General features: G+C 71.0%; 50 protein-coding genes, 1 tRNA gene and 1 pseudogene (1 of these 52 only partly in view). 35 read left to right on the plus strand and 17 right to left on the minus strand.

The features are described from left to right. Positions 1-1295 (minus strand): glycosyltransferase family 2 protein (locus BMG523DRAFT_RS01340; RefSeq protein WP_083494705.1); only part of this gene is annotated, 1295 nt, incomplete at its 3' end. Positions 1296-1746: 451 nt separating this feature from the next. Between BMG523DRAFT_RS01340 and BMG523DRAFT_RS26960 the strand changes: the two genes are divergently transcribed. Together BMG523DRAFT_RS26960 and BMG523DRAFT_RS01350 are read left to right on the plus strand one after the other, a co-directional pair. Further along, positions 1747-2085 carry a DUF5999 family protein gene (locus BMG523DRAFT_RS26960; protein ID WP_255353838.1) on the plus strand — a complete coding sequence of 113 codons (339 nt, stop codon included), beginning with the start codon at positions 1747-1749 and terminating at the stop codon, positions 2083-2085. A gap of 216 nt (positions 2086-2301) precedes the next feature. Then, positions 2302-3813 (plus strand): bifunctional phosphatase PAP2/diacylglycerol kinase family protein, encoded by a 1512-nt coding sequence (locus tag BMG523DRAFT_RS01350; RefSeq protein ID WP_023841278.1) that lies wholly within the window; start codon positions 2302-2304, stop codon positions 3811-3813. A 41-nt stretch (positions 3814-3854) separates the two neighbouring features. Here the strand turns inward: BMG523DRAFT_RS01350 and BMG523DRAFT_RS01355 are convergent, their stop codons facing one another. Further along, positions 3855-4691 carry a hypothetical protein gene (locus tag BMG523DRAFT_RS01355; protein WP_011437443.1) on the minus strand — a complete coding sequence of 279 codons (837 nt, stop codon included), beginning with the start codon at positions 4689-4691 and terminating at the stop codon, positions 3855-3857. 1150 nt (positions 4692-5841) lie between these two features. Then, positions 5842-8679, minus strand: a complete 2838-nt coding sequence (gene aceE / locus BMG523DRAFT_RS01360) for a pyruvate dehydrogenase (acetyl-transferring), homodimeric type (protein ID WP_011437442.1) — start codon at positions 8677-8679, stop codon at positions 5842-5844. A 388-nt stretch (positions 8680-9067) separates the two neighbouring features. Here aceE and BMG523DRAFT_RS01365 point away from each other — a divergent pair, with 388 nt between their 5' ends. Both BMG523DRAFT_RS01365 and BMG523DRAFT_RS01370 read left to right on the plus strand, forming a co-directional pair. Continuing rightward, on the plus strand, positions 9068-9472 hold the full coding sequence (locus BMG523DRAFT_RS01365) for a secondary thiamine-phosphate synthase enzyme YjbQ (protein ID WP_043590207.1): 405 nt from the start codon (positions 9068-9070) through the stop codon (positions 9470-9472). A gap of 219 nt (positions 9473-9691) precedes the next feature. Further along, positions 9692-10129, plus strand: a complete 438-nt coding sequence (locus BMG523DRAFT_RS01370; RefSeq protein WP_011437440.1) for a DUF3052 domain-containing protein — start codon at positions 9692-9694, stop codon at positions 10127-10129. Between the two features lie 240 nt (positions 10130-10369). Here BMG523DRAFT_RS01370 and BMG523DRAFT_RS01375 read toward each other — a convergent pair whose 3' ends face one another. After that, a complete protein-coding gene (locus BMG523DRAFT_RS01375; RefSeq protein WP_232235024.1) occupies positions 10370-10972 on the minus strand; it encodes a DUF4234 domain-containing protein in 603 nt (200 codons plus the stop codon). A gap of 460 nt (positions 10973-11432) precedes the next feature. Between BMG523DRAFT_RS01375 and BMG523DRAFT_RS01380 the strand changes: the two genes are divergently transcribed. The 3 genes from BMG523DRAFT_RS01380 to BMG523DRAFT_RS27145 all read left to right on the plus strand — a co-directional run bounded on the left by BMG523DRAFT_RS01380 (position 11433) and on the right by BMG523DRAFT_RS27145 (position 13136). After that, a complete protein-coding gene (locus tag BMG523DRAFT_RS01380; protein ID WP_011437438.1) occupies positions 11433-11891 on the plus strand; it encodes a peroxiredoxin in 459 nt (152 codons plus the stop codon). A 101-nt stretch (positions 11892-11992) separates the two neighbouring features. After that, a tRNA-Val gene (locus BMG523DRAFT_RS01385) sits at positions 11993-12064 on the plus strand. A 427-nt stretch (positions 12065-12491) separates the two neighbouring features. Beyond that, on the plus strand, positions 12492-13136 hold the full coding sequence (locus tag BMG523DRAFT_RS27145; RefSeq protein WP_368671082.1) for a tyrosine-type recombinase/integrase: 645 nt from the start codon (positions 12492-12494) through the stop codon (positions 13134-13136). Positions 13137-13187: 51 nt separating this feature from the next. Here the strand turns inward: BMG523DRAFT_RS27145 and BMG523DRAFT_RS01395 are convergent, their stop codons facing one another. Together BMG523DRAFT_RS01395 and BMG523DRAFT_RS01400 are read right to left on the minus strand one after the other, a co-directional pair. Further along, on the minus strand, positions 13188-13772 hold the full coding sequence (locus BMG523DRAFT_RS01395) for a GNAT family N-acetyltransferase (RefSeq protein WP_011437436.1): 585 nt from the start codon (positions 13770-13772) through the stop codon (positions 13188-13190). Beyond that, positions 13772-15085, minus strand: a complete 1314-nt coding sequence (locus BMG523DRAFT_RS01400; protein WP_011437435.1) for a hypothetical protein — start codon at positions 15083-15085, stop codon at positions 13772-13774. Before BMG523DRAFT_RS01400 ends, BMG523DRAFT_RS01395 begins: the two co-directional genes overlap by 1 nt. Before the next feature lie 162 nt (positions 15086-15247). On the opposite strand from BMG523DRAFT_RS01400, the gene BMG523DRAFT_RS24070 reads away from it, so the two are divergent. The 5 genes from BMG523DRAFT_RS24070 to BMG523DRAFT_RS01420 all read left to right on the plus strand — a co-directional run bounded on the left by BMG523DRAFT_RS24070 (position 15248) and on the right by BMG523DRAFT_RS01420 (position 17937). Then, a complete protein-coding gene (locus tag BMG523DRAFT_RS24070) occupies positions 15248-15727 on the plus strand; it encodes a hypothetical protein (protein ID WP_023841280.1) in 480 nt (159 codons plus the stop codon). Between the two features lie 195 nt (positions 15728-15922). After that, positions 15923-16135, plus strand: coding sequence for a DUF397 domain-containing protein (locus tag BMG523DRAFT_RS01410; protein ID WP_011437433.1), 213 nt, complete (start codon positions 15923-15925; stop codon positions 16133-16135). Positions 16136-16189: 54 nt separating this feature from the next. After that, positions 16190-16651, plus strand: a complete 462-nt coding sequence (locus BMG523DRAFT_RS01415; protein WP_011437432.1) for a radical SAM protein — start codon at positions 16190-16192, stop codon at positions 16649-16651. 190 nt (positions 16652-16841) lie between these two features. Next, the gene (locus BMG523DRAFT_RS25790; protein ID WP_198030986.1) at positions 16842-17081 is read left to right on the plus strand and encodes a hypothetical protein; all 240 of its coding nucleotides are present in this window, start codon (positions 16842-16844) and stop codon (positions 17079-17081) included. 7 nt (positions 17082-17088) lie between these two features. Beyond that, on the plus strand, positions 17089-17937 hold the full coding sequence (locus BMG523DRAFT_RS01420) for a hypothetical protein (RefSeq protein ID WP_011437430.1): 849 nt from the start codon (positions 17089-17091) through the stop codon (positions 17935-17937). Between the two features lie 265 nt (positions 17938-18202). Here BMG523DRAFT_RS01420 and BMG523DRAFT_RS24075 read toward each other — a convergent pair whose 3' ends face one another. Then, positions 18203-19372, minus strand: coding sequence for a hypothetical protein (locus BMG523DRAFT_RS24075; RefSeq protein WP_043590165.1), 1170 nt, complete (start codon positions 19370-19372; stop codon positions 18203-18205). A gap of 210 nt (positions 19373-19582) precedes the next feature. Between BMG523DRAFT_RS24075 and BMG523DRAFT_RS01430 the strand changes: the two genes are divergently transcribed. Next, positions 19583-21493, plus strand: coding sequence for an acyl-CoA dehydrogenase family protein (locus tag BMG523DRAFT_RS01430; RefSeq protein ID WP_011437427.1), 1911 nt, complete (start codon positions 19583-19585; stop codon positions 21491-21493). 68 nt (positions 21494-21561) lie between these two features. On the opposite strand, the gene BMG523DRAFT_RS01435 is transcribed toward BMG523DRAFT_RS01430, so the two are convergent. Next, positions 21562-21984, minus strand: a complete 423-nt coding sequence (locus BMG523DRAFT_RS01435; RefSeq protein WP_011437426.1) for a MarR family winged helix-turn-helix transcriptional regulator — start codon at positions 21982-21984, stop codon at positions 21562-21564. A gap of 87 nt (positions 21985-22071) precedes the next feature. Here BMG523DRAFT_RS01435 and BMG523DRAFT_RS01440 point away from each other — a divergent pair, with 87 nt between their 5' ends. Then, entirely contained in the window at positions 22072-22878 is an 807-nt protein-coding gene (locus BMG523DRAFT_RS01440; RefSeq protein WP_043590166.1) for an alpha/beta fold hydrolase, read from the plus strand. Between the two features lie 91 nt (positions 22879-22969). On the opposite strand, the gene BMG523DRAFT_RS01445 is transcribed toward BMG523DRAFT_RS01440, so the two are convergent. Continuing rightward, positions 22970-23386 (minus strand): Dabb family protein, encoded by a 417-nt coding sequence (locus BMG523DRAFT_RS01445; RefSeq protein WP_011437424.1) that lies wholly within the window; start codon positions 23384-23386, stop codon positions 22970-22972. Beyond that, positions 23383-23550, minus strand: a complete 168-nt coding sequence (locus tag BMG523DRAFT_RS25580) for a hypothetical protein (protein WP_162238922.1) — start codon at positions 23548-23550, stop codon at positions 23383-23385. The genes BMG523DRAFT_RS01445 and BMG523DRAFT_RS25580 overlap by 4 nt, the downstream gene beginning before the upstream one ends. Between BMG523DRAFT_RS25580 and BMG523DRAFT_RS01450 the strand changes: the two genes are divergently transcribed. The 3 genes from BMG523DRAFT_RS01450 to BMG523DRAFT_RS01460 all read left to right on the plus strand — a co-directional run bounded on the left by BMG523DRAFT_RS01450 (position 23501) and on the right by BMG523DRAFT_RS01460 (position 28787). After that, the gene (locus BMG523DRAFT_RS01450; RefSeq protein ID WP_083494706.1) at positions 23501-26353 is read left to right on the plus strand and encodes a LuxR family transcriptional regulator; all 2853 of its coding nucleotides are present in this window, start codon (positions 23501-23503) and stop codon (positions 26351-26353) included. The two genes, BMG523DRAFT_RS25580 and BMG523DRAFT_RS01450, sit on opposite strands and share 50 nt — an antisense overlap. A gap of 99 nt (positions 26354-26452) precedes the next feature. Beyond that, the gene (locus BMG523DRAFT_RS01455; protein WP_011437422.1) at positions 26453-27754 is read left to right on the plus strand and encodes a YncE family protein; all 1302 of its coding nucleotides are present in this window, start codon (positions 26453-26455) and stop codon (positions 27752-27754) included. Positions 27755-27917: 163 nt separating this feature from the next. Next, positions 27918-28787, plus strand: coding sequence for a MurR/RpiR family transcriptional regulator (locus BMG523DRAFT_RS01460; protein WP_235462801.1), 870 nt, complete (start codon positions 27918-27920; stop codon positions 28785-28787). A 127-nt stretch (positions 28788-28914) separates the two neighbouring features. Here the strand turns inward: BMG523DRAFT_RS01460 and BMG523DRAFT_RS01465 are convergent, their stop codons facing one another. Continuing rightward, positions 28915-29628: a VIT family protein gene (locus BMG523DRAFT_RS01465; protein WP_023840787.1), complete on the minus strand. Its 714-nt coding sequence runs from the start codon at positions 29626-29628 to the stop codon at positions 28915-28917. Between the two features lie 248 nt (positions 29629-29876). On the opposite strand from BMG523DRAFT_RS01465, the gene BMG523DRAFT_RS01470 reads away from it, so the two are divergent. Continuing rightward, on the plus strand, positions 29877-30500 hold the full coding sequence (locus BMG523DRAFT_RS01470) for a hypothetical protein (RefSeq protein WP_235186995.1): 624 nt from the start codon (positions 29877-29879) through the stop codon (positions 30498-30500). A 515-nt stretch (positions 30501-31015) separates the two neighbouring features. After that, positions 31016-31351: a ferredoxin family protein gene (locus tag BMG523DRAFT_RS01475; protein ID WP_011437418.1), complete on the plus strand. Its 336-nt coding sequence runs from the start codon at positions 31016-31018 to the stop codon at positions 31349-31351. Positions 31352-31620: 269 nt separating this feature from the next. Here BMG523DRAFT_RS01475 and BMG523DRAFT_RS01480 read toward each other — a convergent pair whose 3' ends face one another. From BMG523DRAFT_RS01480 to BMG523DRAFT_RS01500, 5 genes are all read right to left on the minus strand, one after another. Beyond that, a complete protein-coding gene (locus tag BMG523DRAFT_RS01480) occupies positions 31621-32052 on the minus strand; it encodes an Rrf2 family transcriptional regulator (RefSeq protein WP_011437417.1) in 432 nt (143 codons plus the stop codon). Between the two features lie 215 nt (positions 32053-32267). Beyond that, a complete protein-coding gene (locus BMG523DRAFT_RS01485) occupies positions 32268-33026 on the minus strand; it encodes an O-methyltransferase (RefSeq protein ID WP_011437416.1) in 759 nt (252 codons plus the stop codon). Between the two features lie 145 nt (positions 33027-33171). After that, positions 33172-34902 (minus strand): HAMP domain-containing sensor histidine kinase, encoded by a 1731-nt coding sequence (locus tag BMG523DRAFT_RS01490; RefSeq protein ID WP_011437415.1) that lies wholly within the window; start codon positions 34900-34902, stop codon positions 33172-33174. Positions 34903-34915: 13 nt separating this feature from the next. Next, positions 34916-35713, minus strand: coding sequence for a response regulator transcription factor (locus BMG523DRAFT_RS01495; RefSeq protein WP_011437414.1), 798 nt, complete (start codon positions 35711-35713; stop codon positions 34916-34918). Between the two features lie 93 nt (positions 35714-35806). Next, on the minus strand, positions 35807-37639 hold the full coding sequence (locus BMG523DRAFT_RS01500; RefSeq protein WP_011437413.1) for a bis-aminopropyl spermidine synthase family protein: 1833 nt from the start codon (positions 37637-37639) through the stop codon (positions 35807-35809). A 70-nt stretch (positions 37640-37709) separates the two neighbouring features. Here BMG523DRAFT_RS01500 and hisD point away from each other — a divergent pair, with 70 nt between their 5' ends. From hisD to BMG523DRAFT_RS01545, 10 genes and pseudogenes are all read left to right on the plus strand, one after another. After that, a complete protein-coding gene (gene hisD, locus BMG523DRAFT_RS01505; RefSeq protein WP_011437412.1) occupies positions 37710-39005 on the plus strand; it encodes a histidinol dehydrogenase in 1296 nt (431 codons plus the stop codon). Then, entirely contained in the window at positions 39002-40195 is a 1194-nt protein-coding gene (locus tag BMG523DRAFT_RS01510; RefSeq protein ID WP_011437411.1) for a histidinol-phosphate transaminase, read from the plus strand. Before hisD ends, BMG523DRAFT_RS01510 begins: the two co-directional genes overlap by 4 nt. 63 nt (positions 40196-40258) lie before the next feature. After that, positions 40259-40846: an imidazoleglycerol-phosphate dehydratase HisB gene (gene hisB, locus BMG523DRAFT_RS01515; protein WP_011437410.1), complete on the plus strand. Its 588-nt coding sequence runs from the start codon at positions 40259-40261 to the stop codon at positions 40844-40846. After that, positions 40843-41475: an imidazole glycerol phosphate synthase subunit HisH gene (gene hisH, locus BMG523DRAFT_RS01520; RefSeq protein ID WP_011437409.1), complete on the plus strand. Its 633-nt coding sequence runs from the start codon at positions 40843-40845 to the stop codon at positions 41473-41475. Before hisB ends, hisH begins: the two co-directional genes overlap by 4 nt. 108 nt (positions 41476-41583) lie before the next feature. Then, positions 41584-42342 (plus strand): bifunctional 1-(5-phosphoribosyl)-5-((5-phosphoribosylamino)methylideneamino)imidazole-4-carboxamide isomerase/phosphoribosylanthranilate isomerase PriA, encoded by a 759-nt coding sequence (gene priA / locus BMG523DRAFT_RS01525; RefSeq protein ID WP_011437408.1) that lies wholly within the window; start codon positions 41584-41586, stop codon positions 42340-42342. Beyond that, on the plus strand, positions 42339-43103 hold the full coding sequence (gene hisF, locus BMG523DRAFT_RS01530) for an imidazole glycerol phosphate synthase subunit HisF (protein ID WP_011437407.1): 765 nt from the start codon (positions 42339-42341) through the stop codon (positions 43101-43103). The genes priA and hisF overlap by 4 nt, the downstream gene beginning before the upstream one ends. A 38-nt stretch (positions 43104-43141) precedes the next feature. Next, positions 43142-43342, plus strand: a pseudogene (locus BMG523DRAFT_RS22465) (hypothetical protein); the annotation flags it as partial. Then, the gene (gene hisI / locus BMG523DRAFT_RS01535) at positions 43339-43836 is read left to right on the plus strand and encodes a phosphoribosyl-AMP cyclohydrolase (RefSeq protein WP_011437406.1); all 498 of its coding nucleotides are present in this window, start codon (positions 43339-43341) and stop codon (positions 43834-43836) included. The pseudogene BMG523DRAFT_RS22465 and the gene hisI, both read left to right, overlap by 4 nt. Further along, the gene (locus BMG523DRAFT_RS01540; protein ID WP_011437405.1) at positions 43833-45410 is read left to right on the plus strand and encodes an anthranilate synthase component I; all 1578 of its coding nucleotides are present in this window, start codon (positions 43833-43835) and stop codon (positions 45408-45410) included. The genes hisI and BMG523DRAFT_RS01540 overlap by 4 nt, the downstream gene beginning before the upstream one ends. Beyond that, positions 45407-46108: a Trp biosynthesis-associated membrane protein gene (locus BMG523DRAFT_RS01545; RefSeq protein WP_082456682.1), complete on the plus strand. Its 702-nt coding sequence runs from the start codon at positions 45407-45409 to the stop codon at positions 46106-46108. The genes BMG523DRAFT_RS01540 and BMG523DRAFT_RS01545 overlap by 4 nt, the downstream gene beginning before the upstream one ends. Here BMG523DRAFT_RS01545 and BMG523DRAFT_RS01550 read toward each other — a convergent pair whose 3' ends face one another. Next, complete coding sequence (locus BMG523DRAFT_RS01550; protein ID WP_011437403.1) at positions 46109-46459, minus strand: hypothetical protein; 351 nt, start codon at positions 46457-46459, stop codon at positions 46109-46111. It abuts the gene before it with no gap. A gap of 562 nt (positions 46460-47021) precedes the next feature. On the opposite strand from BMG523DRAFT_RS01550, the gene trpC reads away from it, so the two are divergent. The 6 genes from trpC to BMG523DRAFT_RS01580 all read left to right on the plus strand — a co-directional run. Further along, a complete protein-coding gene (gene trpC / locus BMG523DRAFT_RS01555; RefSeq protein WP_035732068.1) occupies positions 47022-47825 on the plus strand; it encodes an indole-3-glycerol phosphate synthase TrpC in 804 nt (267 codons plus the stop codon). Positions 47826-47879: 54 nt separating this feature from the next. Beyond that, on the plus strand, positions 47880-49217 hold the full coding sequence (trpB, locus tag BMG523DRAFT_RS01560) for a tryptophan synthase subunit beta (protein WP_011437401.1): 1338 nt from the start codon (positions 47880-47882) through the stop codon (positions 49215-49217). 129 nt (positions 49218-49346) lie between these two features. Next, positions 49347-50168, plus strand: a complete 822-nt coding sequence (gene trpA, locus BMG523DRAFT_RS01565) for a tryptophan synthase subunit alpha (RefSeq protein ID WP_011437400.1) — start codon at positions 49347-49349, stop codon at positions 50166-50168. 187 nt (positions 50169-50355) lie between these two features. Beyond that, positions 50356-51639: a prolipoprotein diacylglyceryl transferase gene (lgt, locus tag BMG523DRAFT_RS01570; RefSeq protein ID WP_043590173.1), complete on the plus strand. Its 1284-nt coding sequence runs from the start codon at positions 50356-50358 to the stop codon at positions 51637-51639. Positions 51640-51920: 281 nt separating this feature from the next. Continuing rightward, entirely contained in the window at positions 51921-56477 is a 4557-nt protein-coding gene (gene gltB, locus BMG523DRAFT_RS01575) for a glutamate synthase large subunit (RefSeq protein ID WP_011437398.1), read from the plus strand. A gap of 59 nt (positions 56478-56536) precedes the next feature. Then, positions 56537-57131, plus strand: the start of a protein-coding gene (locus tag BMG523DRAFT_RS01580; RefSeq protein ID WP_011437397.1) for a glutamate synthase subunit beta. The gene runs 848 nt beyond the window's last position; the window shows 595 of its 1443 coding nt (coding positions 1-595); the start codon lies at positions 56537-56539; its stop codon lies off the right edge, out of view.

A 57131-nucleotide genomic window follows, 5' to 3' on the forward strand; every position in this document is an offset into this window, starting at 1 on the left:
CCCGTGCCGGTACCCGTGCCGGTACCCGTGCCGGCACGGGTACCGCGGGCCGACGCCCGCTGATGCCCCCCGCTGGGTCCGGCGGTCAGCAGCCGCAGGAAGAAGGATCCGAAGGCGGTCTGCGCGCCCAACACCATCAGCGTCATCGCGAGCAGGGCCGGGCGCATCTCGTTGAGCGGTCCGAGATTGTTGACCAGCCAGCGGACGAGGACGACCACGTCCACGACAAATCCGACGATGAACAGGCCCGCGCCGAGCGCAAGCCCGCGTTCGAGGGTGAACAGGCGGTGGATGAGCGGCAGCGGCCAGCGGCGGCGCTCCTGCCAGCCGAGGGCGTGGTTGTGGACGTCGGCGCAGACCCCCAGCAGCACCAGTTGCCAGCCGAGTAGCGCCAGCAGCGCGAACAGGATCGAGAAGTGCAGGTCCAGCCGGTGGAAGCCGAGATTGAGCGAGCCGGGCAGCAGCGCCGCCTGGCCCACGATCCCGAGCGCCAGCAGCACCAGGCCGGGCAGCACGAACAGGTGCCTCGGCGCCAGCAGCAGCATGAACCGCAGGTGCCGCCAACCATCCCGCAGGGAGTGCAGCTTGGAGGCCCCGACCCGCGGATGGTAAGTGATCGGCACCTCCTCGATCCGAAGCTCGGCGCGGCCCGCGGCGATCACCAGTTCGGAGGCGAGCTCCATCCCCTCGCAGCGCAGCTGCATACGCAGGTACGCCTCTCGGCTGAAGGCCCGCATGCCCGAGTGCGCGTCGGAGGAACGGACGTCGAACAGCCGGTTCAGGATGCCGGTGAGCACAGGGTTGCCGACGTAACGGTGCAGCCAGGGCATCGCTCCCGGCAGGATCTCTCCAGCGAAGCGCGACCCGAGCACGTAGTCGGCCCGCCCGGCGCGCAGCGGAGCGAGCAGGACGCCCAGATCCGAGAAGTCGTAGGAGTCGTCGGCGTCGCCCATCACGATCAGCCGGCCTCGGGCGGCGGCGAACCCGGCCAGGTAGGCGTTGCCGTAGCCGCGCCGGGTCTCGCGGACGACCCGGGCACCTGCGGCTGCGGCGACGTCCGCCGACCGGTCCGTGGATCCGTTGTCGACAACGACGACCTCGCCCGCGGCACCCGCGGTGGCCAGTCCCGCAAGGGCCTTGCGCACACAGACGCCGACCGACTCCTGCTCGTTCAGACACGGCATGACGACCGACACCTCGACCGGCTGTCCGCCGGCACGCGGGCCGAAACCCCCGCCGGTGGGGATGCCCCCGAAGGCGTCGGTACCGGTACCGACACCCGTGGCACCGTCCATCGTCCGTACCCCCCCTTGTGGCCGGGCATGTCCGGGTCCGTGGCCGTTCACCGGTGCCTGTCCGTGGCTCTGCCGTGTCGATGCCCGGTCGCCGGGGACAACGGGCGCCGTTCATGCAGGTGGGCGCATCAGCGGAACCGGCCCACGTCATTGTTGCGGTCAGGATGGCGGAACCGCTCGGCCACCGCCCCGTAACCTACCGATCCGATGGTCCGGTCCTGTTACCGGTATCTCGCTGTAGACACCCCGTGGTCCGTCCGGCTGGTTCCCGATGTGCCGCGTTTCGCATCCGCGCTGGTCACGGCCGTTGCCCACGCTGACTTGCGAGTCAAGGGTCGCAGACACGTCGGCCCCTTCACACGCGCCTCGGTGTGACGCTTCTTACGGAGAGGCGTAACGTCTGGTGCTCGTGCAAGCTGTTCGCGTTTCAGACCCGGCATCGGCGTCCCCGGTGCCCACCGACGACCCGGAGCCCTCCTCGCCCGAGCCGTCCTCAGTTCCCCTGCCCGCTGACGCCTCACGCACAGCCGCGCTCCGGCGACGTGGTTGCCCGCACTGTCCGCCCTGCCCCACGGCGGACAGTGCGGATCGCGACGCTGCCCGGGTGGCCAGCCAGCATTGGGACCAGGGCTGGATCCTGCTGTGTAACGGGGTGATTCTGTTCGAGGACACCGGCGAGATCCTGCCGACAGGTCGCACCGTCGAGCCACGACGGGCGCTGCCCCGGCCCGGGGGCGTGGCACGGCCGCCGGCTCCGAGATGGGCGAGCCAGGCCCCGGTCGCGTTCTGACGGTCGCGTTCTGACAGGCGCGGCCTGACAGCGAGCTCCTTCTGCTCGCTCCTTCCGTGGAGTTCGGGAGGATGTGAAGTTCATCCCAGTTGATCTGGGTGTCCCCCTTACGGGTACGGTGCCGGCGTGGCGTCAAGGTCGGTGACGAGGCCGGGAAACGGGACCGCTCCCCGCTGGCCCGCGGAGAACCGGGTCGGTCGGCGCGTCCGGATCCTCATGCGCCGTGACATCGCGCTGGGCCGGACGTTCCTGCACGCCTTCACCAGTGCGGACCGGTCGCTGTTCGCGGCGCTGGCCGGCGGCAGACCGCTGCTCGACCCGGCGCTGCCGCGGCTGTCCCACGCTGCCGATCATGGTCTGCTCTGGTGGGGGGTGGCCGGGGCGCTCGGTGCGACGAAGGGACGCCGTCGCCCGGCGGCCGTCCGTGGCCTGCTCGCCCTGGGAGTCGCGAGCGTTCTCGCCAACGGGCCGATGAAGGTGGTGTTCCGCCGGGACCGCCCACCGACTCACACGATTCCCCCGCTGCGGCGGCTTCGCGAGGATCTCACGACGTTCTCGTTCCCCTCTGGGCACGCGGCGTCGGCAGCCGCCTTCGCCACCGGAGTCGCGTTGGACGCACCCGGCGCGGCGGTGCCGGTGGCTGTGCTCGCCGCCGCGGTGGCGTTCTCCCGGGTGTACGTCGGGGTGCACTATCCCGGGGACGTGGCCGCCGGCGTGCTGCTGGGGATAGGGGCGGGCCTGGCGACGACGAAGGTGATGCCGCGTCGGCCGTGGGCCCCCGCCCGGGCCAGCCCCGCGTCGGCGTGGGCGCCCGCCCTGCCCGACGGCGACGGCCTTACCGTGGTGGTGAACGCCCGTTCCGGTCCGGGTAACCACACGGACCTGCTCGCCGTGCTGCGGGCCGACCTGCCCAGGGCCCGGGTCGTCGAGGTCGACGCGGGCGGCGACGTAAGAACCGTGCTGAGGTCCGCGGCGGCGCGGTCCCGTGTGCTGGGCGTCGCCGGCGGCGACGGCACCATCAACGCGGCCGCCCAGACCGCGCTGGCGCACGGCGTGCCGCTGGCGGTCTTCCCCGCGGGCACGCTCAACCACTTCGCCGCGGACGTCGGACTCGCCGGGGCGGGTGACTCGGTGCAGGCGATACGGGAGGGTTCGGCGGTCGCCGTCGACATCGGCCGGGCCGAGGGCATCGGCGCGACGTTCAGTCGGTTCTCCCGCATCTTCGTGAACACCGCGAGCCTCGGCGGTTACCCGGACATGGTCGCCATCCGTGCGCGGTTCGAGCGCCGCATCGGCAAGTGGCCGGCGATGCTCATCGCGCTGAGCTGGGTGCTGCGCCACGAAACGCCGTTCGAGGTCGAGATCGACTCCGAGTACCGCCGGGTCTGGCTGATCTTCGTCGGCAACGGGATCTACCAGCCCGACGGGTTCGCCCCCACCTACCGCACCCGCCTCGACGAAGGGCTGCTGGACCTGCGGGTGGTCGACGCCGCGGCGTCGCTTGCCCGGCTCCGGCTGGTGGGGGCGGTGCTGACCGGCCGTCTCGGGCGCAGCCGGGTGTACGAACAACACACGGTCGAACGGGTCACGATCTCATCCCGTCAGCCCGGCCCGCTGCCGTTCGCCTGTGACGGCGAGGTCACGGAGGGAGTGGAACGCATCGTCATCACTCCGGGCGGAGCCCGACTGATCGTCTACCGGCCGCGGCGGCCCGGCGCATCCGGCTGAGCCGGGCCGGTGGACCGGCAGCCGGGCGGACCGCGGCGGCGTCAGCGACCGCGGCGGTGCTGCAACGGGATGAGCGTGTGCAGCGGGCTGGTCAGCCGGGTGAACTGGTCGGTATCGAGGAGATCCTCGACGAGCAGCGCGCAGGCCAGGTCGGCGCACAGCTCCATGACCCGCCGGTCCTCGCTCGAATCGGTGCCCCGATGGCCGCGGCAGTACGGGCACAACCGCCAGAAACCCTCGGCGGCGCTGCGCCGGACCAGGGTCCACACCCGGCGACGCCCGGTCACCACGGCGCTCGCGAAGGCGGCGTCCATCGCCATCTGATGCGCGGAGTCGTCGCGGGTGAGTGCGGACACCAGCAGGCCGTCGAAGACCTCGAGGCTGTCCGGATCGTGGCAGCGCCCGGCGAGGACCGGGAGTGCCGCGAGAACCCGCTTCACGTCCGCCGCGGCCGGGCCGAGGTCGGGTTCGTGCGAGCGCGCGCGGGGGTAGACCGTGCGCCACGGACGCATCAGTGCCGCGTACTCCGCGCGGCCGAGGATGGGCCGGGAGTAGGAGGCGGCGACCGCGTCGCGCATCGCGCGCAGAGCCGTGGCGGCGATCGTCGGTTCGACGGTGACGTACTCCGCGCCGGTGAGGTCGTCGGCGTAGATCGCGCTCAACGCGTCGAAGGCGGCCAGCACCTCGACGATCAATGGAGAGTCGGGGGAGAGCGCCTTGTCCCGGGCAGCGGCGAGGTACCCCGAGTTGCGCCAGGCGGCGGCGAGCGAGACGAGCTCCGTGTCGGTGGTGTGGACGAGTTGGGCGAGGATGCCGAGAATGCCGCGGAGGTTGGGATGTTCCTCCAGCCGCTCGATGCGACGGGCCCGCAGGATCATGCCGCCGTCCCGTCCACGCGGCTTGCGACGCCGCACTGGGACCGCCGTGGGCTCACCGCGCTCCCGCCTGTCCGCGGTTCAGGTGATGCCGCCGCGGGTGCGGTGGTCGTCGCCACACCATTCACCTCGTCCTCCTCGACCGTCGCAGCAGACGCCGCGCGGGCCTCGTCACGACCCGCAGCCGCGCGCCGGCCGGTCGGCTGGTTATCGGCTGGCCGGCCGGCTCCTGATTGACCTGACAATTGACCTGACAGCGACCTGACAGATGCCTGACCGTACCGGACCGCGACGTGGCCGTGCGATGATCGGCAGGCGGGTTTTCGTTGCTCTCCGACACCGACGGGGGCCGGGAGTACGTGCCGGAGGGCTTCGCCGCCGGCGGTTTCACAGCTGGTAACGCCGCGTGACCAACCTTTGGACATCACCCTCGAGAGACTAGTGTCCGCGGCGGCGATGCGGAACTCAACGCGTCATCAAGTGGAACATGGGGTACCGCGAAAGACCCGGGGCGTAACCGAATCGGGGACGGCGGTGGACCCCGATGAAGCCGAGCGCGGTGGAGTTCATCACGGACAGTGCCGATGCGCTGGGTAACTCCTCCGGGGGGTCCGGGCCGGGCCCGCCGGAACCGGGCGCGCCTGGATGCAGGGGGGCAACGCGGTGGGCCCGGAGAATGAAACCCGAGGCCGCGGGGCCGAGATCGGACGCCAAGGGGTTCGGTGCGCGGCCCGCTGCCCGGCCGGGGTGGCCCGGAGGTACCGATCCGAATGCGGTGGGCCGGATGGGCCGGATGGGCGGGCCTGGAGGCGATGGCCCGAACGCGGTGGGCCGGATGGGTCGGTCTGGAGGCGGTGATGCGGGCGCGGTGGGGCCGGACGGCCCGGCGGCTCCGGTGCCGTGGGATCCGGTCCGGCGGGTGCGGTGTGGTGGGCTCCATCGCGCGGGCCCCACCTTCCGGGCCCCACCTTCCGGACCCAGCCACCCGGGCTCCGCGCCGGGTGGGCCACGCGGGGGTCCGGTCCGGCACCGTGACCTCGGGCCCCGGCGCCGGGGAGCCCGCAGGTGGCTCCGTCGGCGCCGGGGAGGTCCCGGATGGCCCGAAGGCCTGGGCAATCCGGGACCTGAGTGGTCCGGGGCCTGAGTGGGTCGGTCAGCCCGAGATCGGCCGCTCGTCCTGCTCGGCGCCGGCCACGATCCTGATGCCGGCCACGATCGCCTCGGGCCCGTCCAGGCCGGCCTTGTCGGCACGCAACCCGAATCGCCTGATCGCGTCCCCGACCGTGGTGGCCTTGACCTCACCGGCCCGGACGAGGGCTTCCAGGGTCGCGACGACGATCGACTCGGCGTCGACCTTGAAGTGCCGGCGCAGGGCGGCCCGAGTGTCGGAACGGCCGTACCCGTCGGTGCCCAGCGAGGTGAACGGCTGCGGAACCCACCGGGAGATCTGGTCGGGCACCGCGCGCATCCAGTCGGAGACCGCCACGACCGGGCCGGCGGCCCCTTCGAGGGCACGGGTCACGTACGGCACGGCGTCGTCGGCCTCGGGGTTGAGCAGGTTGGCGCGGTCGCAGTCGAGCGCATCTCGCCGAAGCTCGTTCCACGAGGTCACCGACCACAGGTCGGCGGCGACCCCGAAGTCGGCGGCAAGGATCTCCTGCGCCGCCAGCGCCCAGTGGATGGAAGTCCCGCTGGCCAGCAGTTGCGCCCGCGGCGGGGAGCCCACGCCGGCCCCCGCCGCCGGAAGCCCGCCGGCCAGGTCCTCAGCCGAGCGGAACCGGTACATCCCGGAGATGATCTGCGCCGGGTCGAGACCCGCGGGCTCGGCAGGCTGCGGCACCGGCTCGTTGTAGACAGTGAGGTAGTAGAAGACGTTGTCGTCCCGCTCGCCGTACATTCGGTCGAGCGCGTCCCGGACGATGTGTGTCAGCTCGAAGGCGAAGGCGGGGTCGTAGGCCACGCAGGCCGGGTTAGTCGACGCCAGGAGCAGGGAGTGGCCGTCCTGGTGCTGCAGGCCCTCGCCGTTGAGAGTGGTCCGACCGGCGGTCGCCCCGAGCAGGAACCCGCGGCCGAGCTGGTCGCCGAGCGCCCACATCTGGTCGCCGGTGCGCTGGAAGCCGAACATCGAGTAGAAGACGTAGACCGGGATCATGTGCTGCGCGTGGGTGGCGTACGCCGTGCCAGCGGCGATCACCGAGCCCATCGACCCGGCCTCGCTGATGCCCTCGTGCAGCATCTGACCGGTCTCGGACTCCTGGTAGGACAGCAGCAGTTCGCGGTCGACGGCCTCGTAGCGCTGCCCGTGCGGCGAGTAGATCTTCGCCGTCGGGAACATCGCGTCCATGCCGAAGGTGCGGGCCTCGTCGGGGATGACCGGCACGAAGCGCGCGCCCATCTCCTTGGTCTTCATGAGGTCCTTCAGCAGCCGGACGAAGGCCATCGTCGTGGCGACGGGCTGTTTGCCGGAGCCCTTCCGGAGTTCGTCGAAGATCTTCGCTGGCGGTTGGGGGAGCGGCTTGGCCCGCACGACCCGACGCGGGATCGACCCACCGAGCGCGGCCCGGCGTTCCCGCATGTACGCGATTTCCTCAGAGTCCGGCCCCGGGTGGCAGTAGGGCGGCAGGTCACCCGACAGGGCCGAGTCCGGGATCTCCAGATAGAGCCGGTCGCGGAACTCCTTGAGCTCGCTCTTGGTCAGCTTCTTCATCTGGTGGGTGGCGTTGCGGGCCTCGAAGTCCTTGCCCAGGGTCCAGCCCTTGATGGTGTGCGCGAGGATGACCGTGGGCTGGCCCGCGTGCTCGGTCGCCGCCTTGTAGGCCGCGTAGAGCTTGCGGTAGTCGTGGCCACCGCGGGAGAGCTTGCGCAGATCGTCGTCGGAGAGGTCCGCGACCATCCGGCGCAGCCGGGCGTCCGAGCCGAAGAAGTGCTCCCGGATGTATTCGCCCGACGACGTCGAGTAGGTCTGGAACTGCCCGTCCGGCGTGGTGTTCATGCGGTTTACCAGCACGCCGTCGGTGTCCTTGGCCAGCAGCGGGTCCCAGTCGCGGCCCCAGACCACCTTGATGACGTTCCAGCCGGCGCCCCGGAACAGCGACTCCAGCTCCTGCATGATCTTGCCGTTGCCGCGGACCGGGCCGTCGAGGCGCTGCAGGTTGCAGTTGACCACGAAGATGAGGTTGTCGAGCTCCTCGCGGGCGGCCACGCCCAGCGCGCCGATTGACTCCGGCTCGTCCATCTCGCCGTCGCCGAGGAACGCCCACACCCGGCTGCCCGAGGTGTCCTTGATCTGGCGGTTGAGCAGGTAGCGGTTGAACCGGGCCTGGTAGATGGCGCCGATCGGCCCGAGTCCCATCGAAACCGTGGGGAACTCCCAGAAATCAGGCATGAGCCGAGGGTGAGGGTAGGACGACAGGCCGCCCGACTCGCCCTCGCGCCGGAAGGCGTCGAGCTGCTTCTCCGTCAGCCGGCCTTCCAGGAAGGCGCGGGCGTAGATGCCCGGGGACGCGTGACCCTGAATAAAGATCTGGTCACCCGAGGCACTTCCCGGCGAGGAACTGAGATGGTCCTTGCCGCGGAAGAAATGGTTGAAGCCCACCTCGTAGAGGCTCGCGCTTGAGGCGTAGGTCGCGATGTGACCGCCGACATTGAACGCGGGGCGGTTGGCGCGGCTCACCATGATGGCCGCGTTCCACCGGATATAGGCCCGGATGCGGCGTTCGATGTGCTCGTTGCCGGGGAACCAGGGCTCCCGCTCCGGGCTGATGGTGTTGATGTAGTCGGTGCTGGTGAGACCGGGAACACCGACCGCCTTCTCCCGGGCCCGTTCGAGGAGCTTCAACATGAGGAAGCGGGCCCGGCCGCGGCCGGACTCCTCGATGACGGCGTCGAGCGACTCCAGCCACTCGCTGGTCTCGGAGGGATCGATATCCGGCAGCTGACTCGGTAGCCCATCGGTGATGACCGAGAACTTCCGGGGTGTGTCCTGCGCCACGCCTTCTCCTGCTCCTCGAGCTTCCCGGGGCCGTCACGACCATGCGAAAAGGTCCTGATCGTATGACCGTCGGCCCAGTGGTCACTTTCGCAACGTACCGGGGTGGAAACATGCATGATCAATGCGCCGCCGCATCCCGGCCGCTCGCTCATCCCATACGACGCCTGTGCTCTGGGTGATGGCCGACCCTCGGTGGCCGAGAGGGGGGTCACCCGGAGAACGGGCCTGTCATGGACCATCGTGCTCTATCGCAGCTGCCTCGTCACGTACGTCTTGTTACTTCCGGGTCGGGACCTGGGCGATGTGCGGTGCGTTGTTGGCATGTCGTCCGTAGTGCGGCCGATGCCGGGCCCCGCCGTGGTGGACAATCACCCTGATGGAGACCCGGATGAAGACGACGACGCTGTCCGTGCGCACCGGCCGGCGAGAAAGTGTGGTGGACCTCACACCCGATGCGCGGCGGTTCCTTACCGGTTCCGGTGATGGGTTGCTGTCGGTCTTCGTGCCGCATGCCACGGCCGGCGTGGCCATCTTCGAGTTGGGCTCCGGTAGTGATGCCGACCTGCTCGCGGCGCTCGCGGATCTGCTCCCCGCCGACGGCAGATGGCGCCACGCACATGGAACGCTCGGTCACGGCCGCTCGCATGTGATGCCGGCCATCATCCCGCCCTCGTTGACGGTCCCGGTGATCGACGGCCGCCTCGCGCTCGGGGTCTGGCAGTCCATTGCGCTGGTGGACCTCAACGTGGACAACCCCGATCGAACGGTCCGGATGTCGTTCCTGGCGGGATGATTCCGCTCTCTCCGGGGTACTGGCGGGGAGTCACATCAGGCTGACCACGCCGTCGCTTGTCCACAACCGACGGCGTGGCACTTGCGCAGTCACCGGAAGGTCCGGTGGACTAGGTCGAGGCGCACCGATCGATGAGGATCATCATTGGATGCGTCCACCGAGACGGGACGCCCTCGCGGCTACGCGGAGCGTCGACATACGAGCAGGAGGTAGTGGAGGGTGAGTCCGACCGCGGCGAACGCCGAGGGTCAGCGCCGAGCGGAGCGGCTGGGAGTCTCCGCCGGGACCCAGGTGCAGTCGCTCAACGAGGACGACGACATCGCCCAGGACCTGCTGGACGCCGTCACGAGCGCCAGCGGGACCGAGCTTGTCCCCGAGGACTCCGACGACGTCGTCGACATCGTCCTGCTGTGGTGGCGGGAGGATGACGGGGACCTGGCGAACGCCCTCATCGACGCACGGCGGCAGCTGTCCGACGACGGCGTGATCTGGCTGCTGACGCCCAAGGCCGGGCGTGCCGGCCATGTCGAGCCGAGTGACGTGCTGGACGCGGTGCCCACCGCGGGTCTCGTCCAGACCAGCACGTTGAGCGTCGCCCAGGAGTGGTCCGGCCAGCGGCTGGCGGCGCCGAAGTCGCAGCGGGTGCGTCACCGCTGACCCAGGGTGCCCGGTCCGGCCCAGCTGGGCCTGGCCGGTCCGGGCCCGGCCGGGCCTGGTCGGTTCGGCCGGGCCTGGTCGGTTCGGGCCGGTTCCCCCGGTTTCGGGGTCCGGGTCGAGGCAGGCGCGCACCGCCGTGCTCGCGTGCCTCCGGGACGTACGCGGGGTGTATGGGCGTCTCTCGCCGCCGTGGGCGGCGCTCCAGGTGGGCCGGGCGGCGGGCGGTCACCGGTAGGGCGGTCACCGGTAGAGCGGCACCTGCTGGCCCTCGACCGCCCCGGGGTAGCGGTCCCAGATGCGGTTGATTCCGAACTGCAGGACCAGCGCGCCGCCGCCGATGAGGAAGAGAGCGAAGGCCAGGACCGGATTCGTCTCGGCTACCCCGGCCGCACGCTGGGCGTCGCGGACGCGGGTGCCGAGCCGCCAAGCCGCGACGAACGGCGGGACGATGATTACCCAGCCGATCAGGAAGGCCAGCAGCGACAGCGTCGGGTTCACCTCGATGCGCCGGTCATACTCGGCGAGTTCCTTGTTCGTCCGGTAGATCCAGACGAACGGGTAGACACCCAGGGTGATCAGAGGAAGACCCAGCCACACCGCGAAGGGGTTACGCCTCCTCCCGAGTAGGCCGGACCCCTGGAACGTGTCGGGGGAACCAGGTGGTCCGGCCAGACCCGGTGTCCCGTAGTCGGGGGTGGCGGGGTAGCCTTGCTGCGGTTCGTGGCCGGTCAGAGACTCACGAAACGCATAGATCGGAAATCCGCCGGTGGATGTGCCCGGCCCGTCGATCGGGTGGGGTTCCCGGGCGGGGTATCCGTGCGGGGTGGAACTCTGATTGGTCAACGTGGCCCTGTCCTCATCGGTGTCCATACCAGTGGTGGCCGCGGGGCACGGCACCATGCCCCCACGCATGTCCGGCGGGTGCGGCTCCCGCGTCGATCGGCCAGACTAGGGCACTCTGGCCTCGAAAACCCGCGCACCCGCCGCATCGGGGTCACCGGACCGGGAAGGACACCCTTCGTCCCGATCCGATCGCCGTGATCTGATTGTCGAGCATGCGTGTGAACGTCCAGGTCGGGTGCGGTTCCAGGCGGTACGGCGGAGATCCGGAAGGTCGTGTAGGGCACGCCGCGGATGGGTGGCCAGCTTCGAGGTAGCCGGCAATGGCATGCTGGATCGGGACATCCATGCCGATCGGTGAGTACCTTCGCCGGATCTGGCGCGGGGCCCGCCGCCGTAGTGATCACCCGTTGTGGTCACCGGTCCCTGATCAGTTCCCCACCGTTGTGGAGAGGAAGAGCCCATGGCCGTCGAGGTTGGCTCCGTCGCCCCGGACTTCTCGCTGAAGGACCAGAACAACGAGGTTGTCACGCTGTCCGAGTTCCAGGGTAAGCGCAACGTGGTCCTGTTGTTCTACCCGTTGACCTTCACCGGCGTCTGCCAGGGCGAGCTGTGCTCCGTGCGGGACGATCTCGCTTCGTTCCAGAACGACGACGTCCAGGTGCTGGCCGTGTCGGTCGACTCGCCGTTCGCCCACAAGGTCTGGGCCGACCAGCAGGGCTACGAGTTCCCGCTGCTCGCCGACTTCTGGCCGCACGGCGCCGTCGCGAGCGCGTACGGCGTCTTCAACGCGGAGCGGGGCATCTCCCTGCGGGGCACCTTCGTCATCGACAAGGAGGGTGTTGTCCGCTGGAAGGTCGTCAACAACATCCCCGACGCGCGGGACCAGGCCGAGTACCTCAAGGCGCTCGCCATCCTCTAAGATCGTCCTTGCGGGAGCCGGCCTGCGTCTGGGGAGTCGTGGAGGGCCGGCTCCCGCCGGGGCTCGCCGCTGCGTAGTCTTAGTCGGCCTCGTCATCTCCCGGGCGCGTAGCTCAGCGGGAGAGCGCTCGCCTTACAAGCGAGTGGTCGCAGGTTCGATCCCTGCCGCGCCCACGGGCTGGTTCCGCATGCTTGTTGATCTGCGATCAACTGCGCCAGCAGCCGCGATGCTAGTCGGGGGACGACCCCCCGAACCCCCCGACGGGGCGCCTCTGGCGCCTCTGGGGCCGGGAAATCCGACCGTTTGTAGCAACCCGGTGTAGCACGCCTGCCGGGCCGCCGTCGGGGGGAGTGGGGCATCTCAGCCGCCGATCAGATGATCGTCGAGACGGGTGAGCGCGGCGCGCTTGGCCGCCACCTCGCCGCGAACGGCGGCCCGGCCGACCCGGCCGAGTTGGAACGCTCCCACGTCGAAGCCTTCCTGGCGGACTACGCGGCCACCCACGCCCCGGCAACCGTGTCCCTCGTCTTCCGGGCGTTGCAGCAGTTCGGCCAGTGGCTCGCCGAGGAAGAGGATCTCGACCGGTCGCCGCTCGACCGGATGCGCCCGCCCGTCGTCCCCGAACAGCCGGTGCCCGTTCTCACCGACGATCAGATCCGGACTTTGCTCGCCGGCTGTGCCTGCCGGGACCTGGTGTCCCGCCGCGACGAGGCGATCATCCGCCTGTTCATGGACACCGGTGCGCGTCGCGCCAAGATCGAGAACCTCACCGTCGAAGACGTCGACTTCACCCAGGACGTGATCCACATCGTGGCGAAGGGCCGCCGGGCCCGTGCCGTCCCGTTCGGGACGGGCCAGCGACCCCGGGAGGCCGGGCCGGCACACCACGCACGGAGAATGGGCAGCATGAAGATTCGGCTCGAAGGCAGCGACCGTGCTCGCCGAGGTCATGGATGTGATCAGGGTGTCGTCCCCGGAGGGGGACCGTCGGTACAGCGCCGTCCGGATGCACCTCGAAGTGCGGCTTCGGGCTGGCGGCCGCGGCGAGGCGGAGGACCCGGCCGCGTAAAGCCTGTTCGACACGCTCCGCCAGGCCACGGAGGCGGTCCGGTCTGTGTGCGCCGACCGTGGATGTTGACCTTCCCGGCTCCGCGAAGGTCAACATCGGCCACCCGGGGGTTCTTTCGCAGTTCCTTCGCACTTCTTTCGCAGCGAGGGAAGGCGGGCCGACCGCGGGTGTTCTGAGTGATCTTATGGCCACCCATACGATCACATGCGGCCTCCCGGTTCGGCCGCTCAGCCTGTGTCGGCGGGGGCGCTGGCCTGCCGGCGAGCGGCCCAGTCGTGGCGGGTGATCGCGTAGATGTTCCGGGGTCTCCCGCCCCGGTCTACCGGACCTTCGGCCAGAGCGAGGCCGAGCTTCTCCGCGACACGGATCGAGGCCGCGTTCTCCGGGTGGATGATGCTGATCAGCCGCTCCCGGGCCAACACCTCGAAGGCATACTCCAGGGCCGCAGCGCCGCCTTCGGTAGCGAGGCCCTCGCCCCACCGTTCCCGGCGGATGGTCCAGGCCACCTCGGTGCCGGGCCAGCCGTACTCCTCGTACAGCCCCACCCGGCCCACGAACTCGCCGGTCGTCCGGTCATGCGCGAGCCACATCCCGAACCCCTGCAACGCCCAGTGCCCCACCTGGAAAGCGAACATTCGCCAGACCGCGCCCTCGTCTGCCGGTGAACCGGTGTACGCGCTCATATCCGGGTGGGCTGCCATCGCCGTGTACGCCGGGATGTCCACGGCTGTCCAGCCGCTGAGGCTCAGCCGGCGGGTTGTCACGGTCGGCACGTAGACCTGGGGCGTGGGCTCGGCCAGTTCCAACGTCATCAGCCCATCAAAGCGGGACGCGGGGCGGTAGTGAGCTGTTCCCGGAAAGAGGTCACCTCCGGCACCGAGCCGTACCCGGAGAGATCGTTGACGAGGCGGCAGGCGCGCGTAACGACGGTGTGCGTAGGCCGGTCCGCTACCAGCTCCAATGCGCGGCTGCCAAGCATCGCGGCTTCCGCCGGGTCCGGACGCTCACGGCGAAGCAGAGTAGTCGCCAGGACCATAAGGGCATGGCCGTGGTCCTCGAAGCCTGTGGCCCGGCCGCTATCGAACGCCTCGACAGCCTGACGCGCGAGCGGCTCGGCCTCCGTACCAGCACCCAGCCGGGCGAGCAGCCCGGCGGTGAACCAGTCGGCGTTCGCTCGGCCGAACGGGGAACTCCCCGGCCGTGGTTGTGTCTCGATGACGGCCGCATTCATGCGTGCGAGCGCCTCCCGCGTGGCCGTCGGGTCGCCGAACGCGGCGTAGGCGCGGGCCTCGTAGGCGAACAGGCGGGCCCGGGTGTAGGGGTGATCCGCGACTGCCCCAGCCTTACGGACGATCTTCGCCGCCTCGTCGTACTGCTGCCTGTAGAAGCACAGAGTGGAGTCCATCGCGGCAACAGACGCCGTCAGCACATCGTCATCGATCTGTTCGGCGTGGTCCCGGGCTTGGATCACGAGTTGCTGGGATGCGTCCTGGTCGCCCATGTTGAAGGCAAGCCGGGCGAGCATGTAAGCGGACAACCCAGCCACACGGGTCAACTTCGCGTGTGCGCGTGGCTTGACCCCGGATTCGATGTGCTTCTCCGCAGACTGCCAGGTCCTGAACACCTCGGGCGCGAGCGCGTCGTGAGGCGTGCTCGTGAAGGCGGCTGCGTGACGGTCCACCGCCCCATCAAGGCTGGCGAGGGTCAGCGCATCAGGACCGAGCCGCGCGCGCCGCCGATAGGTGTCGGCTGCAAGGGCCGCGGTGAGCTCGAAGAACGTTCGCCTGTCCGTCCCCCTCACCTCCCCTTCCGACTCTGCGGCCTGCGGCTCGGGGATATCTACCCCCGCCGCGGCGGTCAACTCGGTCAGCCGTACCGCCTTCTGCGCCGCGCGGATTCGTTCACCGAGGTCGGTTAGCTCGCTGCGGGTGCCGAACACCTGGTCGTACGCCTGGAGGATGTCGCGGGTCGGGAGCCGGCCGCGGTTGCGGATGGCGGAGGCGTTCTTCCGGTTGTGGGTGGTGCGTTTCTCCAGCTCAGTGCCTGTAAGGCCCTTCTCGGCCTGGAGCTGGCAGAACCGTTCGGCCAACTGCGCCTTCAGTGCCTCGACCCCATCAGCGTGCACGACGTTTCCCCTCGGCCGTCGGTGCGCCATGGGTGAGACATTTTTTCCCACCCATGGGACAGAAGATCTCACCCTCCCATCGAGGTGTCACGCGCTGTGTGATGGGTCGTGCGCGGAGGGACACGCGCCGGCCACCTTCCCGGACCAGCAGAGGAGCGCATCGTGACTTCCCCCATGCGGGCGCCAGGCGGGTCCGCCGGCCGGATGCCCTCCGCCTGCCACCGGGTCCGCCTTGGCCTGCCCCTCACCGCCGCGGGGCGTTCCCTGGCCGGGCAGGGCCCCGTGGCCGGGGCGGGAGGAGGGCCAGCCGCAGACGCGAGCGGCGGCCCCCTCCCGCCCCTCCCCACCCGGACACCGCAGGCCGTGTGGGATGCTGCGGTGGCTGACCCGGACGGGCCGCTGCGAACCCGGGTCGTCCGTGGGGTCAGGGTCGCTGAGGCTCGCCGGGCACCAGTCGACCCCGAGGGCGACCGGCTGTGGACGGTGGTCGTCCTCGACCACGACGACGACCCGGTAGGGACTGTCCTCGGCTTCCCCTCGCTGGACGCGGCCGACGACTACGCCGCGCGACACCCGGACATTCTGCGCTGGGTGTCGGTGCCGTCCCGGCCGGCGATCCCCGCCGGACTGCCCGGCCCCTGAGACGAGGGGCCGCCTCGTCGTCCACAAACCTGGCGGTCTCCTCCCGCACGGCCCTTCCACCCGAGGTGGGGCGCCTGTCGGATACAGGCGTCCCGGATTCCGGCCTGCGGGTGGGAGGCCCCACGTTCCCCGTCTGCCCCGGCGCCGACCCGCTCCGCCGCGGCAGGCGGGCCCCACCATGAGAGGACCCGTCCCGTGCAGCCGTCCAGCTTGGCCCCGGCCGACGTGACATCGCCGTGGCGCCGCCCGTCACGGATGAACCGGAACGCGGTCGACGTGGTCGAGGTAGCCCGCGGGGAGCACCGGGTCCTGATCCGCTCGTCCCTCGGCCCCCCGATAAGGATCACGCCGCAGGCGTGGGCCGATCTCGTCGCCGCGGTGAAACGCGGCGAGTACGACGACCTCTGATCGCGCCGCCGGGTAGCCGCCCGGAGGTAAACCTCAACGCGAGGGAGCACGATCATGACTGTTGTTGCTGAGGCCCCGACGTTCTTATGGCTGGAGATCACCGGCCGGTGCCAGCTCGCATGCGGCCACTGCTACGCGGACTCGTCGCCGCTCGGGGACCACGGGACGATGAGTGCGGCCGACTGGCGTGCGGTGATCGACGCCGCGGCCGAGCTCGGTGTGGGGATGGTGCAGCTGATCGGAGGGGAACCGACGCTGCACCCCGGCCTGGCCGGCCTGGTCGGCCATGCGCTGGCCGCCGGACTACAGGTGGAGATCTACACGAACCTGCTGCACGTCACGGCCGCCCTGTGGAAGGTCTTCACCCTGCCCGGGGTGCGGCTGGCGACCAGCTACACTACGCGGCCGACCCAGCCGGCCATGAGACGGTCACGGGCCGGCCGGGCTCGCATGCCCGGACCCGCGCGAACATCGCCGAAGCGGTCCGCCGCTCGGTACCGCTGCGTGTCGGCCTGATCGACACCGGTGCGGGTGCGGACATCGACGCCGCACACGCCGACCTGGTCGCCCTCGGGGTCACCGACACCGGCCGCGACCAGGCCCGCGGATTCGGTCGTGCCGCGCCGGCCGGCGTCGACGTGGCCGACACGTGCGGGGGCTGCGGGCACGGCACTGCCGCGGTTCTGCCGGATGGCACGGTGTCTCCGTGTGTGTTCACCCGCCATGCGGTCGCGGCAACGTCCGGCGGACCGGGCTCGGCGCGATCCTGGCCGGGGAGGCGTTCGGCGCCCAGGTCGAGGCGCTCGACCAGGCCCGCCGGCATGTCGGAGTGCCGATGGCGTGCAAACCGAACCCGAAGTGCGCCCCGGCGTCGTCGTGCGCCCCGTCCTGCACCCCGTCCGATACCGGTAACAAGGGGTCGAACTGCCAGCCGAAGGGGAAGTGAGCAGGCGATGAGGTGGGTGCCGGTCCGGGTCGACGACGCCTGGATGGGGTCGGTCTGGCGTGACGGCGCTGCACAGCTCGGGGTGCAGCCGCAGGGCGCGCCGGCCCTCAGCGCGTCCGGGAACGTCATCGGCGGGCCGGTCACCCACCGCGGAGAGACGGCGTGGCTGCGGGTCGCCCCGTTCCTCGAAGACGCCATGGACGTGGAGCCGTGGCACGGTACCCGCGACGCCGGGCCCCTGACCGGGATCTGTAAACCGACGCTGCTCGACAGCGCCGAATGGACCCACCCCGACCCTGTGCCGGTGCCGGTCTGCGCCGAGCTGATGACCTACGTGCCGGACCCGCCCGCCACACCCGGGGATCAGTACCTGGGGCGGCCGCTCGACCTGTCCTCGGCGTGGCTGGCGGACCTGCGTGCATCGTTGGACGCGCTCTCCCGGCAGCCGACCGGGCGGGAGATCTGGGGAAACCGGATCGACCGGTACACCAACCTGCTGCACGCCGTGTTCGGTCGTCCTGCACCGGCCGATGCCGTGCCAGGGTGGGGCAGCACCGAACATCTCGACCTGCACTGGGGCAACGTCACCGTCCCGAACCTGATGATCCTGGACTGGGAGCACTGGGGCACCAACGTCGCCGGCTACGGCGCGGCCCGGTTGTACTGCACCGCCCTGGCCGTCCCTGACGTTGCCTCCCGGATCTACACCACGTTCGCGGACGTGTTGTCGAGCCCGTCCGGCCGGTACGCGATCCTCGTCAACGCCGCCGACATCCTCTCCGACTTCACCCACTACCGGGACGAGGTCGGGCTCTGCCCCGCCCTCCACCGGGTCGCCGCGGAGATCCTGTCCTGATGGCGCCGGAACAGTGGCGGGCTCATGCCCGCGCCCTGGCCGGCCAGGTGACGCATCCCGGCTCCCGCTGGCACGAGCAGATCGCCGACACCCCGCGGCATCTGCTCGTGCCGTCCTGGTGGGAACGTGACGGCGGAGCATGGATGCTGCGCCGGGGTCAGCTCGCCGGCGCCTACACGGACCGGTCGCTGGTGACCCGCGCCGGGCCGGCGCACGCCGACCACGCCAGCGCCAGTGACCGGCCCGAGGGGTGTCCGATGCCCGTTCATGCGCTGGCGCGGATCCCATCCGGGTGGCACCGGGGGCAAGGGGTGCCGCGGGGCCGGCCGGTGTCCGTCCGGTACGACGGGTTGGCCTGCATGACGGCCGGGGAGTGACCGGCGTCCCCACCGCAGGAGCCACACCACGCAGGCAGGCCCGTGCTGGCCGTACGGGGCGTGGGCGCAGACATCCACGCCGTCCATCCCGGTTCGGCGGTGTGCGTGGCTGCTGGGCGGCATTCCGGGCACGTCCCGTCCGGGTGGAACGTGGCCGTCGGGTGGGTGAGGCACACCAGCTTCGACGGGTCACCGGCCGGACCGGACGCTGTGACCCGGGCCTGCTCAGCCTCGAAGGCGCGGGCGGTCTCCTTCCGGCGCAGCGGGCGTCCACCCGGGTTCATGTCGACCGGCCACCCCGTAGCAGGGTCGATGTCCAGGCCGGTCATGCCACGCGGCTCGTGGATCGTCGCGTTCGGGTCGAAGCCGCGCCGCGGCCGGCTGTGGGCGCTGCCCGCACGCGGCGGGACGAACGTCTCCAGGAACCGTGTGGGCGCCGTCTCGACCGCTGTCCGCAGGTAGGCCACCGGATCCGACACAGGCCGCGGTGTGCCGTCCTTCGCCCGCAGGACCATCGCCACCCCCTTGCCGGCAAGGTCCCGGTCGATCGTCTGCCCGGTCACCGCACGGACCAGGTCGATCAGCGTCTGGACCAGGTCGGCACCGGCGGGTACGGCGGGAGCTGACTCCCCGCCTGCCTTGCTGCCTGTGGTGGAGCTGGCCGCGCTGGGGTCGGGAGAGGGCAGCGAGGGGCGGGGATCCGGCGGGTCGTCCTCCGCGGTGCTGGCCTCGATCGGGTCGGGCGGGGTGGTTTCTGCCCTGTGGTTGGGGTTATCCACATACGGACGTTCCGCTGACGGACCATCCGAAACCGGTAGTTCCGCTGTCGTGTTCGCATCACCACTCTCTGGCATGGCCCGGACCGCCAACGGAGCCCAGATCACCCGACCACCCGGACCCGGAACCCGTCTCCGAACGAGATGCCCGGAGGATTCAAGCTCCTTGAGAGCGGCGGCAACGACCCGCCGACCCCAGCCCCGGAACTCGCGCTCGACAGCGTCCGCGTTGACGGTGGCCAAGTACTCGGGTGTGTGGGAGAGAAGCCAGATCAGGATCATCCGCGCGTACCCGCTCAGCGTTGGGTGGCTGATGATCGTGTTGGGGATGGGGGTCCAGCAGCCCCGATCTACACCGCTCGGTGGGGCTCACCCAGCTCGTGCGGATGGGCGCGGTGCGGGTAGGAGTACGGGTAGGCAGGGACTGCATACCGCTGACGGACTGCATACCGCTGACGGACGGGATGCCGCTCACGGACGGGGAGGCGAGACATGGCGCAGGTGGGAGAACGGGAAGCGCGCAGGGTCGCCGAGGCGGCCCGGGAGGCCGAGTGGCGGCTTCCCTCGTTTGGCAAGGAGCTTTTCCTCGGTCATCTCCGGCTCGATCTGATCTCCCCGCACCCGCGGCCGAAGGAGGGCGACCGGCGGCGGGGGGAGGCGTTCCTGGCCCAGCTCGAGTCGTTCCTGCGGGAAACGGTGGACCCGTTGCAGATCGAGCGGGACGGGCGGCTGCCCGAGCAGGTGATCGACGGGCTGCGGCGGATAGGCGCCCTCGGCATGAAGATCCCCGAGGAGTACGGCGGACTCGGGTTGACCACCGTGTACTACAACAGGGCGCTTGAACTGTCCAGCTCGTGGCATTCGAGCCTGCCCACGCTGCTCTCGGCGCACCAGTCGATCGGCGTGGCCGAGCCGGTCCTGGGGTTCGGTACCGAGGAGCAGAAGCGGACGTATCTGCCGAAGGTGGCCCGCGAGGAGATCAGCGCGTTCCTGCTGACCGAGCCCGATGTGGGCAGCGACCCGGCCCGGATGAGCAGCCAGGCGGTGCCGGTCGAGGGCGGCGCCGCCTACGAGCTGAGCGGCCGCAAGCTGTGGACCACCAACGGTGTGATCGCCGATCGGCTGGTGGTCATGGCGGTCGTCCCGCGCTCGGCCGGTCATCGCGGTGGCATCACGTGTTTCATCGTCGACGCCCACGCACCCGGCGTGAAGGTGGAGCACCGCAACGAGTTCATGGGTCTGCGCGGCATCGAGAACGGGGTGACCAGCTTCGAGCGGGTCCGGGTCCCGGCCGCGGACCGCCTCGGGCGGGAAGGCGATGGGCTCAAGATTGCCCTGACGACGCTGAACACCGGCCGCCTCGCCCTGCCGGCGACCTGCGTGGGCGGCGCCAAGTACGCGCTGCGCATCGCCCGGGAATGGTCGCGGGACCGCGTCCAGTGGGGCCGGCCCATCGGCCAGCACGACGCCATCGCCCAGAAGATCGCGTTCACGGCCGCCACCACGTTCGGGCTGGAGGCGATGCTGGAGCTGTCCGGCCTGATGGCCGACGAGGGACGCGGGGACATCCGGATCGAGGCTGCCCTGGCCAAGCTGTATGCCAGCGAGATGGCCTGGCTGATCGCCGATGAGCTGGTCCAGATCCGCGGCGGCCGCGGGTACGAGACCGCCCAGTCCCTGGCCAACCGGGGGGAACGACCGGTACCGGCCGAGCAGATGCTACGCGATCTGCGCATCAATCGGATCTTCGAAGGCTCCACCGAGATCATGCGGTTGCTCATCGCGCGGGAGGCCGTGGACACCCACCTCGCGGTGGCCGGCGACATCATTTCCCCGGACGCGCCGGTCGCGGCGAAGGCCCGCAGCGCCGGACGGGCGGCTGCCTTCTACGGCCGCTGGCTGCCCGGCCTCGCCGTCGGCAGTGGGACGTCGCCGCGCTCGTTCCTCGAATTCGGCCGGCTCAGCACGCACCTGCGCTTCGTGGAGCGCTCGGCGCGCAAGCTCGCCCGGTCGACCTTCTACGGGATGGCTCGCTGGCAGGGCGGGCTGGAGAAGAAGCAGGCGTTCCTCGGGCGTCTCGTCGACATCGGCGCCGAACTGTTCGCCATCAGCGCGGCGGTCGTGCGGGCCCGGATGCTCGACGAGGAGGGCGAGCCGACCGCGACCGACCTGGCCGACCTGTTCTGCCGGCAGGCGCGACGCCGGGTCGAGGCGTCCTTCGCGGCGCTGTGGCGCAACGACGACGCCCGCAACTACACGGCGGCGCAGGAGGTGCTCGCGGGCCGCTTCAGCTGGGCCGAGTCCGGCGTGATGGACCCGAGCGGCGAAGGGCCGTTCCTCGCCGCGGAGCGGCAGCGGGCGGTCCCGACTCGACCGGCCGTCGACCTGCTCGCCGCGGGCTGACCATGTGCGCCTCGCGTGATCATGCCGGGCAGGCGGCGCGGCACCAGAGGGCTTGGGCCGGCCTTCCACTACGCGGTCGGGTCGGGCCCGAGGGCCGCGTCCAGGAGCGCGCCCAGCTGGTCGAGTTGGTCGGCCGACAGGGCGCGGAACGAGGAATCGAAGACGGCGTCCACGGCGTCCTGGCCGGCCGCGCGCAGCCGCGCGCCCTCCTCGGTGAGCCGGTGTCGCACGGCACGGCCCGGCCCCGGAACCCGCTCGATCAGCCCGCGGGCGGCCATCCGGGCCGCCAGGGAGCCGAAGGACTGGTCGGTTTGGAACGTCAGCACTGCGAGGTCGTGCAGCGATGCGTCCGGGTGCCGGTGCAGGTGACGCAGGGTGTCCCACTGCGCGAGTGAGAGTCCCAATGGTGCCAGCGCGCGGCTCAGCGCGCGGTGATGGCGGTACTGCAGGCGTTTGACGGACAAGGCGACGTCCGCGGTGCGGTATCTCACGGCCTGAGCCTAGCGCGTCGAGTAAGGTTGCTTGTATCATGAAGCTGATATAAGGTTACTTATATTCCTGTCAATAAGAGAGGAATCATGAGTACTCCGATCATGGCCGGCTCCCTCCGGCCCACCCACACCCACACCCACACGCTCCAGGTCGGCTCCGCGGGAGCGGTCGAGATCACCGTCCAGGACCGCGACCGCACCCGGCCGTTTCTGCTCCTGCACGGTGGAGGTGGCACGGTCACCATGACCGGCTTCGCCGATCTGCTCGCCGAGCGCACCCACTCCCGGGTACTGCTGCCCACTCACCCCGGCTTCGGCGGTACGCCGAAGGCCGAAGCGCTGACGGGAGTCATCGAGCTCGCCCGGATATATGTAGCGATGATCGAGCAACTCGACCTCACGGATGTGACCGTCGTCGGCAACTCCTTCGGTGGGTGGCTCGCTGCCGAGATCGCCTTGCAGCAGAGCCCCCGGGTCAGCGGCGTGGTGATCATCGACGGTATTGGTATTGACGTCGACGGCCATCCGATGCTCGATGTCCGCGGTCTCTCGCCTACTGAGATCCGGTCGTTCTCCTTCCATGACCCGAGCAAGATGCCTGCTTCGCCGGGTACCGGCGATGCCGGGCCGAGCCCGGATGTGCGAGCGCTGGTCGGGTACACGGGCCCGGTCATGTCGGACCCGACGCTGGCCGAGCGGCTGGGTGGTCTCGACATCCCAGCCCACGTTCTGTGGGGCGAAAGTGACGGCATCGTTGACCCGGAATACGGCAGGGCCTATGCCGCCGCGATCCCACTGTCGACGTTCACGCTGCTGCCCCGGTCCGGCCACCTGCCGCAGGTCGAGACGCCCGAGGAACTGCTTGGTGCACTGCTCGACGTGGGCAGTTACTGACATCCCAGCTGAACAAGGGAGAACCATCCATAGGTTCGGTGTTGGACGTCAGGGGCTCGGCGGGCCACGGTGTCTCGATTCGTCGGAGCGGTCAGTAGGCGTGCGTGCCGGGAGCGCTGCTGCCGGTGTAGGAGGCAAGACCGGATACCAGCTTCGCGAGGGCGGGGTCCTCCTCGTAGCGACGCTTGTGCAGGGCGGCGATCTTCTCGGCGATCTCCGGGTCCTTGTGGTCGGTGACGTCGAACGACACGAACGTGTCGACCAACGGGAGCCCGATCTCGTCGGTATGCCGGTGGGCGGGGTGCTTGAGGTACTCCCAGTATCCGTCGAGGTCCTCGATGACATAGGTCGCGCCCCACGCGAACTCGCCGCCGACGTCGCGGCCGACCACGAACGAGGTCACCGACGGGATGACACGACCTTGGTTGCGCAAGCTCTCGACCGCTTCTTCCACCTTGTCCGCCGGGGCGTCGGGGCGAAGGGTCATGCGGACCGTGTGGTAGATCATCGGGTGTCGTCCTTTCCTAGATGGGGTGAACGGATCAGCAGTGCCGCGGCGATCGCGCCCGCGAGGGCCGCGATCCCGGTCCAGGTGAAGGCTCCGGCGACGCCGGAGACCTCGATGCCGCCGCGAGCACGGTCGCCCGAGCGGCGCGCGTCGGGGACTCGCACAGGTGGCCCGTGGTCATGGACACCGGGACTCCCTCCGTCGAGTCGGGTAGTGGCTCGACACGAGGCTCGCACTGGTCCGGCACCGCCCGCGTCGGTGAAAACCACCTACATCGGCGCGCATACTGTTCCCGTTGTGGGGACACCGGTCCGGACGTTCGTCGGCAGGGGCGAGGAACGCCGCAGGCTCGAGGTGCTGGTCGCGGGCGCCAAGAACGGCGAGGGCGGGGTGCTGGTGCTCCGCGGCGAGGCCGGCATCGGCAAGAGCGCTCTGCTCGACCACCTGCGGCGCTCGGCGCAGGGGATGCGGGTCATCGAGGCGACCGGATCCCAGTTTGAGACCGAGCTCCCGTTCGCCGCGCTGCACCAGCTGTGCGTCCCGGCCCTGGGCGACCTCGCGGCACTACCCCCGCCGCACCGCGCGGCACTGGAGGCAGCGTTCGGCCTCGCCGACGGCACACCAGAGATGTTCCGCATCGGCATGGCGGCCCTGGAACTGCTGGTCACCGCGGCGGGGTCGGAACCGGTGCTGTGCCTCGTCGACGAGGCCCACTGGCTCGACGACGCATCGACACGGATACTGACGTTCCTCGCGCGGCGCATCTCGGCCGAACCGGTGGCGATGGTGCTAGCCGCACGGCACGGACTCGACGAGCTACCGAGCGTCGAGGTGACCGGGCTGGCCGACGACGACGCCCGCCGGCTGCTGGTGGACACCCGCGCCACGCTGGACGAGACCGTGCGGGACCGCGTGCTCGCCGAGGCCAGGGGCAACCCGCTCGCGCTACTCGAACTGCCCGGCGCCGGCGGCTTTGCCCTGCCCGACGCGTCCTCGGTGCCCAGCAGGGTCGAACGCAGTTTCCAGGATCGTCTCGTGCCCCTGCCCGAGGACGTGCGATTGCTGCTGACCGTGGCTAGCGCCGACCCGACCGGTGACCCCGGCCTGCTGTGGGCCGCCGCCGAACGACTCGGTGTCGGCCCGGCGGCCGGCGCGCACGCCGAGGCGTCCGGGCTGGTCGAGCTCGGCCCGCGCGTGCGGTTCTGCCACCCGCTCGCCAGGTCCGCGGTCTACCAGGCCGCCGCCGTCGAGGACCGCCACGCCGCGCACCAGGCGCTCACCGAGGTCACGGACCCGGAACGGGACCCCGACCGGCGGGCCTGGCATCGCGCGCAGGCCGGTGCCGGCCCCGACGAGGACACCGCCGCGGAACTGAACCGTTGCGCCACCCGTGCCGCGGCACGTGGGGGAGTGGCGGCTGCCGCGGCGTTCCTCGCGCGGGCCGCTGCCCTATCCCGTGACCCCGCGCGCCGCACCGAACGCACACTCGCGGCCGCGCAGGCCCACCTCGACTCCGGTGCACTCGACGCGGCGGACGGCCTGCTCACCGCGGTCACGGTGGACGGGACCGACCCCGTCGCGCTGGCCAGGGTGGAGCTGATGCGCGGGCGGATCACGTTCGTGCGCCGGCGCGACGGCGACGGTCCGGCGTTCATGCTGCGCGCGGCCCAGCGCCTCGCCGCGACCGACCCACGGTGGTCGCGGGACTGCTTTCTCGACGCCGTCGAGATGGCCCTGGTCGTCGGCCGGGCCAGCGGGGTCATGGACATGGTCGTCGAGGCAGCGCGCTCGGCGCCGCCGGCATCGGGCCCGCCGGACCTCCTGGACGCGCTGCTGCGGCTGGCGACGGAAGGACACCACGCGGCGGCGCGGCCGGTCCGCGAGATCCTCGCCTCCCGTCCACAGTGGACACGGCGACCGGCGCTCGCCGGGATGCTCGCCGTGGAGCTCTGGGACGCCGAGGCACACGGCGTGATCACCGACTGGGTGCTGGCCTCCGCCCGAGAGTCGGGGTCGCCGCTCACGCTCCGCCTCGGTCTTGGCATGGCGGCGGCCGGCGCGGTGCACACCGGTGACTTCGCCGCCGCCACGTCGGCGATCGCCGAGGAGGAGGCGGTGGCGGACGCGGTCGGGGTGGAGCCGCTGGCGTATCCGCAGCTGCACCTCGCCGCCTTGCGTGGCCGGGAGGCACAGGCGCGGGCGGTGATCGACAGTTTCACCGCCGAGGCGACCGCGAGCGGCACCGGGCAGACGATCGCCAACGCCGACTGGGCCACGGCCGTCCTGAGTAACGGCCTCACCGACTACCCGGCGGCACTTGCCGCCGCCGAGGCGGCCACCCAGCACGGCGACCTGTTCGTCGCCGCGATCGCCCTGCCGGAACTGGTCGAGGCCGCGGTCCGCTGCGGCGAGCACGAGGTGGCCCGGTCGGGTTCGGTATCGCTCACCGAACGCACCGAGGGCAGCGGCACACCGTGGGCGCTGGGCGTCGGCGCCTACACCCGCGCACTCGTCACCGGCGACGAGGACGACTTCGCCGCGGCCATAGGTCACCTCGAGAAGAGCCCGCTCGCCCCGTATCTGGCCAGGGCGCACCTGCTCTACGGCGAGTGGCTGCGCCGCCAGGGCAGGCGACGCGACGCCCGCCGGCAGCTTCGTACCGCCTACGACCGGTTCGCCGACATCGGCATGGCGGCCTTCACCGACCGCGCCGCCGCCGAGCTGCGTGCGGCCGGCGCCGACGTGCGCGGCCGCACGTCGGGCAACACCGACGACCTCACCGCGCAGGAGACCCACATCGCCCGCCTGGTCGCGGACGGCGCCACGTCAAAGGAGGTCGCGGCACGGCTGTTCATCAGCCCCCGCACCGTCGACGCCCACCTGCGCAATATCTTCCGCAAGCTCGGCATCACGTCCCGTCGCCAGCTCCGGGACCTGCCCGCACTGCGTACCCCCACCGCCAGATGAGTGTGAGCGTGCCGCGTACCGCGGAGTCCTGGTGGGTCGAGCTGGACGGCCGCGCCGTCGATCGTGGCTTCGCCCGCTCAGGCCTTCTACTCTGGCCGCATGCCGGAGGGGTCGACAGCGCAGCGCCGCCAGCCGGGGACCAGGTCCCGGCGGCGTGGTCTGATCATGTTGGCCGGGTTGGCGGCCCTGGTGGTCGCACTGCTGGTGGTGTGGCTGATCCGGGTCAGGAGCGACCAGGCTACGGGGGCCGGTGCCGCCCGCCCGCCGGGTTCCGTTCCCGCGCCGGGCCGGGGAGCCGACTCTGCCCTGCCCCGTGGCGATGGCGGCGTCGTGGACGTGTACGCGCACGCGCGTGCCGGGATGCTGAGCCCGGTGGTCCGCGACGATCCGCCTCTCGTGTACGTCCCGAACCTGCGCGACGGCACCGTCACGGTCATCGACCAGCGCACGCTGCGGGTCGTGGACACCTACGCCGCCGGCCGCGAGCCTCAGCATGTGGTCCCCTCCTGGGACCTGCGGACCCTGTGGGTGAACAACAACCGCGGCAACAGCCTGTCACCGATCGATCCGCGGACCGGTCGGCCCGCCGGGCCCGCGGTACCGGTCGCGGACCCGTACAACCTGTACTTCACCCCCGACGGGGCCAACGCGATGGTCATCGCCGAGGCGAACCACCACATCGACTTCCGTGATCCGCACACGTTCGCCCTACGGCACAGCCTGGACGTGGGCACGGCCTGCGCGGGCGTCAACCACGTCGACTTCTCCGTCGACGGCTCCTATGCGATCGCCACCTGCGAGTTCGCCGGACGACTCGTCAAGATCGACATCCCGCGTCAGCGGGTCATCGGATATCTGGACCTCGGCCGGGACGCCGCTCCACAGGACATCAAGATCGATCCGGCCGGCCGGATCTGGTACGTGGCGGACATGAACGCCGACGGTGTCCACCTCGTTGACGGGGATCGCTTCACCAGGGTCGGTTTCGTCCGGACCGGGCCGGAGACCCACGGCCTGTACCCGAGCCGCGACGGCCGATTCCTGTACGTCGCCAACCGGGGTGGCCACATGGACTCCATGAAACCGCCGTTCCCGCACTCCGGCGACCAGGGCTCGGTCTCGGTCATCTCCTTCGCCACCCGGACCGTCGTGGCCACCTGGCCGATCCCCGGTGGGGGAACCCCGGACATGGGCAACGTCGATGCCAACGGCTCGCGGCTGTGGCTGTCCGGCCGCCGCAGCAACGTCGTGTACGTGTTCGACACCGGCGGGCCCGGAGGTTCGGAGCCGAAGGCCGGCCGGCTGCTGGCTCGGATCCCCGTCGGCCGTGAGCCGCACGGTCTCGCGGTCTGGCCGCAACCCGGTCGCTACTCCCTCGGCCATACTGGGATCATGCGCTGAGGGTCGGACGAGCTCGGGGCCCCTCATCCTGGCCGGGAGCGACCGGGTTGACTGAAACGGATTTTCATGATCTCTTCTACTGTAGAAGATTCATTCTTGGTTTACCTTTGGGTATCTGACCGTTGCGCCTACGCGCTTAGCGTGACGTGTCGTGACTAGTGACGTGACTGTGAGGGTCGAGGGCGACGCTGCCGCGCCCGCCGTGTTGGAGCGCATTCGGGCTTTGTCGGCGTCGTTGTCGTCGGCGGAGCAGCGGGTGGCGCGGCAGGTCCTCGCGGACCCGGTTGCGATGATCCACCAGTCGGTGAGCGAGCTGGCGCAGGTGTCGGGAAGCTCGCCGGCGACGGTGGTGCGGTTCTGCCAGAGCCTGGGGCTTCGGGGCTATCAGGAACTCAAGCTGGCGCTGATCCGGGAGACGCTGCCGGTGGAGCGGCAGCTGGTGGACGAGGTGTCCGCGGCCGACGGCCCGGATGAGATTGCCGGGAAGGTGCTCGGCGGGGCGGCGAGTGCGCTGACCGAGGCGGCGCGGGGGATCGACGGTGGCGTGCTGGCGGCGATCGCCGACCTGGTCGTCGCCGCGCCGCGGACGTTGTTCGTGGCGGTGGGGACGTCGGCGCCGCTGGCGATGGATGCCGCCTACCGGCTGACCACGGTCGGGGTCGATGCGCGGTTCGCCGGGGATGCGCATGTGCAGCACGTCACCGCCCGGATGCTGGCGGCGGGTGATCTGTGCGTTGCGGTCAGCCACACCGGCTCGACGGCGGAGACACTGGCGGCGATGCGGGCGGCCGTGGACGCCGGGGCGCATACCGCCGCGATCACGAGCTTTGCCCGGTCACCGTTGACCGAGCTGGTGCGGCACGCGGTGGTGGTGGGCAGTCGGGAGACGGCGTATCGCATCGAGGCGATGACCAGCCGGATCGTGCACCTGTCGGTGCTCGACGCCCTGTTCGCCCTCGTGGTGGTGCGCAGCCCGCGCAGCCCTGGCGCGCTGGCGATGATCGCCGACGTGATCGTCGAACACCGGATGTAGCCGCCTACCAGACCCGGCGGCGCCGGTGCCGACGGTCCATGGTTCGCCCCCGCGTCCACCGAGGAACGGTATGAGCCCGCGGACCAGCGGTGGATCGGTGGTGGGCAAGGTATGTCCCGGCGGTCGGTCAGCCGCCGGCCGCATCGGTGATCAGACCGACCAGCGCGGTGACCAGCATGGCCGCGGCGCCGCCCAGCACGACGCGCAGGGTCGGACGCAGCAGCGCCATACCGGCGGCCCGCGCGGCGAGTATGCCCGCGACGGCGAGACCGATCACCGTAACCACGACGACGAGCATCAGGCGGCCCGCCCCCGCCGGGGCCGACATCCCGAGGAACGGCACCAGCCCGCCGGCCGTGAAGCTGCCCGCCGACGCGACGGCGGCCTGGACCGGGCGCGCCCGGGTGGCCTCACTCTGGCCGAGTTCGTCGCGCAGGTGCGCCTCCAGCGCACCCCGCTCGGTCAGTGTCACGGCGACCTGCGTGGCGAGGTCGCGCGGAAGGCCGCGCCGCTCGTAGATGCCGACCAGCTCGGCAAGCTCGGCCACCGGGTCGGCCGCCAGCTCCGCGCTCTCCTTGGCCCGGTCCGCGCGTTCCACGTCGGCCTGGGAGCTCACCGACACATACTCCCCGGCCGCCATCGACATCGCCCCCGCGGTCAGACCCGCGATCCCGGCGGTCAGGACCGCGCCGGTGGAGGCGCCGCTCGCGGCGACGCCGACGATGAGACTGGAGGTGGAGACCAGGCCGTCGTTCGCGCCGAGGACGGCCGCGCGCAGCCAGCCCGAACGGTTCGTGCTGTGCCGCTCCCGGTGCCGCCGCACCGCACCGAATGTCGCCATGGGGGCATTACAGCACGGTGTTGACGATCGGCATCGTCTCGGCGGCTGTGGCACAACTGTGACAATCACCCGTTCCACCAGGTGACCCGGCCTGTTCGCGCCCGGTCGAGATCGCGGCGATCAGCATGGCACACTCAACGGATCAAGAATCATCTCTGCCTGTTCCTCGAGGTAGACCGCTGGGAATCCGCTGATGAACGGCAATGATGGACAATCAAGGCTGACAGCGATCGCGCGACGTGGGATTGGTGACCTTGCCCCGACATCGTCCGATGCGGCCGGGACCGCGCACCTCGTACGAGGAGAGTTGGCTGGCCGGTGCGGAACTCGGTGAGGCGCTCACGCGCGGATGGCGTCCGCGGGCACAACCCGTGCAGATCGCGCTGGGTGCGGGTGAGGCCGTGCTGGCCCAGGCACCCGTCCGCGTCTGGCAGTACATCGGCCAGAACGTCACCTACAACCAGGGGTGGTTCGTCGCCTTCGGTAGTCCCCTTCTGCTCGGTGCGTCCCTGCTCGGCAGCGCCCTGTACAACGGCAGCCAGCGCAGGCGCGCCGAGGCGCTCGCCGCGGTCCAGTGGCGCCCTGTCTGCCAGGGGCATCTTTTTCTGACAAACTGGCGCCTCGCGCTGGCGCTCACGACCGGCTGGATCGATATCGGCTACCCGTACCTGCGGGCGTCCGGCGTGGACGGCGACAGCATGGTCATCATGCTTGCCGGCCAACCCCCCGTCCGACTGCAGGTGTGGCCGGCGCACTGGTTCTTCGTGCTCATGAGATTCCTCGCCTACGGCGAGATCGTCCGGATGGAAATTCCGTCCCACCTGCAACGAGCGGCTGCCCCTCGGGCCCTCGAACCTCCGTCTGGATCTTGAATCCCCGCCCGGACGGGGTCTGGAGAACGCCGGTGACGTCGCATGATCAGCGTCCTTCCCGGAGTGTGATCAGTGGGTACGCCCGATGGGTACGGCCGGCGGGTACCGGCGTCCGGATTTTTCCCGGGGGCTACCCCGCTAGCCCGCTAGCCCGCTACCCCGCTACCCTGCTGCCTCGTGCCGGGTCGGTACCGTGATGGCGTCCTCCGGGAAATGTTGGCGGGTATTCAAGCGTGATTCGGGTCAAGATAATGTTATTGATAAAAATATCTTTGAGATTTTCCTTCGAGTGGATTTCGGGGATATCCATGAGGCCTGCCTCGTGGATAATTTGTTTACATGCCGTTCACGGTGCACGACCTGCCGGCGCCCCGCGAACCTATACCATTAATTCGGGTTCGCCGCACGGCCATCCGTCTCGGTCGAAACCAGCCGAGAAGCAGTCGGAGGCCAGCCATGAGATTGACTGCCGTCCGGATGTGGTCCGGTATGGTCGATCGGAAGTGAGGGCTCTCATGCCATTTGTCATCACCGCCGCGTGTATCGATGTCAAGGACGGCTCCTGCCTGGAGGGGTGCCCGGCCGATTGCATCTACGAGGGTGACCGTAAGATGTACATAAATCCGGATGAGTGCACGGAGTGCGGCGCCTGCGCAGTGTCCTGCCCGGTCGGCGCGGCCATCAGCGACGACCGTGTTCCCGCGAAGGACAAGGAGTTCATCGAAAGCGAGGCGCTGTTCTTCAGTGCCGTCCTGCCCGGTCGGGACGCGCCGCTCGGCGAGCCGGGTGGCGCCACGAAACTCGGCAAGATCAAGGCTGACACGCCCTTCATTGCCGCCTACGGAAACTGACGAGGGTGACCTCGGGTATTCGCCGGGGCGGAGCACGATAAAGCGGAGCAGTAGCGGGAAAAACGAACCGAGGGAATGTGCGGAAGGGCCGGTGCTGGCGGGCCTCGGGTCCGAGGCGCCGGCCTGACGCCGAGACGTTGTGGGGGGATCCCTCCCGTAACCGGCCTGCGTTCCAGGCGATTCTATCCCGCAGGTCCGACGGAACGGGGGGGTCTGCTCGTCCAGCCCCGGATAGTTCCAGGGTGTTTCGTGGCGGGCGGGGCCGGGTGTCAGCGGACCGGTGGCGCGAGGGAGCGCAGGAGTTCACCGGCGGGTTCGTCGGTGAGCTCGGCGAGGGTCACCTCGTCGAGCGTGACCAGGAAGTTCTCCTGGGCTCGTCGCAGGAGGGGGCGCAGTCGGCAGGCGCATCGCAGCGGGCACGGGGGACCGTCGCAGGAGACGAACTCGTCCGTGCCCTCGAGGGCACGGACGATGTGCCCGACGGTGACCTGCGTCGCGCCTGGGGCGAGCAGTACCCCGCCGGTGCGCCCGCGCACGGTGACCACGAGGTCGAGCCGCTGGAGGCGTTGCACGATCTTCGCCATGTGGGTGAGCGGAACATCGAGGGCTTTCGAGAGGTCGCGGACGGTGAGGCGATCCTCCCGGGTGGCCGTGAGCATAAGCGCCCGCAGCGCCAGGTCGGTCGACTGGGTCAGGTGCATGGGAGCGCGCCTGTCGAGGTGACGGTCACCCGACCATCTTGCCTTCTACTCTTCGTAGAAGATTGTCCCGACGGCACCTGCGTCCCACGGGTGCCGCCTGCCGAGGTCAGACCTCGGCGGGAGCGCGGCCGGGGGTGTGACACCGCGCCGGCACTGGCCGGCACCGGCCGGTGCCGGTCTCCTCATGGCGACCGCGGACCCCCGGCCGGGGGAGCCTATACGGGTGTCCGCGGCGAGGGCAGTTTCCGGACGATGGTCAGTCCGTCCGCAATGGGCAGCATGACAACCTGTACCCGGGAGTCGCCGGCGAGAAGCTCGTTGAACTGTTTGACGGCGACGACAGCAGGATTGTCCGAGTGGGAGCGCACCACGTGCCCATACTGCAGCACATTATCGACGATGATGACCCCGTTCGGGTTCATCCGGGGAAAGAGAAGCTCGTAATACCTCCTATACGAGGTCTTGTCCGCGTCGATGAACGCCAGGTCGAAGGTGGGTTCTTCGGGGAGCATGCCGAGACTGTCCGCCGCCGGTCCGAGGGCGAGGTCGATGTGATCGGAAACACCGGCCCGAGCCCAGTACTGGCGGGCGATCGAGGTCCATTCCGCGCTGATGTCCAGGCAGAGAAGTCGGCCGCCGGGGGGCAGACCCCGTGCGATGCACAGCGCGGAATAGCCGGTGAAGGTACCGATCTCGACCGCGCGGCGCGGGGCGATCGAGGCCGTCAGGATGGTCAGGAACGTCCCCTGCTCGGCCGGTACCTGCATCTCCGCCTCGGGGAGCGTCGCCGTCACGGCGGAGAGCGCGTCGAGGATCGGATCCGGAGGTGAGCTGTGCTCCGTCAGATAGCTGTGGATCGGATCGGCCAGATAGGCTGATTTCAATCCCTTGCCGTTTTTTGCGCCTTCGCGGCGAAGCGTGCCGACGCCGGTTGTCGCGACTTCACGAATCTTCTGTGCCGGACTTTTTGCCATGATCAGTGGAACTCCATCCCTGGTGGCTCAGTTCGAAAATAACTGGCCCGGGGCGCATTGTGGTTACGGACCGCTCCTCGGCTCGGAAAGAACCAGTAAAGATCATCTAGTTAATCGGGAGTCCGGTGAAGCCGTTGTCCGGTCGTCACGGCCTGTCGTCGGCCATGGCGTAATCTGTCGTGACGTAATCCACTACTTCCAGTAGTTCGTGGATGGTGGCCGATGTCCGCCGAGGGCCCGGGCCGTCCGTGCCCCCAGAACCCGGCGTGGCCGCGATGCGGGTGCCGCCCGCCGCGTCCACGGATCTCTGCGCGGGTGCCGGCCGGGCGGCCGTCGGCCGTCGGTCTGGATGTGTCCGGGGCAGGTCAAGGACGACGCACAGACCCCCGTTGTCACCCTCGGCCAGAGTGACCGTCCCGCCGTCGGCGGTCGTCAGGGCATGCACGATGGCGAGCCCGAGGCCGTTCCCGCGCCGATCGGCCCGGCCGGGCACCTCTCCTCGCTGGTCGGCTTCTCGCTGGTCGGCACTGAGGTTGGAGCTGAACCGGCGGAAGGCGGCGGCCCGCTGCTCGGCGCTCATGCCGCGTCCGCTGTCGGCGACCGTGAGCCGCGTCATGCTTTCCGCCGTCATGCTTTCCGCCGTCATGGTGCTCTGCGGCCCGGTGACGTTCATCTCGTCCAACTCGTCCGCGGCGCTCCCCGTCCCGAGGCCCGCCTCCGCGGTGCCTCCGGCGCCCACCGGGCGTGGCTGGGCCGGTGGGTTCGTCCCGGACGTGACGCTGACCCGGCCGCCGGACGGGGTGGCCTCCAGCGCGTTGCTGAGGAGATTGTCGAGGATCTGCTCCAGGTGCCCCGGGGTGCACTGGACGACCTGGTCCGCGTCGACGTCGCAGGTCAGCGTCACTCCGGCGGCGGCTGCGACCGGTCGCCAGATCAGGCATCGTTCCTCGGCGACGACCGCGAGGGGGATCGGCTGGGTCGGGATCGGCGCATGCTCGGCCCGGGAGACCGCCAGCAGCCCGTCGACCATCCGGGAGAGCCGGTGCACCTCGACCAGGGTGCCCGCGACCTCGTCGGTGGTGTCCGCGTCCACGTCCTGTTGCAGCAGCTCCAGGCGCAGGCGCATCGCCGTCAGCGGGGTGCGGATCTGGTGGGAGACGTCGGCGAGGAACCGGCGCTGGCTGTCGACCAGCAACTGGAGCCGTCCCGCCATCGCGTCGAACGTCGTGGCAAGTTTGCGTGCCTCGGGCGGGCCACCGACGGCTCTGGCCCGGATCGTGAGATCACCGGCACCGAGTTCGGTCGCTGCCTGCTCGAGCCGGCGCAGCGGCCGGCCCACCCAGCGGGCCAGCAGTATCGAGATCCCCAATGCGGCCAGCGTGACCAGGACGCCCGCGAGGGCGATCATCGTCCACCGGTGGATGATCGAGGCGCGCAGCCCGGCATCGCTGCGCGCGACGGCCAGGATGCCGACCAGACCCTGCGCGTTGGACACCGGAGCAACAAGGATCATCCGGTGTCGATTGGCCGCGTTCGGGTTGATGACCACGTTCTCCCGGCGGGCCCGATCCAGATCCCAGCCCATGATCGGGATGTCGTCACCGGTGTCGGCCACGGGCGTACCGTTCGGGTCGAACAGCCGGAGCTCGTCCGGTGGCACGGCCGTACTGTCGCGTACGGCGGCGGGCAGCGGGGCCGCGCCGGCGGACAGTCGCCGCCACTTCACCTCGGCGCAGTAGGCCTGCATCGCGGCCGTGAGCCGCAGGCCGAACAGCGCCCGGTCGTGACGGGTGGCGTCGAGCCCCATCGGGACGCACAGGCCGACAAGCAGCGCCGTCGTGAGCGCGAGCTGGGCGGCCAGGATGCGCCGGGTCATTGGATGTGCCGGGTCATCGGCCGAGGGGTGGCGCGCTCCGGTCACCGGGGGTCGGATCGGCGCCGGGTGTCGGCGGCCCGCCCAGGCGGAAGCCGACCCCGTACACCGTTTCGATCAGTTCGGGAATCCCGAGCTTGCGGCGGATCGCGCCGATGTGTACGTCGAGGACCTTCGATGAGCCGAACCAGTCGCCCCAGACAGCGGTGAAGATCTCCCGTCGGGTCCGGACCCGGCCGGGATCGCGGGCCAGGAAGGCCAGCAGATCGTACTCCCGCGCCGTCACCTGGACCGGACGGCCGTCGACGGAGATCCGCCGGCTGCGCCGGTCGAGGACGAGCGGTCCGTGCCGGACCACGTCGGAGCTCTCACCGGTGGCCCGGGCGGCGCGCCGCCGCACCGCCCGTATCCGGGCCAGCAGTTCGGCGAATCCGAATGGTTTGACCAGGTAGTCGTCGGAACCGAGGTCCAAGGCCTCGACCCGGTCCGCCTCGTCCCCCCGAGCCGTCACCACGATCACGGGGGTGTCCCCGCGCTCGCGGATGCGCCGGCACACCTCCGCGCCGTCGATGTCGGGCAGCCCCAGGTCCAGGAGCACGAGGTCGGGCGGGGACACGCCCTCGACCCGGGCGAGCGCGGCCTCCCCGGTCCGCACCCGGTCGGCGGTGTAGCCGGCCCGGTCCAGACCGCGCACGAGCTGGGTACCGAGGCCGTCGTCGTCCTCGACCACCAGTACCCGGGCGCCGGCGGGATCGGGATACCGCTGCAGGTCTGATGCGTGTGCTCGGGAGCCGTTGCCTGCAAGCGTCGCCATAGCATGACAGTAGGCGGCGCCGGGCGCGTCCGGCCGCCGGCCCCGCGGGTGCCACCGCGATTCCGCCGTCGCCAGCTCCGATTCCGTCAATATCTACTCGTTTCGCAGCGTCTGCCCATTTTGCCGGATCCAGCCCGGTCTCACCGGCTCGGCCGGCAGCGTGTCGCCGGACGACACCGCGGCGAGGATTCCCTCGAGGGCGTGCCGGGGAAGATCGATCAGTCGGGCGGCCAGCAGGTCGGGATCGCGCGCGGCCCGGGTCACGGCGGCCCGGGCGTCGCGCTGGGAGAGCGTGCGCCCCGAATCCTCCCGGACGATCCGGATGAGCCCGTCCCGCCAGACGTTGCCGATCTTGCCATGCGGGCGGTCCAGCAGCCACCGGGCGAGCCGGTCGGCGGGGGCGAGCGCCGCCGGGCCGACGGCCGTGAACGTCACGAGCCGCAGGTCCCCGAGGTCCCGGGCGGGGGTGGCGGTCCACTTCGCCCGCAGCTGCCGCAGCGGGTCATCCTGGGCCCGCCGGCGGCGGACGCCCAGATCGGGATGATCGGAGGAGACGACGACGGCGAGCCGGTCCGCGTTGACCGCCAGGAGGAGCCTGGTCAGCCAGGGGCCCGGATCGTCCGACAGGTCGGTGGCCACGCTGACCGTTCCGTCCTCGGTTGAGGCGCCGGGGCCGGTCGAGGAGCCGGGGCCGGTCGAGGCGAACGCGGGCAGCCCCCGGTCGAACACGGTCGCGAGACGCACGTGGACCGCGTCGACCTCCCGCCGCTCGCCAACGAACACGGCGCGACCCGCCGGGCCGGTGGCGAGGAAGGCGGCCACCGCGTCGAGGACCGGGGCGGTCAGGCGCGTCGGCCGACTCTGCGTGGACTGCCGGCCCCGGGTGTAGATGGCGGCCGTCGCGGTTGTGGCCGCCGTGGCCGAGCGGTCCAGCTGCTTCCAGGTGGCCGGGGTCGGCTGGCAGACGTACATGTCGGCTCTGGCGCCCACCGCCTCCGCGCCCTCGTAGACGTGGAAGCCTGGCCAGATGGCCTCGAACACGAAGCCCTGATCGATCAGTGCCCGCTGCACCTTCCAACCCAGCGTCGGTACCCGGTCGCTGAACCCGTAGGCCAGCAGGACGCGACCATGTTCGCGGTCCGCGAGACCCTGCGCGCCGCGCCCGGTGAACAGCGCCACGCCCTCCGGGGTGTAGGGCGGATCGGTGAATGCCAGATCGGCTGTGCCCACCACCGCCGGCGGCAGGCCGAAGCGCAGGTCGGCGTAGAGGCACCGCAGCCGGACGTCCAACGACCGGGCCGAGCTGTCCAGGTAGGCGAGCAGCTCGTCGTCGATGTCGACGACGGTCACGGTGAGCCCGTCGATCAACGAGACCGCCGCCAGCGAGGTGAGATCATGATCACCTATGCACAGCAGATGCGCGCCGCGCAGGTCGTAACGCGTCCGCAGCCAGACGGCCCGGCGCACGACGGTCGTCGCCGTCGCGGGTACGTGGTCGAGGTCGGCCCGCGGTCGGGGCGCGGCAGCGATGAGATCATGCATGGTCGTGACCAGCGGACCGTGGCGGGTGATCACGGCGGCGAGGGGATCGAGCGGAGTCTGTCCGCTCAGCTCGTCATAGCGGATCAGGCCGCGGTAGCGGTCGATCGACGCGGGGCGCAGCACGTGACGCCCGTCGGGGCCGGTCCGCAGATCGTCGCCGAGGCTGGCGAGGATCTCCTCCACGCTCCGTCGGGGCAGGCCCGAACTCTGGACCAGCTGGCGCAGGGTGCGTGGCTGCTCGGTCAGCGCCGCCACCGCCGCGCGAGGCGCCCGGGCATGCACCCGGTAGCCCGCCAGCAGGGTCGCCAACGACTCGCCGGATTCGGCCGGACCCGGCGCCCGGCCCGGGTGATCCGGTCCTGACAGGGTATGTGGAGGGGACACGCAACCAGCGTCGCACCTGCGGCGGACACACGATTCTACCGGTCCCGCCGAGGCCAGCTAATCTCTTGTCGTGCTCAGAAGGCTTGATCTGCGTGGCGCGGTGCCTGCCGCAGCCGAGATCCGACGGCTACTGCCGCGGGCCGACGTCGACGTCGACGTCGCCGTCGATGCGGTCCGGCCGGTCTGTGCGGACGTGCGGGACCGCGGCGACGCGGCCGTCCTCGCCGCCGCGGAGCGGTTCGACGGGGTCCGCCCGCCGAGCCTGCGGGTGCCCGCCCAGGTTCTCGCCGCCGCCGCGGATGTCCTGGATCCGGCCGTGCGCGACGCGCTGACCGAGGCGATCCGCCGGACTCGGCTGGTGCACCGTGCGCAGCTGCGGGAGCCGGTGGCGATCGAGGTCGCGCCCGGCACCACGGTGACGCAGCGCTGGGTGCCGGTGGAGCGGGTCGGCCTGTACGTGCCGGGCGGGCGGGTCGCCTACCCCAGCAGCGTCGTGATGAACGTCGTGCCCGCCCAGGAGGCCGGGGTCGGCTCGCTCGCGGTCTTCTCCCCGCCGCAGAAGGACAACGGCGGGCTGCCGCATCCGGTGATCCTCGCCGCCTGCGCGCTGCTCGGTGTCGAGGAGGTCTACGCGGCCGGCGGAGCCCAGGCCGTGGCGATGGCCGCCTACGGGACCACGAGCTGCCCGCCGGTCGATGTGATCACCGGGCCCGGCAACGTCTACGTCACGGCGGCCAAGCGCCTGCTGCGTGGGGTCGTCGGGGTGGACGCCGAGGCGGGCCCGACCGAGGTCGCGATCCTCGCCGACGCCACCGCGGATCCGGCCTTCGTCGCAGCCGACCTCATCGCCCAGGCCGAGCACGACCCGATGGCCGCCTGCCTGCTGATCACCCCGTCGGTGGAACTCGCCGACGCGGTCGACGTCGAGCTCGGCAAGCAGGTGCCCGCCACCCGCCACCGGGAGCGGGTGGCGGAGTCGCTCGCCGGCCAGGGGGCGGTCGCGCTCGTCGCGGACGTCGACGCGGGTCTCGCGGTGGCGGACGGCTGGGCCGCCGAGCATCTGGAGATCCACACCGCGGACGCCGCCGCGGTCGCCGCCCGGGTGCGCCACGCCGGAGCGGTCTTCGTCGGCGACTACGCTCCCGTCCCGCTCGGCGACTACCTGGCCGGGTCCAACCACGTCCTGCCCACCGGCGGCACCGCCCGGCATTCCAGCGGTCTGGCGGTCACCGCCTTCCAACGTCAGGTCCAGGTGGTCGAGTGCACGCGGGAGGGGCTCGCCGCCGTCGCCCCGCGTATCGCCGCGCTCGGCGGGGCGGAGGACCTCACAGCTCACGTCGACGCGGTGGAGGTTCGACTCCGATGATATTCAAGGCGGCCGGGAGCGGTGCCGAGGACCGGCCGTGGCGCCCGTGGGACGCTGACGGCCTGCCGCTGCGCGACAGCCTGCGCGGGCTCTCGCCCTACGGCGCTCCGCAGCTCGACGTGCCGGTGCGGCTCAACACCAACGAGAACCCGCACCCGCCGTCGGTCGGGCTGGTCGACGCCATCGGCAAGGCCGCGGCCCTCGCCGCCACCGAGGCGAACCGCTATCCCGACCGGGACGCCGAGGCGCTGCGTGCCGACCTCGCCTACTACCTGACACCGGACGCCGGCTTCGGCGTGCACACCAGTCAGGTCTGGGCCGCCAACGGCTCCAACGAGATCCTCCAGCAGCTCCTCCAGGCGTTCGGCGGGCCCGGTCGGGTGGCGCTCGGGTTCGAGCCGTCCTACTCGATGCACCGCCTCATCGCGCTGGCCACCGCCACCGAGTGGGTGGCCGGGCAGCGAGCGGAGGACTTCACGCTCTCCCCGGCCGTGGTCACCGACGCGATCGCCCGGCACCGACCCGCCCTGGTCTTCCTCTGCTCACCGAACAATCCGACGGGCACGGCCCTGCCGCCCGAGGTCGTCGCCGCCGCCTGTGAGGCGGTGGAGGCCACCGGCAGCGGCATGGTCGTCGTCGACGAGGCCTACGCCGAGTTCCGCCGGGCCGGCGTGCCCAGCACGCTGACGCTGCTGCCCCGTCATCCGCGGCTCGTCGTCACCCGGACAATGAGCAAGGCGTTCGCGCTGGCCGGTGCCCGGGTAGGCTATCTTGCCGCGCACCCCGCCGTGGTGGACTCGCTGTACCTGGTGCGGCTGCCCTACCACCTGTCGAGCTTCACCCAGGCCGTCGCGCGCACGGCGCTCGCGCACGCCGACGAGCTGCTCGGCACGGTGGAGGCGGTCAAGGCCCAGCGCGACCGCATCGTCCGGGAGTTGCCGGCGCTCGGTCTGCGGCTGGCTCCGAGCGACGCCAACTTCGTGTTCTTCGGCCGGTTCGCCGATCAGCGGGCGGTGTGGCAGAGCCTGTTGGACGCGGGAGTGTTGGTCCGCGATGTCGGTCTGACCGGCTGGCTGCGGGTCACCGCCGGGCTGCCGAACGAGGTGGACGCGTTTCTCGGGGCGCTGGGCAGAACTCTCACCGGCAGCGTCATCGGCGCGGACGGTGTCATCAGCCTCGCCACCGCCTGAGCCCCTGGCCCGGCCTGAGCCCCTGGCCCGGCCTGAGATCTACAGAGACCGAGGAAGCCCCCGATGGCACGCACCGCGCGAATCGAACGCAAGACGTTGGAGTCGGACGTCCTGGTCGAGCTCGACCTCGACGGGACGGGAATCTCCTCGTCGGACACCGGCGTCCCGTTCTTCGACCACATGCTGTCCCAGCTCGGCAAGCACGGCGGGTTCGACCTCACCGTGCGTACCCGGGGGGATCTGCACATCGACGCCCACCACACCGTCGAGGACACCTCGATCGCCTTCGGGTCCGCCCTGCGCGAGGCGCTCGGCGACAAGGCGGGTATCCGCCGGTTCGGGGATGCCACCGTCCCGCTGGACGAGGCGCTCGCCCAAGCCGCCGTCGACCTGTCCGGCCGGCCGTACTGCGTGCACGTCGAACCGGATCTCGTCGGGATGATCGGAACTTACGACACGACGCTGACCCGGCACATCTTCGAGTCGATCACCGCGTCCGCCCGGCTCGCGCTGCACGTGCGGGTGCTGTCCGGCCGCAACGCCCATCACGTGGTCGAGGCCCAGTTCAAGGCGGTCGCGCGGGCTCTGCGCGACGCGGTGGCGCTCGACGCCCGCGTCGCCGGGATACCCTCCACGAAAGGTGTGCTGTGAGCGGAGACGGACCCGGCCGGCGTCCCCGGGTGGTTGTCCTGGACTACGGCTCGGGAAACCTGCGGTCGGCCGAGCGCGCGCTCGCCCGAGTCGGCGCCGACGTGACGGTGACCGCGGATCTTGACGTGGCCCGCGGCGCGGCGGGCCTGGTCGTACCGGGCGTGGGCGCCTATGCGGCCTGTATGGCAGGCATCGACGCCGTGGGCGCCGCGCCCGTGGTGCGGGAGCGGGTAGCGGCGGGACGGCCCGTGCTCGGGATCTGCGTCGGGATGCAGGTGCTGTACGAGCTCGGTGACGAGCACGGGGTGCGGACGGTCGGGCTCGGCGTGATCCCTGGCGAGGTCCGCCGGCTCGCCGCCGACATCCTGCCGCACATGGGCTGGAACACTGTGGCGCCGCCCGCCGGATCGATCCTGTTCGCCGGACTGCCCGCGGACACGCGGTTCTACTTTGTCCACTCGTACGCGGCGAAGGCCGATCCGGCCGCCGGGGACACCGTGGGGGAGCACGGCGAGCCGTTCGCCGCCGCCGTCGAACGGGGTGCGCTCGCCGCGACCCAGTTCCACCCGGAGAAGTCCGGGGATGCCGGAGCGCACCTGCTGGCGAACTGGCTCGGCAGCCTGGTCTGAGCGAGCCCTGGTCTGAGTGAGCGTGAACGCGAGGGCGGATGTCCTGTAATGCGGATGTCCTGTAATTAGGGCGGCTCCAGCGCCCCGCTGGACCGTAGGGTGGCCGATGTGACGCTTACTCTGCTGCCCGCCGTGGACGTGGCCGACGGCAGGGCCGTCCGACTCGTCCAGGGCGAGGCCGGTTCCGAGACCTCGTACGGCGACCCGCGGGAGGCGGCGCTGACCTGGCAGCGCGACGGCGCCGAGTGGATCCACCTGGTCGATCTCGACGCTGCCTTCGGCCGGGGGTCGAATCGGGAGCTCATCGCCGAGGTGGTACGCGCGGTGGACGTGGCCGTCGAGCTCTCCGGCGGCATCCGCGACGACGCATCGCTCGACGCGGCGCTGGCCACCGGCGCGGCCCGGGTCAACATCGGCACGGCTGCGCTCGAGGATCCCGACTGGGTCCGCCGGGCCATCGACCGGGTCGGTGACCGTATCGCGGTCGGTCTCGACGTCCGGGGGACCACGCTGTCGGCCCGGGGCTGGACGCGGGACGGTGGCGAGCTGTTCGATGTGCTCGCCCGCCTCGACGCCGACGGCTGCGCCCGGTACGTGGTGACGGATGTGCGCCGAGACGGCACGCTCACCGGGCCGAACGTCGAGCTCCTGCGCTCCGTGACCGCGGCCACCAGCCGGCCGGTGGTCGCCAGCGGCGGCGTGGCCACGCTCGACGACCTCACCGCGATCGCCGTGGTGCCCGGAGTGGAGGGCGCGATCATCGGCAAGGCGCTCTACGCCGGCGCCTTCACGCTGCCCGAGGCCCTGGCCGTTGCCGGGAATATCGGGAATATCGGAAACGGATGTGCGGGTGCGGTGGGTCGATGAGCGTCGCGGTCCGGGTGATTCCCTGCCTCGACGTTGACGCCGGCCGGGTCGTGAAGGGCGTGAACTTCACGGACCTGCGCGACGCCGGCGACCCGGTCGAGATGGCGCGCCTCTACGACGCCGAGGGTGCCGACGAGCTGACGTTCCTCGACATCACCGCGTCCAGCGGCGATCGGGAGACCACCTATGACATCGTGCGGCGGACCGCCGAACAGGTGTTCATCCCGCTGACCGTGGGTGGCGGGGTCCGCTCGGTCGACGACGTGAACCGCCTGCTGCGGGCGGGGGCCGACAAGGTCGGCATCAACACGGCGGCGGTGGCCCGGCCCGAGCTGGTGCGCGAGTGCGCCCACCGGTTCGGTAACCAGTGCATCGTCATCTCGGTGGACGCCCGGCGCCCACCCGGTCCCGACGGTCCGCGCTTCGAGGTCACGACGCACGGCGGCCGCAAGGGCACCGGCATCGACGCGGTGGCCTGGACGGCGCGGGTGGTCGAGCTCGGCGCCGGGGAGATCCTGCTCAACTCGATGGATGCCGACGGCACACGGGACGGCTACGACCTGGAGATGATCTGCGCGGTGCGTGCCGAGGTCGATGTCCCGGTGATCGCCAGCGGCGGGGCCGGCGACCTGGCCCACTTCGCGCCGGCGATCGACGCGGGCGCGGACGCGGTGCTCGCGGCGAGCGTGTTCCACTTCGGGCAGCTGCGCATCGGCGAGGTGAAGACGGCGCTGCGCGGCGCGGGTGTACCCGTGCGCTGACCAGGCGCGTCCGCCGACGGGGCGCCGACGGGGCGCCGACGGCCGAGGCGGCACAGGACGTCGTCGTCGTGGACGCCGGACGGATCGTCCAGCGCGGTCCGCGCCGGGATCTGATCGCGATGCGCGGCGTGTACCAGCGCCTGCACCGATCCTGGGCGGCGGGGGTCGGGACGGGAGCGGCGGGCGGCCCGTCGCCCGGCACCGCTGCGGCGCCGGGCGCGAGCAGAATGGTGGGGTGACCATTCGCCCTTCCGCTCTGGATCCCGCCATCGCCCGTAGGCTGCGCCGCAACGACGCGGGCCTGTTCCCCGCCGTCGCCCAGCAGTACGACACCGGCGAGGTGCTGATGCTCGGGTGGATGGACGACGAGGCGCTGCACCGGACCCTCACCACGGGCCGGGCCACGTACTGGAGCCGCAGCCGCGCGGAGTACTGGGTCAAGGGGGAGACCAGCGGGCACCGGCAATGGGTGCGGTCGGTCGCGCTCGACTGCGACGGGGACACCGTCCTCGTCCGGGTGGACCAGGTGGGCCCGGCCTGCCACACGGGCACGCGGACCTGCTTCGACGGCAATCTTCTGCCCACGGTGACCGTCGAGGCCGCGGATACCGCCCGGCCCCGCGACCTCTCCGGTGCCGCCAGCGTTTCCGGTGCCGCCAGCGTTTCCGGTGCCGCCGGTGACCCCGCTGGCGTGGACAGGGCCGGCGTGAGCAAGGCCGGCGCGGACCGATGACGACCGGGCAGATCATCCCCGGCCGGGAGGAGTTCCGGGCCGCGGCGGCGGCGCATCCGGTCGTCGCCGTCACCCGTCGGCTGCTCGCCGACGGGGAGACACCCGTCGGCGTCTACCGCAAGCTCGCCGGCGGCCCCGGGACGTTCCTGCTGGAATCGGCGGAGCATGGCGGGGTGTGGTCGCGGTATTCGTTCATCGGTGTGCGGGCCGCGGCGACGCTGACCGAGCGCGACGGGCAGGCGGTGTGGGTGGACGGTGCGCCGCCTCCCGGAGTGCCGGTCGACGGTGACCCGCTCGACATCCTGCGTGCGGTGGAGAGCACTCTGCAGGCCTCGAACAGCCCACAGGCCCCTCCGCTCATGGGTGGTCTGGTCGGCTATCTCGGCTACGACATCGTGCGCCGCATCGAGCGGCTCCCCGCGCACGCCGTCGACGACCTCGGCCTTCCCGAGTTGCGCATGCTGCTCACCACCGATCTCGCCGTGCTGGACCATCGGGATGGTTCCTGCCTGCTGGTGGCCAACGTCTTCACCGGCCGCGGGAATGGTGCCGGTGACGCAGGCGCCACCGGCACCACCGGTGGGGACGCGGACGCCGCCGCACACCCGGCCGGGATCGACCTGGACGCCGCCTACGACGACGCGGTGGCCCGGCTGGAGGCCATGACCAGCGATCTCGCGAAGTGGAACGAGCCGACCGTGGCGACCACGGCGGGCACCGCCGCGGGGGTCGGCGACTTCGTCTCCGCCACGCCTCCCGGTGCCTTCCAGACCGCGGTCGAGCGGGCCATCGAGGAGATCCGCGCCGGCGAGTGCTTCCAGATCGTCGTCTCGCAGCGCTTCGAACGGCGGACGACCGCGGATGCGCTCGACGTCTACCGGGTGCTGCGGACCTCGAATCCGAGTCCCTATATGTACCTGCTGCGTTTCGCCGACCACGACGTCGTCGGATCCTCCCCGGAGGCGCACGTCAAGGTCACCGGCCGCCGGGCGTTGCTGCACCCCATCGCGGGCAGCCGGCCCCGGGGAGGCACTCCCGAACAGGACGCCGAGCTTGCGGCGGAGCTTCTCGCGGATCCGAAGGAACGCTCCGAGCACGTGATGCTGGTCGACCTGGTCCGCAACGACCTCGGGCGGGTCTGCAACCCCGGTTCGGTCCGGGTCGTCGAGTTCGCGGCCATCGAACGGTTCTCGCACATCATGCACATTGTCTCCACGGTGATCGGTGAGGTGGCTCCGGACCGCAGCGCCGTGGACGTGCTGGCCGCGACGTTTCCGGCGGGGACGCTCTCGGGGGCGCCCAAGGTGCGGGCGATGGAGGTCATCGACGAGCTGGAGCCGACCCGGCGGGGCCTGTACGGGGGCGTGGTCGGCTACCTGGACTTCGGCGGTGATCTGGACACCGCGATCGCGATCCGCACCACAGTGATGCGCGACGGTATGGCCTACGTTCAGGCCGGAGCCGGCATCGTCGCGGATTCCGATCCCGACACCGAGGATCTGGAAAGCCGCGCGAAGGCCGCCGCCGTCCTGCGCGCCGTCGAGGTCGCCGAGTCGTTGCGACCGCCGTCATGACGGCCGCAGGGTCCCCCCCCGCGGGGCGCCCATCCTCCCCGCGCGACCGGGCCGGCACCGCGGAGCCGCCTTCGCCGGGCCACCGTCCCGGAGGCGATGTGCACGCGGCCGAGGCGATGCGACGCGGCCACCGGGAACGCACCCTCGCGGTGCTGGGATGTCTGCTCGGTGCCGGCGTCGTGCTCGTGTCGGGCGGTGCGACCTGGGTGTCCGCTCGGGTGAGCGGGCCCCGCGGTGGGGCGGACGGCGGCGCCGTCGCGGCGCCACTCGCCGTGCACTGGACCGGCGGGGCGCTCGCATCGACGGCGACCGCTCTCGCCCTGGTCGGGCTTGCCGCGGCCGTGGCGATCGTGGCCACCCGGCGCATCGGGCGGCTGGTCATCGGTGTGCTCACCGCGGCCGCCGGGGCCGGTATCGCCTACGTGGCCGGACGCATCGGCTGGGATCCACTCCCGACGCTGCGCGAGACCGATCAGGTCCGCCAGCTCGTGCCCGGTGGCCAGGCGCGGATCGATGACGTCAGCCAGACGATCGCTCCCTGGCTGTCGTTTGCGGGCGGGCTGCTGCTCATCCTCGTCGGCGCCCTCGTCGTCCTGCGCGGCCGGTCATGGCCCGCAATGTCCGGCCGCTACCAGGCCCGCGATGCCACTCCGGCCGACGCCTGGGACGCGATCGAGCGGGGCCACGACCCGACCTGATCACCTGGCGTCTCCGCGACGCCCGGCTTGGCGGGCCGGCCAGCCGGAACCGGGAGCGCCACCGGCCAGCGGGTCGGCCAGCGGGTCGGCGGGCGCCAGGTCCGCGGGTGGGAGGTCGGGAAACGGGTCGACCAGCTCCGTGAGAGCCAGCGCCCGGCGGTCCAGGTCGGCTTCGAGCATCATCATGACGGCGTCCATCCGGATCAGGCAGCGGGACAGCTCGTCGAGCTGCTCGGCGAGCTCGGGCTCGAGGCGGGGCCGCCGGTGCGCGCCCGGGGCGTCGCGCGCCGCGGGCACCCGGGCGGCGCCGAGGGGGGACGAGAGGGGGGACGAGAGGGGGCGGCTGTCCATCGGAACTCTCCTCGGTGTCGAACTCATGTTCGAGTATAGGGGGCGCCGACGATCGACGCCAGCCCGCCACGCCGTCCCTGGGGCGCTGCCCGGGTCCGCCCGAGGGTTCGGGTCCGCCCGAGGACATGTGCGGCGTGCCATGCGTGTTTCCGGTCGGCGAAGGCGCGGCGGTCCCGAGTGTGCGCGGCGCGTTGCGGCCGCCGATCCCGAGAACCTGTCGTGCGGCCGCCCGGATCTCGTGATGTCGTCGCCCGACGATCGAGGTGGTAACCCGGTGGTGCCTCTGCACACGGTGGTTCACCGGCCTCGTCGCGTTACTCTGTCAACGGGCTCACGACGCAAGATCGATTGCGGACCGTAGCTGATCGGTGCAGGCGGATCCGAAGTGGCTGACAGTGCAGCGTCCGTGAAGATGGGTGCGTTCGGGCCGCTACCCGATTCCTCACGGGAAAGTCAACTATGTGGAGTCGTGGATCGTAGCCGCATGTGGGGGGGCCGGGCACACCGTGCCTGCCTGGCCTACCATCGGCGGCATGACCGCGACAGTCGCGAGCGCGGGGCGATGAGCGTTCTCACCGAGATCCTCGACGGGGTCGGGATCGATCTTGCCGCCCGCGAGCAACAGACCTCTCTGGCAGATCTCAAGCGGCGGGTGGAACGCGTTCCCGACCCGAAGGACGCGCTTGCCGTCTTCCGGGACTCCCGGGTCTCGGTGATTGCCGAGGTGAAGCGCCGTTCCCCCTCGAAGGGGGAGCTGGCGACCATCACCGACCCCGCTGCCCTCGCCACCGAGTACGAGGCGGCGGGCGCCGCCGCGGTGAGTGTCCTGACCGAGCAACGGCGCTTCAGCGGCTCCCTGGCCGACCTCGACGCCGTGCGTCGCGCGGTGGACGTCCCGCTGCTGCGCAAGGACTTCATCGTGTCGCCCTACCAGGTCTTCGAGGCCCGGGCGCACGGGGCGGACATCGTCCTGCTCATCGTCGCGGCGCTGGACCAGCCGCGGCTCGTCGGCCTGCGCGAGCGGATCGAGTCCCTGGGCATGACGGCGCTGGTCGAGGTGCATGACGAGGCGGAGATGGTGCGGGCGCTGGACGCCGGCGCCCAACTGGTCGGGGTGAACGCCCGCGACCTGCACACGCTGAAGATCGATCGGAGCACCTTCGCCCGGCTCGCGCCGATGGTGCCCCCGGAAGTGCTCGCGGTCGCCGAGTCCGGCATCCGGGGGCCGCACGATCTGCTCGCCTACGCCGCTGCGGGGGCGGACGTGGTACTGGTCGGCGAGGCAGCCGTCACCGGCGATCCTCGTCAGACGGTCGCCGATCTGGTGGCGGCCGGCGCGCATCCGGCGGCCCGGGTCGGGCGCTGAGGCCGCCGGCGCCCGTGCCCCGGTATCCGGGGCTCGGCCCTATACAGTCGCACCGTGACCACCCGAACCGCTGCCGAGTCAGTTCGCCCCGCGGCCGCCGGAACCGGGACGCCGTCGGGCTCCGGTCCGGTCCGTCCGGACACGTCGAGCTGGCAGGCGTTCCCCGACTCTTCGGGGCACTTCGGGCGTTTCGGTGGTCGTTTCGTCCCCGAGGCCCTCATGGCGGCGCTGGACGAGCTCACCGCAGCCTACGCGGCGGCCAGGGTGGATCCCGGCTTCACCGCGGAACTGGACGGGCTGCTGGCGAGCTACGCGGGCCGGCCCACTCCGCTCACCGACGCCCACCGGCTCACCGCGCACGTTGGCGGTGCCCGCATCCTGCTCAAGCGTGAGGATCTTGCGCACACCGGTTCCCACAAGATCAATAATGTCCTCGGGCAGTGCCTGCTGACCCGGCGGATGGGCAAGACCCGGGTTATCGCCGAGACCGGAGCCGGTCAGCACGGTGTTGCCACGGCCACCGCCTGCGCCCTGCTCGGCCTGGACTGCGTCGTCTACATGGGCGAGGAGGACACCCGCCGGCAGGCCCTAAACGTCGCCCGGATGCGCCTGCTCGGCGCCGAGGTCGTTGCGGTCACCTCCGGCAGCCGAACCTTGAAGGACGCCATCAACGAGGCCATGCGCGACTGGGTGGCCACCGTTGACACGACCCATTACTGCATCGGGTCGGTGATGGGCCCGCATCCGTTCCCGATGCTGGTCCGCGACTTCCAGCGGATCATCGGGGTCGAGGCGCGCGCCCAGGTGCTCGATCGTGTCGGCCGACTGCCCGACGCCGTCGTCGCCTGCGTCGGTGGCGGCTCGAACGCGATGGGCATCTTCCACCCGTTCATCCCCGACGTCGAGGTCGCGCTGATCGGCTGCGAGGCCGGGGGGGACGGGGTCGCCACCGGTCGGCACGCCGCGGCGATCGCCGGCGGTTCCGCGGGCGTGCTGCACGGCATGCGGACGTTCCTGCTGCAGGACGAGTTCGGGCAGACCCAGGTCTCCCACTCGATCTCGGCGGGTCTGGACTACCCTGGCATCGGCCCCGAGCATGCCCTGCTGCACGAGACCGGTCGGGCGAGCTATCGGGTCGTGGACGACACCGCCGCGATGGAGGCGCTCGCGCTGGTGGCCCGTACCGAGGGCATCCTGGTCGCGATCGAGAGCGCGCACGCCTTCGCGGGTGCCCTCGACGTCGCCCGGAAGCTCGGTCCGGGCACGACTGTCGTCGTCAACTGCTCCGGTCGGGGGGACAAGGACGTCGACACCGCCGCCCGCTGGTTCGACCTCCTCGACGAGGCCGATGCCGGCGGGGGCCCCGTCGGCGGTCCGGCGCGACCGGTCTGAGGGACCCTGAGGGATCCTGTCTCGGGACCGGCAGCAACCAAGACGGGACGCACGGGACGCGTAGGACGCACAGAACGCGCAGGACAGACAGGCCATAAAGGCCCTCGGGCTCGACGGAACGGACGCACGGTGCAGAGTCGGTTGGACGCAGTGTTCGCGGCGGCCCGCGAGGAGGGGCGGTCGGTGCTGGTCGGCTATCTGCCCGCGGGATTCCCGACGGTGGACGGGGCGATCGAGGCCATGCGGGCCATGGTGGCGGCGGGAGTCGACGTTGTTGAGGTCGGCCTGCCCTACTCCGACCCCACCATGGATGGTCCGGTGATCCAGGACGCGGCGGATGCGGCCCTGCGCGGCGGGGTCACGACGCGGGACGTGATCCGCACCGTCGAGGCCGTCGCCGCGACGGGGGCCCCGGCCCTGGTCATGTCCTACTGGAACCCGATCGACCGCTACGGCGCGGCCTCGTTTGCGGCCGATCTGGCCGCCGCCGGGGGCGCCGGAGCAATCACTCCGGACCTGCCGCCCGAGGAGGCCGGGCCCTGGCTCGACGCGTGCGCCGCGCACGGCCTGGCCCCGGTGTTCCTCGTCGCTCCCAGCTCCTCGGACACCCGTCTCCGGCTGGTCGCCGGCGTCGCGCGCGGCTTCGTCTATGCCGCCTCGCTGATGGGTGTCACCGGGACCCGGGCGGCGGTCGGCGAGCGGGCGGCCGATCTGGTCGCCCGGGTGCGGGCCGCCACCGAGCTCCCGGTGGCGGTGGGGCTCGGGGTGAGCACCGCGGCGCAGGCCGCCGAGGTCGCGGGCTTCGCCGACGGTGTGATCGTCGGCTCCGCGCTGGTGAAGGTCCTGCTTGAGGCGGAACGTTCCGGAGCCGGCGCCTCAGCGGGCCTCGCCGGAATCCGTCGGCTCGCCGCGGAACTCGCCGGAGGGGTGCGCGCTCCCGTTCCGGCGTGAACTCCCGGCCGCCCCGACCCGGCCGTCACATCTGTCGCCCACATCGAGTATTGCCCACATCGAGCGCCGCATATATCACCCCGCCGCGCACCGAGCGAGACACGTGACTGTGCGACACGTGACTGTGCGACACGTGGCCGGGGCACCCCGCGCGTGATGGACGGGTCCACGGGATAGCCTGGCGACCGTGGTTCTCGCCGCTATTCCTAGCCCATCGCGTGGCGTGGTGCATCTCGGGCCGGTGCCGCTGCGTGCCTACGCCCTGATGATCATTATTGGCGTCTTCGTCGCCGTATTCGTGACGGGAAGAAGGCTGCGCGCTCGCGGCATGGATCCCATGGTGGCCAGCGAGGTCGCCTACTGGGCCGTCCCGTTCGGCATCGTCGGCGCCCGCGTCTACCACGTGGTCAGCACTCCGGCCGCCTATTTCGGCCGGGACGGCAACGTGCTGGACGTCATCAAGATCTGGAACGGCGGGCTGGGTATCTGGGGCGCCATCGCGGGCGGGGCCTTCGGCGCGTGGCTGGCGACCCGGCGCTACGGCATCAGCCTCGCCCTGTTCGGCGACGCCGCGGCGCCGGGCATCATCCTGGCCCAGGCGATCGGACGCTGGGGCAACTGGTTCAACCAGGAGCTGTACGGCAAGGCGAGCACCCTGCCCTGGGCGGTGCGCATCGACGAGAAGCACCAGATCATCCCCGGCGTGTCCACCTATCAGCCGACCTTCCTCTACGAGTGCCTGTGGAACCTGGTGGTGGCCGGGATCCTGTTGGTCGTCGATCGGCGGCACCGGCTCGGCCGCGGCAAGCTGTTCTGCCTCTACGTCGCGCTCTACACGTTCGGCCGGTTGTGGATCGAGATGCTGCGCATCGACACGGCGAACCAGATCCTCGGGCTGCGGGTCAACATCTGGACCTCGATCGTCGTCTGTCTGGGGGCGTTGCTGGCGCTGGCGGTCACCCGCAGTCCCGTGGATCCGAATCTGTCCAGGGAGGAGCAGGAGGCCCTCGGAATCGCCCGTTCCCGGCCCGCGGCGCGGTCCACGGTGACGACCGCCGCTACCGCCGACCAGCGGGCGGCCGCTCCCGATTCGGCCGGTCCCGATTCGGCCGCTCTCGATTCGGTCGGTCCCGATTCGGTCGATCCTGATCTGGGCGGTCCCGATCCGGCCGATCCTGGTTCCGCCGGGTCGGTGCCCGCCGCCGCGGTGCCCGATGCCTCCGGGTCGACCGCCACCACTGCCACTACCGCCACCACCGCCACCACTGCCACCACTGCCACCACCGCCACCACCGCCACCACCGCCACCACCGCCACCACCGCCACCACTGCCACCACTGCCACTACCGCCACCACTGCCACCACCGGCGTACCGGCTGGTTCGCAGCAGAGCCGCGGCCTGGCGACGAGATTGCCGGCGAGCGGTGGGCACACGTCGGCCGTTCCGCCGGAGGAGCCGCAGCTGCCCTGATGAGACGCCGGAGACGCCGGAGACGCCGTCTCCGGCGGGGCCCCGGGCGTCGGCTGGACCGTCGACCTTCCCCTACTTGTAGTGACCGAGGCCGGGCGGGGAGGTATGACGTCATCTGGCGGTGATCTCCTGGACATATTTGATCGCGGCGCATGAGCGGGCCGCGTGGCACACTCGGTAGAGACACGGGGCGCCGGGCCAGCGTCGCCGTGCCGTCACACCACTCGGACAGCGTTGTCCGCACCCCCTTCAGCCCCTGAAGATGGACAGGACTTCGCCGGATGCCGAGTGCGCAAGGTCTTTACGACCCCACCTTCGAACACGATGCCTGTGGCGTCGGCTTCGTCGTCGATGTACACGGCAGGCGCAGTCACGAGCTGGTCGAGCAGGGCCTGACCGTGCTGCGTAACCTCGACCACCGGGGTGCCTCGGGCAGCGACCCGGACACCGGCGACGGAGCCGGCATCCTGGTGCAGGTCCCCGACCTGTTCCTGCGTGACGTCGTCGACTTCACGCTGCCCGCCCCGGGGCGTTACGCCGTCGGGATCGCCTTCCTGCCGCAGGTCTCGGGGGAGCGGGACGAAGCCGTGCGCACCATCAGCCGCATCGTCCGCCAGGAGGGGCTGCGGGTCCTCGGCTGGCGTGAGGTGCCGGTCGTCAGCCACATCGTCGGGCACGCGGCCCACGAGGTTGAGCCGCGGATGCGGCAGCTGTTCCTCGCATTGCCCGGCAGTCTGCCCGCCGCCGGTCCGGTTGAGGGCGGCGCGGGGAACGGGTTCGACCAGGCCGACCTCGAACGTCGGGCGTTCTGCGCCCGCAAGCGGATCCGCCGGGAGACCGGCGTCTACCTGGCGTCGCTGTCGTCGCGGACCCTGGTCTACAAGGGGATGCTCACCACCCACCAGCTCTCGGCCTACTTTCCCGACCTCGACGACCCCCGGTTCACCAGTGCCATCGCGCTGGTGCACAGCCGGTTCTCCACGAACACCTTCCCGAGCTGGCCGCTGGCGCACCCGTACCGGTTCGTCGCCCACAACGGGGAGATCAACACTGTCCGCGGGAACCGGAACTGGATGCGGGCCCGCGAGGCGCTGCTCGCCAGCGACCTGATCCCCGGTGACCTCTCCCGGCTGTTCCCCGTCTGCGCGGACGGGGCGAGCGACTCGGCGAGCTTCGACGAGGTCCTGGAACTGCTGTACCTGGGCGGTCGCAGCCTGCCGCACGCGGTGCTGATGATGATCCCCGAGGCGTGGGAGAACCACACCGAGATGGACCCGGCGCTGCGCGCCTTCTACCAGTTCCACTCCACGCTGATGGAGCCGTGGGACGGCCCGGCCTCCATCGCGTTCACCGACGGGACGGTCATCGGGGCGGTGCTCGACCGTAACGGGCTGCGGCCCTCGCGGTACTGGGTCACCGACGACGGCCTGGTCGTGATGGCCTCCGAGGTGGGCGTGCTCGACATCCCGCCGCACAAGGTGGTGCAGAAAGGCCGGCTCCAGCCGGGGCGGATGTTCCTGGTGGATACCGCCGAGGGGCGCATCGTCAGCGACGAGGAGATCAAGTCCGAGCTCGCGAACGCGGCGCCGTACGCGGAGTGGTTGCACGCCGGTCTGATCGAGCTGGACGACCTGCCCGAGCGGGAGCAGCTCCTCTACGGGCACTCCTCGGTGCTGCGTCGCCAGCAGGTGTTCGGCTACACGCTGGAGGAGCTGCGCGTGCTCGTCGCGCCGATGGCGCGCACGGGCGCGGAGCCGATCGGCTCGATGGGCACCGACACGCCGGTGGCGGTGCTCTCCAGCCGTCCCCGGCTGCTGTTCGACTACTTCACCCAGTTGTTCGCGCAGGTCACCAACCCGCCGCTGGACGCGATCCGCGAGGAGTTGGTGACGAGCCTGGGCCGGGTGCTCGGCCCGGAGGGCAACCTGCTCGCGCCATCCCCGGCGTCCTGCCGGATGGTGCACCTGCCCTATCCGGTGATCAGCAGCAGCCAGCTTTCGAAGATCATCGGCATCAACGACGACGGTGACATGCCCGGCTTCGCCTCGGTGACGGTCCGTGGCCTGTATGACGTCGACGGGGGCGGCGCGGCGCTCGCCGCCCGGCTGGCGGAAATCTGCGCCGGGGTCAGCGAGGCCATCGCCGACGGTGCCCGCATCGTCGTGCTCTCCGACCGGGACTCCGACACGCGCAAGGCCCCGATCCCGTCGCTGCTGCTGACCGCCGCCGTGCACCACCACCTGATCCGGGAGCGGACCAGGACGAAGGTCGGCCTCATCGTCGAGTGCGGCGACGCCCGTGAGGTGCACCACATCGCGCTGCTCACCGGCTACGGCGCCGCGGCGGTCAACCCGTACCTGGCATTCGAGTCGATCGACAGCCTCATCGCCGAGGGCGAGATCGTCGGGGTGTCCCGGGAGCAGGCCGAGAAGAACATGATCAAGGCGCTCGGCAAGGGCGTGCTGAAGGTGATGTCCAAGATGGGCATCTCGACGGTGGCGAGCTACACCGGTGCCCAGGTCTTCGAGGCGATCGGGCTGTCCCAGGAACTGATCGACGCCTATTTCGCGGGTACCCCGTCGCGCCTCGACGGCATCGGACTCGACGTCATCGCGGCGGAGGTGGCAGCGCGGCACCGGCGGGCCTACCCGCCGATCGCCTCCGAGCACGCGCACCGCACGCTGGAGGTCGGCGGCGAGTACCAGTGGCGCCGCGAGGGTGAGCTGCACCTGTTCAACCCGGAGACCGTCTTCCTGCTCCAGCACGCCACCCGCACCCGGCAGTACGAGACCTTCCAGAAGTACACCGCCCGGGTCGACGGTCTGTCCCGGGAGAACGCGACGCTGCGGGGTCTGTTCGAGCTGCGTACCGGGGTGCGCACGCCGGTGCCGATCGAGGAGGTCGAGCCGGCCTCGGAGATCGTCAAGCGGTTCGCGACCGGTGCCATGTCCTACGGCTCGATCAGCGCCGAGGCGCACGAGACGCTGGCTATCGCCATGAACCGGCTCGGCGGGAAGTCGAACACCGGCGAGGGCGGCGAGGACGCGGAGCGGTTCACGCCGGACGCGAACGGGGACCTGCGCCGCTCCGCGGTCAAGCAGGTCGCCAGCGGCCGGTTCGGGGTGACCAGCGAGTACCTCGCCAACGCCGACGACATCCAGATCAAGATGGCCCAGGGGGCGAAGCCCGGGGAGGGGGGGCAGCTTCCTGGCCACAAGGTCTACCCGTGGATCGCGAAGACGCGGCACTCGACGCCCGGTGTCGGGCTCATCTCCCCGCCGCCGCACCATGACATCTACTCGATCGAGGACCTCGCCCAGCTCATCCACGACCTGAAGAACGCCAATCCCAAGGCCCGGGTGCACGTCAAGCTGGTCGCCGAGGTCGGCGTCGGCACGGTCGCCGCCGGGGTCTCCAAGGCGCACGCCGATGTGGTGCTGATCTCCGGGCACGACGGCGGGACGGGCGCCTCGCCGCTGACCTCGCTGAAGCACGCGGGTGCCCCCTGGGAGCTGGGGCTGGCCGAGACCCAGCAGACGCTGCTGCTCAACGGCCTGCGCGACCGCATCGTCGTGCAGGTCGACGGGCAGCTGAAGACCGGCCGCGACGTCATCGTCGGGGCGCTGCTGGGGGCCGAGGAGTTCGGTTTCGCCACCGCCCCGCTGGTGGTTGCCGGCTGCGTGATGATGCGCGTCTGCCATCTCGACACCTGTCCGGTCGGTGTGGCGACCCAGAACCCGGAACTGCGCAGGCGGTTCACCGGCAGGCCCGAGTTCGTCGAGGCCTTCTTCACCTTCATCGCCGAGGAGGTGCGCACCTACCTCGCCGCGCTGGGCTTCCGCAGCCTGCAGGAGGCGGTCGGCCGGGTCGACCTGCTCGACGCCCGCGCCGCCGTCGACCACTGGAAGGCCTCCGGCCTCGACATCACCCCGTTGCTGCACACCCCGGAGCGGCCCTTCGGCGGCTCGCTGAACTGCACGTCCAGCCAGGACCACGGGTTGGACAAGGCGCTGGACAACTCGCTGATCCAGCTGTGCGAGGGAGCGCTCGACGACGGCCGGCCGGTCTGGCTGGAGATGCCGATCCGCAACGTCAACCGGACCGTGGGCACCATGCTCGGCTACGAGGTGACGAAGCGCTTCGGCGCGGCGGGGCTGCCCGACGACACGATCCAGCTGCGGTTCACCGGCTCCGCGGGGCAGAGCTTCGGCGCCTTCGCGCCCCGCGGCATGACACTGACCCTCGAGGGCGACGCGAATGACTACGCCGGCAAGGGCCTGTCCGGCGGCAAGATCTTCGTCTTCCCGCCGAAGGAGTCCCCGCTGCGGGCCGAGGAGAACATCGTCGCCGGTAACGTCCTGCTCTACGGGGCGACGGGCGGCGAGGCGTTCTTCCGCGGAATCGTCGGCGAGCGGTTCTGCGTGCGCAACTCCGGGGCGACCGCGGTGGTCGAGGGGGTCGGCGACCACGGCTGCGAGTACATGACCGGCGGCACCGTGCTGGTGCTCGGGGCCATCGGGCGCAACTTCGCCGCGGGCATGAGCGGCGGCGTGGCCTACCTGTACGACCCGGTCGAGGCGCGGATCAACACCGAGATGGTGGACGTCGAGGCGCTGGACGACGCCGACGAGACGATCGTGCGGGACCTGCTCGTCCGGCACCGCCGGGAGACCGGTTCGACGGTGGCCGCCCGGCTTTACACCGACTGGGACACCGTGCGCGGGTCGTTCCGTAAGGTGATGCCACGGGACTACAAGCGGGTGCTGACCGCCATCCGGCAGGCGCAGGAGCAGGGGCTCGTCGCCGACGAGGTCATCATGGCGGCGGCTCGTGGCTGACCGGGCCGCCAAGCACGACCCGACCATCATCGCGATCGCACGGACCCGACAGGAGCGGCATGGCTGACCCGACCGGCTTCCTCAAGCACCGCAGGGAGCTGCCGAAGCGCCGTCCCGTGGACGTCAGGATCACCGACTGGCGCGAGGTGTACGAGTCGTTCCCCGAGGAGCATCTGCGCACGCAGGCCAGCCGGTGTATGGACTGCGGCATCCCGTTCTGTCACGAGGGCTGTCCGCTCGGGAACATCATTCCGGAATGGAACGACCTGACCCGGCGCGGCGACTGGGTGGACGCCATCGAGCGGCTGCATGCGACGAACAACTTCCCCGAGTTCACCGGGCGGCTGTGCCCGGCGCCGTGCGAGGCGGCCTGCGTGCTCGGCATCGGCGACGATCCGGTGACCATCAAGCAGATCGAGGTCAGCATCATCGACCGCGCCTGGGCCGACGGCACCGTGGTCCCGGTTCCGCCGTCGCTGCGTACCGGCAAGCGGGTGGCGGTCGTGGGCTCCGGCCCGGCCGGTCTCGCCGCCGCCCAGCAGCTCACCCGGGCCGGCCACGAGGTCGTGGTCTACGAACGGGCCGACCGGATCGGCGGCCTGCTCCGCTACGGCATCCCCGAGTTCAAGATGGAGAAGCGGGTCTTGGACCGCC

Source organism: Frankia sp. BMG5.23, assembly GCF_000685765.2.
Classification (GTDB): Bacteria; Actinomycetota; Actinomycetes; order Frankiales; family Frankiaceae; genus Frankia; species Frankia casuarinae.

What these genes read in the sequence shown, in the direction of transcription:
- BMG523DRAFT_RS01350 (WP_023841278.1), top strand. Translation starts at nt 2,302, where the DNA reads ATGCGCCGTGACATCGCGCTGGGCCGGACGTTCCTGCACGCCTTCACC.
- BMG523DRAFT_RS01355 (WP_011437443.1), bottom strand. Translation starts at nt 4,691, where the DNA reads ATGATCCTGCGGGCCCGTCGCATCGAGCGGCTGGAGGAACATCCCAAC.
- BMG523DRAFT_RS01365 (WP_043590207.1), top strand. Translation starts at nt 9,068, where the DNA reads ATGAAGACGACGACGCTGTCCGTGCGCACCGGCCGGCGAGAAAGTGTG.
- BMG523DRAFT_RS01380 (WP_011437438.1), top strand. Translation starts at nt 11,433, where the DNA reads ATGGCCGTCGAGGTTGGCTCCGTCGCCCCGGACTTCTCGCTGAAGGAC.
- BMG523DRAFT_RS27145 (WP_368671082.1), top strand. Translation starts at nt 12,492, where the DNA reads ATGCGCCCGCCCGTCGTCCCCGAACAGCCGGTGCCCGTTCTCACCGAC.
- BMG523DRAFT_RS01395 (WP_011437436.1), bottom strand. Translation starts at nt 13,772, where the DNA reads ATGACGTTGGAACTGGCCGAGCCCACGCCCCAGGTCTACGTGCCGACC.
- BMG523DRAFT_RS01415 (WP_011437432.1), top strand. Translation starts at nt 16,190, where the DNA reads ATGACTGTTGTTGCTGAGGCCCCGACGTTCTTATGGCTGGAGATCACC.
- BMG523DRAFT_RS01420 (WP_011437430.1), top strand. Translation starts at nt 17,089, where the DNA reads ATGAGGTGGGTGCCGGTCCGGGTCGACGACGCCTGGATGGGGTCGGTC.
- BMG523DRAFT_RS24075 (WP_043590165.1), bottom strand. Translation starts at nt 19,372, where the DNA reads ATGATCCTGATCTGGCTTCTCTCCCACACACCCGAGTACTTGGCCACC.
- BMG523DRAFT_RS01430 (WP_011437427.1), top strand. Translation starts at nt 19,583, where the DNA reads ATGGCGCAGGTGGGAGAACGGGAAGCGCGCAGGGTCGCCGAGGCGGCC.
- BMG523DRAFT_RS01440 (WP_043590166.1), top strand. Translation starts at nt 22,072, where the DNA reads ATGAGTACTCCGATCATGGCCGGCTCCCTCCGGCCCACCCACACCCAC.
- BMG523DRAFT_RS01445 (WP_011437424.1), bottom strand. Translation starts at nt 23,386, where the DNA reads ATGATCTACCACACGGTCCGCATGACCCTTCGCCCCGACGCCCCGGCG.
- BMG523DRAFT_RS01450 (WP_083494706.1), top strand. Translation starts at nt 23,501, where the DNA reads ATGCCGCCGCGAGCACGGTCGCCCGAGCGGCGCGCGTCGGGGACTCGC.
- BMG523DRAFT_RS01455 (WP_011437422.1), top strand. Translation starts at nt 26,453, where the DNA reads ATGCCGGAGGGGTCGACAGCGCAGCGCCGCCAGCCGGGGACCAGGTCC.
- BMG523DRAFT_RS01465 (WP_023840787.1), bottom strand. Translation starts at nt 29,628, where the DNA reads ATGGCGACATTCGGTGCGGTGCGGCGGCACCGGGAGCGGCACAGCACG.
- BMG523DRAFT_RS01475 (WP_011437418.1), top strand. Translation starts at nt 31,016, where the DNA reads ATGCCATTTGTCATCACCGCCGCGTGTATCGATGTCAAGGACGGCTCC.
- BMG523DRAFT_RS01480 (WP_011437417.1), bottom strand. Translation starts at nt 32,052, where the DNA reads ATGCACCTGACCCAGTCGACCGACCTGGCGCTGCGGGCGCTTATGCTC.
- BMG523DRAFT_RS01485 (WP_011437416.1), bottom strand. Translation starts at nt 33,026, where the DNA reads ATGGCAAAAAGTCCGGCACAGAAGATTCGTGAAGTCGCGACAACCGGC.
- BMG523DRAFT_RS01490 (WP_011437415.1), bottom strand. Translation starts at nt 34,902, where the DNA reads ATGACCCGGCGCATCCTGGCCGCCCAGCTCGCGCTCACGACGGCGCTG.
- BMG523DRAFT_RS01495 (WP_011437414.1), bottom strand. Translation starts at nt 35,713, where the DNA reads ATGGCGACGCTTGCAGGCAACGGCTCCCGAGCACACGCATCAGACCTG.
- BMG523DRAFT_RS01510 (WP_011437411.1), top strand. Translation starts at nt 39,002, where the DNA reads ATGATATTCAAGGCGGCCGGGAGCGGTGCCGAGGACCGGCCGTGGCGC.
- hisB (WP_011437410.1), top strand. Translation starts at nt 40,259, where the DNA reads ATGGCACGCACCGCGCGAATCGAACGCAAGACGTTGGAGTCGGACGTC.
- hisF (WP_011437407.1), top strand. Translation starts at nt 42,339, where the DNA reads ATGAGCGTCGCGGTCCGGGTGATTCCCTGCCTCGACGTTGACGCCGGC.
- BMG523DRAFT_RS01540 (WP_011437405.1), top strand. Translation starts at nt 43,833, where the DNA reads ATGACGACCGGGCAGATCATCCCCGGCCGGGAGGAGTTCCGGGCCGCG.
- BMG523DRAFT_RS01545 (WP_082456682.1), top strand. Translation starts at nt 45,407, where the DNA reads ATGACGGCCGCAGGGTCCCCCCCCGCGGGGCGCCCATCCTCCCCGCGC.
- BMG523DRAFT_RS01550 (WP_011437403.1), bottom strand. Translation starts at nt 46,459, where the DNA reads ATGGACAGCCGCCCCCTCTCGTCCCCCCTCTCGTCCCCCCTCGGCGCC.
- trpC (WP_035732068.1), top strand. Translation starts at nt 47,022, where the DNA reads ATGAGCGTTCTCACCGAGATCCTCGACGGGGTCGGGATCGATCTTGCC.
- gltB (WP_011437398.1), top strand. Translation starts at nt 51,921, where the DNA reads ATGCCGAGTGCGCAAGGTCTTTACGACCCCACCTTCGAACACGATGCC.